Annotated in this window: 51 protein-coding genes and 2 tRNA genes (2 of these 53 running past the window's edge); 18 read left to right on the forward strand and 35 right to left on the reverse strand. The window is 63.7% G+C overall.

Annotation, left to right across the window (positions count from 1 at the left end; translation table 11 throughout):
* The 3 genes in view from cofC to H351_RS20345 are tightly spaced (at most 51 nt apart) and all read left to right on the forward strand, a layout consistent with a single transcriptional unit that may run on beyond the window.
* A protein-coding gene (cofC, locus tag H351_RS20335; RefSeq protein WP_081051173.1) for a 2-phospho-L-lactate guanylyltransferase crosses the window boundary here: on the forward strand, positions 1–610 show its 3' portion. 140 nt of this gene lie to the left of the window's left edge; only the last 610 of its 750 coding nucleotides appear in the window; its start codon lies off the left edge, out of view; it ends in the stop codon at positions 608–610.
* Between the two features lie 51 nt (positions 611–661).
* Entirely contained in the window at positions 662–2,905 is a 2,244-nt protein-coding gene (locus H351_RS20340; protein WP_003942685.1) for an RNA degradosome polyphosphate kinase, read from the forward strand.
* A gap of 17 nt (positions 2,906–2,922) precedes the next feature.
* Positions 2,923–3,849 carry a bifunctional NUDIX hydrolase/histidine phosphatase family protein gene (locus H351_RS20345; protein WP_019747939.1) on the forward strand — a complete coding sequence of 309 codons (927 nt, stop codon included), beginning with the start codon at positions 2,923–2,925 and terminating at the stop codon, positions 3,847–3,849.
* Positions 3,850–4,014: 165 nt separating this feature from the next.
* Here H351_RS20345 and H351_RS20350 read toward each other — a convergent pair whose 3' ends face one another.
* The 3 genes from H351_RS20350 to leuC all read right to left on the reverse strand — a co-directional run bounded on the left by H351_RS20350 (position 4,015) and on the right by leuC (position 6,917).
* Positions 4,015–4,701, reverse strand: a complete 687-nt coding sequence (locus H351_RS20350) for an HU family DNA-binding protein (RefSeq protein ID WP_020907264.1) — start codon at positions 4,699–4,701, stop codon at positions 4,015–4,017.
* A gap of 157 nt (positions 4,702–4,858) precedes the next feature.
* Positions 4,859–5,467, reverse strand: a complete 609-nt coding sequence (gene leuD / locus H351_RS20355; RefSeq protein WP_019747937.1) for a 3-isopropylmalate dehydratase small subunit — start codon at positions 5,465–5,467, stop codon at positions 4,859–4,861.
* A 28-nt stretch (positions 5,468–5,495) separates the two neighbouring features.
* On the reverse strand, positions 5,496–6,917 hold the full coding sequence (leuC, locus tag H351_RS20360; protein ID WP_019747936.1) for a 3-isopropylmalate dehydratase large subunit: 1,422 nt from the start codon (positions 6,915–6,917) through the stop codon (positions 5,496–5,498).
* A gap of 178 nt (positions 6,918–7,095) precedes the next feature.
* Between leuC and H351_RS20365 the strand changes: the two genes are divergently transcribed.
* The 3 genes from H351_RS20365 to H351_RS20375 all read left to right on the forward strand — a co-directional run bounded on the left by H351_RS20365 (position 7,096) and on the right by H351_RS20375 (position 8,637).
* Positions 7,096–7,797 carry an IclR family transcriptional regulator gene (locus H351_RS20365; protein ID WP_007729342.1) on the forward strand — a complete coding sequence of 234 codons (702 nt, stop codon included), beginning with the start codon at positions 7,096–7,098 and terminating at the stop codon, positions 7,795–7,797.
* 55 nt (positions 7,798–7,852) lie between these two features.
* Complete coding sequence (locus tag H351_RS20370; RefSeq protein ID WP_019747935.1) at positions 7,853–8,350, forward strand: pyridoxamine 5'-phosphate oxidase family protein; 498 nt, start codon at positions 7,853–7,855, stop codon at positions 8,348–8,350.
* Positions 8,351–8,439: 89 nt separating this feature from the next.
* Positions 8,440–8,637 carry a DUF5302 domain-containing protein gene (locus H351_RS20375; RefSeq protein ID WP_007729345.1) on the forward strand — a complete coding sequence of 66 codons (198 nt, stop codon included), beginning with the start codon at positions 8,440–8,442 and terminating at the stop codon, positions 8,635–8,637.
* Positions 8,638–8,776: 139 nt separating this feature from the next.
* Here H351_RS20375 and H351_RS20380 read toward each other — a convergent pair.
* The 10 genes from H351_RS20380 to H351_RS20425 all read right to left on the reverse strand — a co-directional run bounded on the left by H351_RS20380 (position 8,777) and on the right by H351_RS20425 (position 19,557).
* A tRNA-Glu gene (locus tag H351_RS20380) sits at positions 8,777–8,849 on the reverse strand.
* A gap of 95 nt (positions 8,850–8,944) precedes the next feature.
* A tRNA-Gln gene (locus H351_RS20385) sits at positions 8,945–9,016 on the reverse strand.
* A 156-nt stretch (positions 9,017–9,172) separates the two neighbouring features.
* On the reverse strand, positions 9,173–10,648 hold the full coding sequence (gene gltX / locus H351_RS20390) for a glutamate--tRNA ligase (RefSeq protein ID WP_029255109.1): 1,476 nt from the start codon (positions 10,646–10,648) through the stop codon (positions 9,173–9,175).
* Between the two features lie 73 nt (positions 10,649–10,721).
* Complete coding sequence (locus H351_RS20395; protein ID WP_029255108.1) at positions 10,722–11,882, reverse strand: alkane 1-monooxygenase; 1,161 nt, start codon at positions 11,880–11,882, stop codon at positions 10,722–10,724.
* 390 nt (positions 11,883–12,272) lie between these two features.
* Positions 12,273–13,046, reverse strand: a complete 774-nt coding sequence (locus H351_RS20400; RefSeq protein ID WP_020969311.1) for a fumarylacetoacetate hydrolase family protein — start codon at positions 13,044–13,046, stop codon at positions 12,273–12,275.
* Between the two features lie 84 nt (positions 13,047–13,130).
* Positions 13,131–14,144, reverse strand: coding sequence for a 3-isopropylmalate dehydrogenase (locus H351_RS20405; RefSeq protein ID WP_019747931.1), 1,014 nt, complete (start codon positions 14,142–14,144; stop codon positions 13,131–13,133).
* A gap of 74 nt (positions 14,145–14,218) precedes the next feature.
* Positions 14,219–15,811 (reverse strand): phosphoglycerate dehydrogenase, encoded by a 1,593-nt coding sequence (gene serA, locus H351_RS20410; protein ID WP_003944758.1) that lies wholly within the window; start codon positions 15,809–15,811, stop codon positions 14,219–14,221.
* A gap of 250 nt (positions 15,812–16,061) precedes the next feature.
* Positions 16,062–17,063: a ketol-acid reductoisomerase gene (ilvC, locus tag H351_RS20415; RefSeq protein WP_029255107.1), complete on the reverse strand. Its 1,002-nt coding sequence runs from the start codon at positions 17,061–17,063 to the stop codon at positions 16,062–16,064.
* Positions 17,064–17,116: 53 nt separating this feature from the next.
* Entirely contained in the window at positions 17,117–17,620 is a 504-nt protein-coding gene (gene ilvN / locus H351_RS20420; RefSeq protein WP_003944718.1) for an acetolactate synthase small subunit, read from the reverse strand.
* Entirely contained in the window at positions 17,617–19,557 is a 1,941-nt protein-coding gene (locus tag H351_RS20425; protein WP_019747929.1) for an acetolactate synthase large subunit, read from the reverse strand. Before H351_RS20425 ends, ilvN begins: the two co-directional genes overlap by 4 nt.
* Before the next feature lie 266 nt (positions 19,558–19,823).
* On the opposite strand from H351_RS20425, the gene H351_RS20430 reads away from it, so the two are divergent.
* From H351_RS20430 to H351_RS20440, 3 genes are all read left to right on the forward strand, one after another.
* The gene (locus H351_RS20430; protein ID WP_021333074.1) at positions 19,824–20,345 is read left to right on the forward strand and encodes a PH domain-containing protein; all 522 of its coding nucleotides are present in this window, start codon (positions 19,824–19,826) and stop codon (positions 20,343–20,345) included.
* A gap of 72 nt (positions 20,346–20,417) precedes the next feature.
* The gene (gene ilvD, locus H351_RS20435) at positions 20,418–22,259 is read left to right on the forward strand and encodes a dihydroxy-acid dehydratase (protein WP_029255106.1); all 1,842 of its coding nucleotides are present in this window, start codon (positions 20,418–20,420) and stop codon (positions 22,257–22,259) included.
* A gap of 807 nt (positions 22,260–23,066) precedes the next feature.
* Positions 23,067–24,602 carry an amino acid permease gene (locus H351_RS20440; RefSeq protein WP_019747924.1) on the forward strand — a complete coding sequence of 512 codons (1,536 nt, stop codon included), beginning with the start codon at positions 23,067–23,069 and terminating at the stop codon, positions 24,600–24,602.
* 68 nt (positions 24,603–24,670) lie between these two features.
* On the opposite strand, the gene H351_RS20445 is transcribed toward H351_RS20440, so the two are convergent.
* Entirely contained in the window at positions 24,671–25,498 is an 828-nt protein-coding gene (locus H351_RS20445) for a DoxX family protein (protein WP_019747923.1), read from the reverse strand.
* A 90-nt stretch (positions 25,499–25,588) separates the two neighbouring features.
* On the opposite strand from H351_RS20445, the gene H351_RS20450 reads away from it, so the two are divergent.
* On the forward strand, positions 25,589–26,719 hold the full coding sequence (locus H351_RS20450; RefSeq protein WP_029255105.1) for a PQQ-dependent sugar dehydrogenase: 1,131 nt from the start codon (positions 25,589–25,591) through the stop codon (positions 26,717–26,719).
* 139 nt (positions 26,720–26,858) lie between these two features.
* The gene (locus H351_RS20455) at positions 26,859–27,905 is read left to right on the forward strand and encodes an NAD(P)-dependent alcohol dehydrogenase (RefSeq protein WP_019747921.1); all 1,047 of its coding nucleotides are present in this window, start codon (positions 26,859–26,861) and stop codon (positions 27,903–27,905) included.
* Positions 27,906–27,990: 85 nt separating this feature from the next.
* On the opposite strand, the gene gatB is transcribed toward H351_RS20455, so the two are convergent.
* From gatB to H351_RS20475, 4 genes are all read right to left on the reverse strand, one after another.
* Positions 27,991–29,502, reverse strand: coding sequence for an Asp-tRNA(Asn)/Glu-tRNA(Gln) amidotransferase subunit GatB (gene gatB / locus H351_RS20460; protein ID WP_019747920.1), 1,512 nt, complete (start codon positions 29,500–29,502; stop codon positions 27,991–27,993).
* A gap of 25 nt (positions 29,503–29,527) precedes the next feature.
* Positions 29,528–30,559 carry an ATP-dependent 6-phosphofructokinase gene (locus H351_RS20465; RefSeq protein ID WP_019747919.1) on the reverse strand — a complete coding sequence of 344 codons (1,032 nt, stop codon included), beginning with the start codon at positions 30,557–30,559 and terminating at the stop codon, positions 29,528–29,530.
* A gap of 115 nt (positions 30,560–30,674) precedes the next feature.
* A complete protein-coding gene (locus H351_RS20470; RefSeq protein WP_007729374.1) occupies positions 30,675–31,337 on the reverse strand; it encodes a response regulator in 663 nt (220 codons plus the stop codon).
* 9 nt (positions 31,338–31,346) lie between these two features.
* Complete coding sequence (locus H351_RS20475) at positions 31,347–32,621, reverse strand: sensor histidine kinase (protein WP_029255104.1); 1,275 nt, start codon at positions 32,619–32,621, stop codon at positions 31,347–31,349.
* Between the two features lie 164 nt (positions 32,622–32,785).
* On the opposite strand from H351_RS20475, the gene H351_RS20480 reads away from it, so the two are divergent.
* Positions 32,786–33,460: a hypothetical protein gene (locus H351_RS20480; protein WP_029255103.1), complete on the forward strand. Its 675-nt coding sequence runs from the start codon at positions 32,786–32,788 to the stop codon at positions 33,458–33,460.
* A complete protein-coding gene (locus tag H351_RS20485) occupies positions 33,457–34,857 on the forward strand; it encodes an alpha/beta-hydrolase family protein (protein ID WP_029255102.1) in 1,401 nt (466 codons plus the stop codon). Before H351_RS20480 ends, H351_RS20485 begins: the two co-directional genes overlap by 4 nt.
* Positions 34,858–34,914: 57 nt before the next feature.
* On the opposite strand, the gene gatA is transcribed toward H351_RS20485, so the two are convergent.
* Positions 34,915–36,393 carry an Asp-tRNA(Asn)/Glu-tRNA(Gln) amidotransferase subunit GatA gene (gene gatA, locus H351_RS20490; protein WP_019747914.1) on the reverse strand — a complete coding sequence of 493 codons (1,479 nt, stop codon included), beginning with the start codon at positions 36,391–36,393 and terminating at the stop codon, positions 34,915–34,917.
* A complete protein-coding gene (gene gatC / locus H351_RS20495) occupies positions 36,390–36,689 on the reverse strand; it encodes an Asp-tRNA(Asn)/Glu-tRNA(Gln) amidotransferase subunit GatC (protein WP_003944747.1) in 300 nt (99 codons plus the stop codon). The genes gatA and gatC overlap by 4 nt, the downstream gene beginning before the upstream one ends.
* A 278-nt stretch (positions 36,690–36,967) precedes the next feature.
* Here gatC and H351_RS20500 point away from each other — a divergent pair, with 278 nt between their 5' ends.
* A complete protein-coding gene (locus H351_RS20500) occupies positions 36,968–37,618 on the forward strand; it encodes an ACT domain-containing protein (RefSeq protein ID WP_020969299.1) in 651 nt (216 codons plus the stop codon).
* Positions 37,619–37,631: 13 nt separating this feature from the next.
* On the opposite strand, the gene H351_RS20505 is transcribed toward H351_RS20500, so the two are convergent.
* The 9 genes from H351_RS20505 to H351_RS20545 form a co-directional block, all read right to left on the reverse strand.
* On the reverse strand, positions 37,632–38,120 hold the full coding sequence (locus H351_RS20505; protein WP_019747912.1) for a GNAT family N-acetyltransferase: 489 nt from the start codon (positions 38,118–38,120) through the stop codon (positions 37,632–37,634).
* Between the two features lie 47 nt (positions 38,121–38,167).
* Positions 38,168–40,249 (reverse strand): NAD-dependent DNA ligase LigA, encoded by a 2,082-nt coding sequence (ligA, locus tag H351_RS20510; protein ID WP_020969298.1) that lies wholly within the window; start codon positions 40,247–40,249, stop codon positions 38,168–38,170.
* 82 nt (positions 40,250–40,331) lie between these two features.
* Positions 40,332–41,354, reverse strand: a complete 1,023-nt coding sequence (locus H351_RS20515) for a uroporphyrinogen decarboxylase/cobalamine-independent methonine synthase family protein (protein ID WP_029255101.1) — start codon at positions 41,352–41,354, stop codon at positions 40,332–40,334.
* Positions 41,351–42,463 (reverse strand): tRNA 2-thiouridine(34) synthase MnmA, encoded by a 1,113-nt coding sequence (gene mnmA / locus H351_RS20520; protein WP_029255100.1) that lies wholly within the window; start codon positions 42,461–42,463, stop codon positions 41,351–41,353. The genes H351_RS20515 and mnmA overlap by 4 nt, the downstream gene beginning before the upstream one ends.
* Positions 42,463–43,692, reverse strand: coding sequence for a cysteine desulfurase family protein (locus H351_RS20525; RefSeq protein WP_020907247.1), 1,230 nt, complete (start codon positions 43,690–43,692; stop codon positions 42,463–42,465). The genes mnmA and H351_RS20525 overlap by 1 nt, the downstream gene beginning before the upstream one ends.
* 52 nt (positions 43,693–43,744) lie before the next feature.
* Complete coding sequence (locus H351_RS20530) at positions 43,745–44,644, reverse strand: lysophospholipid acyltransferase family protein (protein ID WP_020907246.1); 900 nt, start codon at positions 44,642–44,644, stop codon at positions 43,745–43,747.
* A complete protein-coding gene (locus H351_RS20535; RefSeq protein ID WP_029255099.1) occupies positions 44,644–45,480 on the reverse strand; it encodes a GNAT family N-acetyltransferase in 837 nt (278 codons plus the stop codon). The genes H351_RS20530 and H351_RS20535 overlap by 1 nt, the downstream gene beginning before the upstream one ends.
* A gap of 135 nt (positions 45,481–45,615) precedes the next feature.
* Positions 45,616–46,572: an electron transfer flavoprotein subunit alpha/FixB family protein gene (locus tag H351_RS20540; RefSeq protein WP_003944698.1), complete on the reverse strand. Its 957-nt coding sequence runs from the start codon at positions 46,570–46,572 to the stop codon at positions 45,616–45,618.
* Between the two features lie 48 nt (positions 46,573–46,620).
* Positions 46,621–47,421 carry an electron transfer flavoprotein subunit beta/FixA family protein gene (locus H351_RS20545; protein WP_019747906.1) on the reverse strand — a complete coding sequence of 267 codons (801 nt, stop codon included), beginning with the start codon at positions 47,419–47,421 and terminating at the stop codon, positions 46,621–46,623.
* Positions 47,422–47,692: 271 nt separating this feature from the next.
* On the opposite strand from H351_RS20545, the gene H351_RS20550 reads away from it, so the two are divergent.
* Genes H351_RS20550 through H351_RS20560 form a run of 3 tightly spaced genes read left to right on the forward strand, consistent with a single transcriptional unit; the run spans position 47,693 to position 51,308 of the window.
* Positions 47,693–48,502: a class I SAM-dependent methyltransferase gene (locus tag H351_RS20550; protein ID WP_051636582.1), complete on the forward strand. Its 810-nt coding sequence runs from the start codon at positions 47,693–47,695 to the stop codon at positions 48,500–48,502.
* A 29-nt stretch (positions 48,503–48,531) separates the two neighbouring features.
* On the forward strand, positions 48,532–50,067 hold the full coding sequence (locus H351_RS20555) for a 1,4-alpha-glucan branching protein domain-containing protein (RefSeq protein ID WP_021343881.1): 1,536 nt from the start codon (positions 48,532–48,534) through the stop codon (positions 50,065–50,067).
* On the forward strand, positions 50,064–51,308 hold the full coding sequence (locus tag H351_RS20560; RefSeq protein WP_020969294.1) for a glycosyltransferase family 4 protein: 1,245 nt from the start codon (positions 50,064–50,066) through the stop codon (positions 51,306–51,308). The genes H351_RS20555 and H351_RS20560 overlap by 4 nt, the downstream gene beginning before the upstream one ends.
* A gap of 10 nt (positions 51,309–51,318) precedes the next feature.
* Here the strand turns inward: H351_RS20560 and H351_RS20565 are convergent, their stop codons facing one another.
* Positions 51,319–51,954 (reverse strand): maleylpyruvate isomerase family mycothiol-dependent enzyme, encoded by a 636-nt coding sequence (locus H351_RS20565; protein ID WP_019747902.1) that lies wholly within the window; start codon positions 51,952–51,954, stop codon positions 51,319–51,321.
* Between the two features lie 97 nt (positions 51,955–52,051).
* Positions 52,052–52,816, reverse strand: a complete 765-nt coding sequence (locus tag H351_RS20570; RefSeq protein ID WP_019747901.1) for an acyltransferase — start codon at positions 52,814–52,816, stop codon at positions 52,052–52,054.
* Positions 52,817–52,953: 137 nt separating this feature from the next.
* On the opposite strand from H351_RS20570, the gene H351_RS20575 reads away from it, so the two are divergent.
* Positions 52,954–54,261, forward strand: a complete 1,308-nt coding sequence (locus tag H351_RS20575; RefSeq protein WP_029255097.1) for an outer membrane protein assembly factor BamB family protein — start codon at positions 52,954–52,956, stop codon at positions 54,259–54,261.
* Position 54,262: 1 nt separating this feature from the next.
* Here the strand turns inward: H351_RS20575 and H351_RS20580 are convergent, their stop codons facing one another.
* The 4 genes in view from H351_RS20580 to H351_RS20595 are tightly spaced (at most 53 nt apart) and all read right to left on the reverse strand, a layout consistent with a single transcriptional unit that may run on beyond the window.
* The gene (locus H351_RS20580; RefSeq protein ID WP_029255096.1) at positions 54,263–55,420 is read right to left on the reverse strand and encodes a THUMP-like domain-containing protein; all 1,158 of its coding nucleotides are present in this window, start codon (positions 55,418–55,420) and stop codon (positions 54,263–54,265) included.
* Position 55,421: 1 nt separating this feature from the next.
* Positions 55,422–56,438 carry a class I SAM-dependent methyltransferase gene (locus H351_RS20585; protein WP_003944733.1) on the reverse strand — a complete coding sequence of 339 codons (1,017 nt, stop codon included), beginning with the start codon at positions 56,436–56,438 and terminating at the stop codon, positions 55,422–55,424.
* Positions 56,439–56,491: 53 nt separating this feature from the next.
* Positions 56,492–57,271 (reverse strand): enoyl-CoA hydratase/isomerase family protein, encoded by a 780-nt coding sequence (locus tag H351_RS20590; RefSeq protein ID WP_029255095.1) that lies wholly within the window; start codon positions 57,269–57,271, stop codon positions 56,492–56,494.
* Positions 57,272–57,281: 10 nt separating this feature from the next.
* Positions 57,282–57,671 carry the 3' end of an NUDIX hydrolase gene (locus H351_RS20595; protein ID WP_029255094.1) on the reverse strand. The gene runs 429 nt beyond the window's last position, so only the last 390 of its 819 coding nucleotides appear in the window; its start codon lies off the right edge, out of view; its stop codon occupies positions 57,282–57,284.

Below are 57,671 nucleotides of genomic sequence, written 5' to 3' on the forward strand. Positions count from 1 at the left end.
GGACGCGCGTGCAGACCTCGTGTTGGCCATGCTTCACGACACCCTCGCGACCGTTGCCGCCGTCTCTGCCATCGACACCGTCACGGTGGTCACCCCAGACCCGACCGTTGCCGCTCTTGCGTATTCCGTCGGCGTGACGGTCTACGCCGATCCAGCTCCCGACATCTCGCTGACCAACGGCGCCTCACCGCGCGCGGAGGAAACCCTCAACGCAGCGTTGAGTGCAGCGGCCGCCGATATCCGAGCCAAACGCGGAGTGGTCGACCTCGTTGTGCTGCAAGCCGACTTGCCCGCGATGCGACCGAGCGAACTGACGGAGGCCGTGGCCGCCGCCCGAAGCGGTGGACGTTCAGTCGTCGTCGATCACCACGGCACCGGCACTTCCGCATTGTTTGCGTGTGGCGAGAGTGCGCTCGACCCCCGATTCGGTCCGGAATCCGCACGGGGACATGCTAATTCAGGTGCTCGTCCACTCAACGGCCAATGGCCGGGACTGCGCACCGACGTCGACACCCACGCCGACCTCGACACCGTGCGCGCACTGGGAGTAGGCCCCGCGACATTGGCTTCGTTGACCAGACTCAAGGCCACGCCGTCGAACAGTCGATGAATTTTCTTTCATCGATTGTCGGACCGCGCGATTGTGGGGGATGATCGACGAGTGAGCAATGGCGAAGCACTCGAAAACCGTATTTCCGAAGACCAGTCGGACGGAGACCACAGCTCCGGCCGGCACGAGAACGGCGCGGCCACCTCGCCGCGATCTCAGGCCGTCGCGGTCGCCACCAACATCCCGGGCGCTCCCCCTGCAGCTACCAAGGCAGAGCTACCCGAATTGCTCGTCGGACTTCCCGAGGATCGTTACCTAAACCGCGAACTCAGCTGGCTCGATTTCAATGCTCGTGTTCTCGCATTGGCTGCCGACGAGTCACTGCCGTTGCTCGAACGCGCAAAGTTCCTCGCCATCTTCGCTTCCAATCTCGACGAATTTTTCATGGTCCGGGTCGCCGGACTCAAGCGCCGCGACGAGACGGGACTGTCGGTCAGGTCCGCCGACGGCCTCTCCCCACGCGAACAATTGGCGCTCATTGCGCGTCGCACCCAGGAACTCGCCGACAAGCACGCACACGTGTTTCTCGACTCGGTCCGCCCTGCCCTGGCGGCAGAAGGCATTTCAATTGTTCGATGGGCCGACCTCAGCGCCGACGATCACGGCCGGCTATCGGCGCATTTCCACGAGCAGGTCTTCCCGGTACTGACGCCGTTGGCAGTCGATCACGCCCACCCGTTCCCCTACATCAGCGGACTGAGCCTCAACCTCGCCGTGACAGTGAAGGACTCCGTCACCCGCGGCGAACACTTCGCTCGCGTCAAGGTTCCCGACAACGTCGGCCGGTTCGTGCGAGTCAAGAGCACGACGTCTTCGTCCACCATCGATTCGTTCCTCCCGATGGAAGAACTGATTTCGGCTCATCTGGACGTGCTGTTCCCCGGAATGGAAATCGTCGAACATCACGCCTTCCGAATCACACGCAACGCTGATTTCGAGGTCGAAGAGGATCGGGACGAGGATCTGCTGCAGGCACTCGAACGTGAATTGGCGCGTCGTCGTTTCGGTTCGCCCGTTCGCCTCGAAGTTGCCGACGACATGACCGAGCACATGCTCGAACTGCTTCTGCGTGAACTCGACGTCGATCCGGCCGACGTGATCGAGGTTTCCGGGCTCCTCGACTTGTCCTGCCTCTGGCAGGTTTACGCCGTCGACCGCCCAGCACTCAAGGACGCGCCGTTCGTCCCGGCGACGCATCCGGCGTTCGGCGAGCGTGAGACACCGAAGAGTGTGTTCTCGACCCTGCGCGAGGGCGACGTGCTCGTCCACCACCCTTACGACTCGTTTTCCACCAGCGTTCAACGCTTCATCGAACAGGCCGCGGCCGACCCGCAGGTGCTCGCGATCAAGCAGACCCTGTACCGAACTTCGGGCGACTCCCCCATCGTCAACGCACTGATCGACGCCGCCGAGGCCGGCAAGCAAGTTGTTGCCCTCGTGGAGATCAAGGCGCGCTTCGACGAGCAAGCCAACATCAAGTGGGCACGCAAACTCGAGCAGGCCGGCGTTCACGTCGTCTACGGTCTCGTCGGTCTCAAGACTCACTGCAAGACCTGCCTCGTCGTCAGGCGCGAAGGTTCGACAATTCGTCGCTACTGCCACATCGGCACCGGCAACTACAACCCGAAGACCGCGCGCATGTACGAGGACGTCGGATTGCTCACCGCAGCACCGGAGATCGGTGCTGACCTCACCGACCTCTTCAACTCGCTGACCGGATACTCCCGAAAGACGAGCTACCGCAACCTTCTCGTTGCGCCGTACGGGGTTCGCCGCGGGATCATCGAGCGGATCGACAACGAGATCGCTCACAAGCTCGCAGGCCGCGATGCCGGTATCCGCTTGAAAGCCAACGCATTGGTCGACGAGCAGGTCATCGACGCGTTGTACCGCGCGTCCAAGGCCGGTATCCCCGTCGAGATCGTGGTCCGCGGAATCTGCGCGCTCAAGCCGGGTGTTCCGGGCCTCAGCGAAAACATCGAAGTACGTTCCATTCTCGGGCGGTTCCTCGAACACTCGCGAATGTTCCATTTCCGCTCGGCCGACGAATTCTGGATCGGCAGCGCAGACATGATGCACCGCAACCTCGATCGCCGCGTCGAGGTCATGGTGCAGGTCAAGGATCCGAAACTGTCGAAGCAACTCGGTGACATCTTCGATTCCGCTCTCGATCCGCGAACTCGCTGCTGGGTACTGCATCCGGACGGCAGTTGGGTCGCTGCTCCCGAACGCGGTGAGGACGTACGTGAGCATCAACAGTCGTTGATGCGCAGCCGCACCGCCAGCGGGTCTTGACGGGCTCGGATCACACCATGAGCGACAAGCCGGTCAAAGCCAACATCTTTGCCGCAGGCGCGGTTCTGTGGCGGAAGGCTCCCCAGGATCCTTCCGCCATCGAGATCGCCGTCGTACATCGACCGAAGTACGACGACTGGTCATTCCCCAAAGGAAAGCTCGATCCAGGCGAGACCTTCTTGACCGCAGCAGTTCGCGAGGTCCGCGAAGAGACCTCGATCACCGGACGTTTCGGAAGGCACCTCGGTGGCGTGACGTACCCGATCCCGGGACATCGCAAACTCAAACGAGTCGAATACTGGTCGGCCGAAGCAGTCGACGGAGATTTCGGGCCGAATAACGAAGTAGATGTTCTCTATTGGCTTCCGGTCGCCGAGGTCGCCGATCATCTTTCCTACCCGATGGATCGAATGATTCTTCGCCGCTTCGTTTCCATTCGGCCTGATACGAAAACGGTATTACTCGTCCGCCACGCAAAGGCTGGAAGCCGTAAGCGGTACAAGGGCGACGACAATTTGCGTCCACTCGACGCCAAGGGCAAAGAGCAATCCGCCGCCTTGGTCGAACAGCTGAAAATCTTCGGAGCCGATTCGGTTTTCGCGGCTGACCGTACGCGCTGCATCGACACCGTAATGCCGTTGGCGGAGGCATTGGGTGTCGAGATTTCGACGGAACCTCTTCTGACCGAAGAAGGTTACGAGGCCGATCCCGACGCCGCTCGGGCACGTGCGCTGCAGATCGCCGCACTGGAGGGCACTCCCGTGATCTGCAGCCAAGGAGGCGTCATCCCCGATTTGATGCGCTGGTGGGCTGATACGGCCGGTGTAACACTGCCCTCTGCACGCAACCGTAAGGCGAGCACTTGGGTGCTCTCGTTCCTCGACGGCCGCCTCGTCGCCGCCGATCACCTCGACAGCCCGCTCCCCAAAGTCGCCAACTCCTGAGGGATTTGGACCAACCGGCCCCAGTTCGATTCGGTAGTTTTGCAAAGCACTGAAACACAGGAGAATTCACACTTCTCCCAGACAGCAAAAAGAGGTGCAGCCGCGGATCAGATCCGCGGCTGCACCTCTTTGTCTTACGGCATCGGGTTTTTCACCCGAACGCGACTACTTTCCGCGCTTGGCCGGAGCCTTCTTGGCCGGAGCCTTCTTGGCTGCGGTCTTGGCCGGAGCCTTCTTGGCCGGAGCCTTCTTGGCCGGAGCCTTGGCTGCGGTCTTGGCCGGAGCCTTCTTGGCGGGAGCCTTGGTGGCAACCGTCTTCTTGGCTGCGGTCTTGGCCGGAGCCTTCTTGGCGGGAGCCTTGGTGGCAACCGTCTTCTTGGCTGCGGTCTTGGCCGGAGCCTTCTTGGCGGGAGCCTTCGCGGCAACCGTCTTCTTGGCTGCGGTCTTGGCCGGAGCCTTCTTTGCCGGAGCCTTCTTGGCTGCGGTCTTCTTGGCAGCAGCCTTCTTGGCTGCAGCCTTGGTGGCCGGTGCTGCTACGCCACGCTTGACTGCCGGGCCGGTGGCCGGAAGCTTCTGTCCACCAGCGATAACAGCCTTGAACTGCGCACCCGGACGGAAAGCCGGAACCGACGTCGGCTTGACCTTGACGGTCTCGCCCGTACGCGGGTTGCGTGCAACACGTGCTGCACGACGACGCTGCTCGAAGACTCCGAAGCCGGTGATGGTCACGCTCTCGCCACGGTGGACGGCGCGGACGATGGTGTCCACGACGTGCTCCACTGCGTCGGTCGCTGTGCGCCTGTCCGAACCCAGCTTTTCAGTCAGAACATCGATGAGCTCTGCCTTGTTCATTGAAATTCCTCCGCTAATTGTGGTCCACCGTCGGACCGACTGAGAACCACGGTAAACCTGATAACGGCAAGAGTCTATGTGCCACGCCAATTCTCATTCAACGTGACTGCGAAATGGTGACCTATTTCTCTTCCCGCGCGGAGTTGCGGATTTCGGTTCAGCCCTGCGAAATTCGGGCTGGAAGGGTAGTCGGTTTCCATGAAGGCCTTGACTTTTCGAACTCGGAAATCGCTTCTACCTGCCGCAATGTCAGTCCGATGTCGTCGAGACCCTCCAGCAGACGCCACCGTGTGTAGTCGTCAATATTGAACGGCACCACCGTAGTTCCGGCGCTCACGGTCCGATTCTCGAGATCTACTGTCAATTCCAGTCCGGGCTGCTCTTCGAGCAACTTCCAGAGCAATTCGACGTCACTCTGCTCGACCTGTGCCGCTACGAGACCGGCTTTTCCGGCGTTCCCGCGGAAGATGTCGGCGAACCGGGAAGCGATGACGACCCGAAATCCGAAGTCGGAGAGAGCCCACACGGCATGCTCACGCGAAGAGCCCGTGCCGAAATCGGGACCGGCTACGAGGACACTTCCCTTGTCGTACGGAGCCAGATTGAGAATGAAGTTGGGGTCGGTGCGCCAGCCTGCAAACAGCCCGTCCTCGAATCCCGTGCGCGTCACCCGTTTCAGGTACACGGCAGGGATGATCTGATCGGTATCGACATTCGAGCGTCGCAGCGGGACGCCGATACCCTTGTGCGTGGTAAAGGATTCCATCGAAATTCTCCTCGAGATGGTAAGTGGGTCAGACCAGATCGGCCGGTGCCGAGAGCGTTCCGCGGACCGCCGTGGCAGCCGCGACGAGCGGGGAAACCAGATGGGTCCGACCGCCTTTACCCTGTCGGCCTTCGAAATTCCGGTTGGACGTCGATGCCGAACGCTCGCCGGGAGCAAGCTGGTCAGGGTTCATTCCCAAACACATCGAGCAACCGGCCTGGCGCCATTCGGCCCCTGCCGCCGTGAAGATTTCACCGAGACCTTCACTTTCGGCTTGAGCACGCACCCGCATCGAGCCGGGAACGATGAGCATCCGAACGCCCTCTGCCACATGGCGACCCTCGAGCACCTCGGCCACCGCGCGCAGATCTTCGATGCGTCCGTTGGTGCACGAACCGACGAAGACGGTGTCGACAGCAACATCCCGAAGCGCCATGCCGGCGTCGAGACCCATGTAGGTGAGCGCCTTCTCGGCAGCCTGACGCTCGCTCTCGTCGACGATCAGTTCCGGATCGGGCACACGGTCACCGAGCGGTGCACCCTGTCCCGGATTGGTTCCCCACGTGACAAAAGGCGTCAATGCGCTTGCGTCGATGTGGACCTCGTTGTCGAATTCGGCGCCCTCGTCGGTCTTGAGCAACTCCCACGCGGCGACGGCTTCGTCCCACTCTGCGCCCGACGGTGCATGCGGACGGCCCTTGATGAACTCGTAAGTGGTCTCGTCCGGTGCGATCATGCCCGCACGGGCTCCGGCCTCGATCGACATGTTGCAGATGGTCATACGAGCTTCCATCGACAGTTTGCGAATGGCCTCGCCGCGGTACTCCAGGACGTAGCCCTGGCCGCCGCCGGTGCCGATCTTGGCGATGACTGCCAGGATCAAGTCCTTGCTCGTGACGCCAGGAGGCAGCTCGCCGTCGACCGTGATCGCCATGGTCTTGAAGGGGCGCAACGACAATGTCTGCGTCGCCATCACGTGCTCGACCTCGCTGGTGCCGATTCCCATTGCGAGCGCACCGAATGCGCCGTGCGTCGACGTATGACTGTCGCCGCACACCACGGTGGTTCCCGGCTGAGTCAGGCCGAGCTGCGGTCCGACCACATGCACGATGCCCTGATCGAGATCTCCCATGCGGTGCAAGCGAACTCCGAACTCCTCGCAATTTCGGCGCAAGGTGTCGACCTGAGTCTTGGACACGGGATCGGCGATCGGCTTGTCGATGTCGATCGTCGGAACGTTGTGGTCCTCGGTGGCGATCGTCAGGTCGGGACGGCGCAACGGGCGTCCTGCCAAGCGAAGTCCGTCGAAGGCCTGCGGGCTCGTCACTTCGTGAACGAGGTGGAGATCGATGTAGATGAGGTCGGGATCCTGCCCCTCCCCTTTCACGACAACGTGGTCGTCCCACACCTTCTCGGCGAGAGTGCGTGCTTTCTGTGCCATGTCTTCCACCTCTGTACGTAGCCTCGCGTCGGCGGACTACGGGCTGGCCCGCCGCGCGTGAAGTAGGTCCCCAGCCCTCGCAGCAGATGCAGGCTGCCCCTAGGAAATGCACTAGCCCTTCTGTAAATGCGCTAGTCCACCAGGAAATGCGCTATCATCCCACTATGCGAGAAACTGGTATCGACCTATGAGACAGCATAGCGGCATCGGCGTCCTGGACAAAGCAATGGGCGTTCTTCATGCAGTAGCTGAGGAACCGTGCAGCCTCACCGAACTCTGTGCACGAACCGGTTTGCCGCGCGCGACCGCCCATAGACTCGCCGTCGGTCTCGAAGTCCATCGACTCCTCACACGCGACTCGGATGGTCAGTGGTGCCCAGGGCCCGGACTCGCCGAACTCGCTGCCACCGCTAATGATCCACTCATTGCTGCGGCCGGACTCATCCTCCCCCGCCTTCGCGAAATCACCGGCGAAAGCGTCCAGCTGTACCGCCGGGAAGGCACCCAACGCATCTGCGTTGCGTCGATGGAACCGCCCACGGGCCTTCGCGACACAGTTCTCGTCGGGGCCAGGCTGCCGATGAATGCCGGTTCCGGCGCCAAGGTCCTTCTCGCATGGGCAGATCCACAAACCCAACGGACCGTTCTCGCCGATGCGTCGTTCGGCGAACGAGTGCTCCTCGAGGTTCGCCGGCGCGGCTGGGCACAGAGTGCAGCCGAACGTGAGCCGGGTGTCGCCAGCGTCGCGGCTCCTGTCCGAGACTCGGCAGGCGCTGTCATTGCCGCGATTTCGGTCTCCGGCCCCATCGATCGGATGGGTAGACGACCGGGAGCCCGCTGGGCGGCGGACCTTCTCGCAGCTGCCGAAGCGCTCCACAAGCGTCTGTAATTCGTGACACAGTAAGGCCTTCAGATCCTCGAGCACGTAGGAGTACGACGCGACCATGGCAGGAAAACAGCGTAGTCAGATCACGATGACCGAGACCGAAATTTCGAGCTTCGTCGAAAAGAGCCGTACGGCAACGATGGCGACGTTGAGCGCCGACGGAATGCCTCACCTGATCGCGATGTGGTTCGCGATAGTCGACGGCGAAATCTGGTTCGAAACCAAAGCCAAGTCGCAGAAGGCGGTCAATCTTCGCCGGGACACTCGAATGTCCGTCCTGATCGAAGACGGTCTGACGTACGACACGCTGCGAGGAGTCTCGATGGAGGGCACCGGAGTGATCGTCGAGGATCCGGAAGCTCTCTTTGCCGTGGGAATCAGTGTCTGGGAGCGATACACGGGCCCGTACACGGAGGATCTCCGCCCGGCCGTCGACGCGATGCTCCACAAGCGCGTCGCGGTACGGTTCGTTCCCGATCGAACTCGTTCGTGGGATCACCGCAAGCTCGGGATGCCTGCGATGCCTCTTTCCGGTTCTACTGCACCATCGCCGTAGACCCCGAGATTCGTGAAGCGAAATTCACGAGCTTTCGAATTCGGGCCGGCGTAGTTTCACCAACAGGCCCAACAACAAGGAGTGAGCATATGAGCGATCTCGACAGCAACACCCCGTCGGAACCCGAATCCCAATCGGAGGAAACCAAACGAAAGTTCCGTGAAGCCCTCGAACGGAAGAATCATCAGAACGCCAAATCGACCGACCATCGCGACGGACAGTCCAAGGTCCACAACACGCATGGCCCGGCCGATCACAAGCGAGAGTTCCGCCGCAAGAGCGGATAGCCGATCGCGGACAACAGAGTGAGATGACGATCACCCTCAGTCGAATTCGACTGGGGGTGATCGTTTTTCGCATCGCCGGAGACATTTCCGGTACATACGAAAAGACCCTCCGATCAATGATCGGAGGGTCTTTCTTTTGTAGCCCCGACGGGATTCGAACCCGCGCTACCGCCTTGAGAGGGCGGCGTCCTAGGCCGCTAGACGACGGGGCCAGGACACGCTTTTAAACGTGGTATTCAGTCTTGCTCTTGGATGCTCAGCAAGCTTAGCTTGTCTGAGTCCGGCCACAAAATCGACCGGATTTCCGCTGGGGTACCAGGACTCGAACCTAGAATGGCGGTACCAGAAACCGCTGTGTTGCCAATTACACCATACCCCAAGGTCTTGCTCACCAGCCTTGCCCGATCCGCTTCGCTGTTGTGCTCGGCGGCTCGTCTCCGGCCGAAAAGAAGATTACCAGTACCCCTGCCCCAAATACCAAATCGTATGGTCACGGGAGGTTTTTGCTTCATTTTCGGCCGGAAGACCGTCCGATCTAGGCGGTTACCGCTGCCCTACCGGCGCGCAACCGAGCAATCGAGACCTCACGACCGAGCAATTCCATCGACTCGTACAGCGGAGGGCTGATGTGAGAGCCGGTGATCGCGACCCGAACCGGAGCGAAGGCCTTACGCGGTTTGAGCTCCAGATCCTCGATGAGGGCCTTCTTGAGTGCTTCCTCGATACTGGCCGCAGTCCACTCCGAGGTGGCCTCGAGTGCCGCAAGAGACGCGTCCAGAACCGGACCAGCGTCTTCCTTCAGGTTCTTTGCCGCCGCGGCCGGATCGAGAGCAAACGACGCCTCGTCGACGAACAGGAACTTCAGCAGATCCCACGCGTCGGACAGGACGACGATGCGCGTCTGCACGAGGTCCGCCGCAACAGTGAACGTGGCTTCATCGACGTCGGCGCTGATGGGGCCGTGCTCCACCAGGAACGACTTCAGGCGGGCCGCGAAGTCGGCCGGCTGGAGCAAGCGAATGTGCTCGGCATTGATCGCGTCGGCCTTTTTCTGGTCGAAGCGGGCAGGGTTGGAGTTGACCTTCGAAACGTCGAAGGCCGCAACCATCTCGTCGAGTGAGAAGACATCGTGATCGTCGGCAATGCTCCACCCGAGCAGAGCCAAGTAGTTCAGCAGTCCCTCGGGAATGAAGCCCCGATCGCGGTGAATGAAGAGGTTGGACTCGGGATCGCGCTTGGAAAGCTTCTTGTTGCCCTGACCCATCACGAACGGCAGGTGCCCGAACGACGGTGTGAAATCGGCGACACCGATGCGGATCAAAGCCTCGTACAACGCGAGCTGACGCGGGGTCGAGGACAGCAGGTCCTCTCCGCGCAGTACGTGGGTGATCTTCATCAACGCGTCGTCGACGGGGTTGACCAGCGTGTACAGCGGAATACCGTTCCCGCGAGTCAACGCGAAGTCCGGAACGGTGCCTGCCTTGAACGTGGTCTCGCCGCGAACCAGGTCGTTCCACGTCAGGTCGTGATCGGGCATCCGGAGGCGGACGACCGGCTTACGACCCTCGGCGACGTAGGCAGCGCGCTGCTCGTCGCTGAGGTCGCGATCGAAGTTGTCGTATCCGAGCTTCGGGTCGCGTCCGGCCGCCTTGTGTCGCGCTTCCACTTCTTCGTTGGTCGAGTAGGACTCGTAGGCCTCGCCCGCGGCCAGCAACTTGGCAACGACGTCGAGATGCAGGTCGCGACGCTCGGACTGGCGATACGGTGCGTGCGGCCCACCGACCTCCGGGCCCTCGTCCCAATTGAGCCCCAACCAGCGGAGGGCGTCGAGGATGGCCTGGTAGGACTCTTCACTGTCGCGCTGCGCATCGGTGTCTTCGATACGGAACACGAACGTGCCGCCGTGGTGTCGTGCGAATGCCCAGTTGAACAAGGCGGTGCGCACCAAACCTACGTGCGGGGTTCCGGTGGGTGACGGACAGAAACGGACGCGTACTTCGCTGTTGGTCATGGCTCACTTGGCTCGGCGATGATGGATGGTCGTACTACAGGTTAGTCCCGCAGCGCTTCCTCCATCCCGCCGATCACTTACCCGGCAAGACGTTGATACGTGTCATGTCACCGTCGTAGTAGGCGAGTAGTCGCTTGTCCATGACCTTTCGCCACAGCGGCGGCACCCACGCGCATACGATCATGACCGCGTAACCCGCTGGAAGTTGCGGCGCTTCGGCCGCACTGCGCAGGCTCTGGTACCGCAGACGCGGATTCGCGTGATGGTCACTGTGACGCTGAAGTTGATAGAGGAACAGATTGCTGACGACGTGGTCGCTGTTCCAGCTGTCCTCGGGCGAGCAGCGAACGTACGAGCCGTCAGGCCGCTTCGCACGTAGCAAGCCGTAGTGCTCGAGATAGTTGGCGGTCTCGAGGAACGTGAATCCGGCAATCGCCTGAACGGCCAGCCACGGTGCGATTTCCCACCCGAACACCGCGATCAGGCTGCCGAACAGGACAACACTCATCGCCCACGCGTTCAGGATGTTGTTCCGATAGCTCCACGTCCGTCTGCCTTGACGCTGCAGGCGAGCGCTTTCGATCCGCCATCCCGAGCGCAGGCCGCCGATGACACTGCGCGGCAAGAAGAACCAGAAGTTTTCCTTGTATCGCGAACTGGCCGGATCCTCCGGCGTCGCGACACGGACGTGGTGACCATGGTTGTGCTCGACGTAGAAATGGCCGTAAAAGGACTGTGCCAGCGCTACTTTCGCGAGCCACTTCTCGAGCTTTTCGCTCTTGTGCCCCAATTCATGCGCCGCGTTGATCCCCACACCGGCAACCACGCCGGCAGTCATCGCGAGCGCGAACTTCTCCCCCGCCGCCATCGGCGCGTTCACCCAGCACCAGGCGACGAATACGAGACCGACGTACTGGAGGGGCAGGAACAGATACGTGCACCAGCGGTAGAAACGATCCTCTTGCAATTCAGGGATCGCTTCGTCCGGTGGGCTGTTACCGTCCTCGCCCGCCAGTAGATCGATCAGGGGAATGACGATCACGATGAGCCAGGCCCCGATGGCCCAGAAGAGCCCGAGACTGAATTTGTCGACCAGGAACCACGCAGCGAACGGACTGAGAGGAACCAGCAAACCCAGTGGCCACAGGTAGCGCTTCTTGTCTCGCCACACCGGCCGCTGCCCGTTCCGCGCATGCTCTGCCGCTGTCCGGGATGCTTCCGCGAAGGTCGTCATGTATCACCACGTTTCTGCGCAATCCACTCGATTGCCCCATCGGCTTCTATCCAGTTATCGGCCACCCTACTGCTCAGCGTTACATTTCAGGGAATTTGGTCTGTTACGAGCCGCGGCAGCAAACCGCGGGGCGAACCCTCCCAACCTCACCAAATCAGACATAACGCCAGGAGGATCATGGGTGAAGCTTCGCCTGGCTCATGAAACCCGCAGGTCAGTCCCAGGGCCTGATTACCTCGAACCGGAAGGCAATCCCAATCGGCCATCCGGCGTTAGTTACCATCTTGCAACTTTTCTTTGACAGACACCTCTCGACTCACACCACGACGGAGGCCCCATCCGGTGGGGATGGGGCCTCCGTAGTCACATGACGGAACGAACCGGGTCAGATCAATTCTTGGCGGTCACCGGGTTCGTGAGCGTGCCGATCCCCGAGACCGTGACAGACACGGAATCGCCGTCGACGATCGGGCCGACTCCGGCGGGGGTGCCGGTGAGGATGACGTCGCCGGGCAGGAGGGTCATCACCGCCGAGATCCACTCGATGATCTTCGGAATGTCGTGAAGTAGGAAGGCGGTGCTGCTGTCCTGCTTGACCTGACCGTTCACCTCGGTCTTGATGTCGACGTCGGACGCATCGAGGCTGGTTTCGATCCACGGACCGAGCGGGCAGAAGGTGTCGTGGCCCTTCGCGCGCGTCCATTGCCCGTCGTGACGCTGATGATCTCGCGCCGATACGTCGTTGGCGATCGTGTAGCCAAGGACCACGCTCAACGCCTTCGCCGCGGGTACGTCTTTGCAAGGCTGACCGATGACCACCGCCAGTTCACCCTCGAAATGCACCTCGTTGGACGTCGGAGGCAAGACGATCGGGGCGCCCGGGCCGACGATGGACGTATTGGGCTTGAGGAAGATCACCGGATCAGCCGGCGCCTCGCCGCCCATCTCCGCGATGTGATCTGCATAATTCTTGCCGATACAGATCACCTTGCTGGCGAGAATCGGAGCCAGCAGACGGACATCGGCAAGCGGCCAACTACGGCCGGTAAAGGTGGGGTTCCCGAACGGGTGCTCCGCAATTTCCTTGGCGACGAGGGCATCCTCTTCACCTTCGATACTGACGAACGCAACACCATCGGGACTGGCAATTCGACCAAGACGCATACTGGCCAGTCTATCGGGGTGTCGGAAACGACTGACGCGCGCAAGCCGTAAGGCTTACGCGCGTCAGTCTCGTGAAAGAAATCCTTACAGCGCTGCGGTGATCCGGTCGCCGATCTCGGTCGTGGAGATGGGGCCTTCGCCGCGAGTAGCCAGGTCGGCAGCGACCACAGCCTCGACGCGAGCGGCGTCGTCCTCGCGTCCGAGATGGCGAAGAAGCAGTGCGGCCGAGAGGATCGCGGCGGTGGGATCTGCGATTCCCTTGCCGGCGATGTCCGGAGCACTGCCGTGCACGGGCTCGAACATCGACGGGTTGGTACCGGACGCGTCGATGTTTCCGCTTGCGGCCAAACCGATTCCACCGGTCACGGCACCGGCCAGGTCGGTGATGATGTCACCGAAGAGGTTGTCCGTCACGATGACGTCGAACCGCGACGGGTCGGTCACCATGTAGATGGTGGCAGCGTCGATGTGGCAGTACGCGGTCTCGACGTCCGGGTACTCGGCCCCGACGGTCTCGATCGCACGCGTCCAGATTGCTCCCGCATTGGAGAGCACGTTGGTCTTGTGGATCAGTGTGAGGTGCTTGGAACGTGTCTGCGCCAACGCGAATGCATAACGAACAACACGCTCGGCGCCGAACCAGGTGTTGATCGACACCTCGGTCGCGATCTCGTGATCGGTGCCGACGCGAATGGCGCCACCGTTACCGGTGTACGGGCCCTCGGTGCCTTCACGAACCACGACGAAGTCGATCTCCGGCTGGGCCGCCAACGGCGACAGCGCACCCGGGTACAGCTGTGCGGGGCGAAGATTCACGTGATGATCGAGCTGGAAACGCATGTTCAGCAGCAGGCCACGCTCGAGGATGCCGGGTGCGACGATCCGCGGATCACCGATGGCGCCCAACAGGATTGCGTCGTGCTGACGGATCTGGTCCAGCTCTTCCGCCGGGAGCAACTCGCCGGTGGCGTTGTAGCGACGGGCACCGAGATCGTATTCGGTGGTTTCCAGATCCGGAACCAACTTGCCGAGCACCTTGAGTGCTTCGGCTGTGACCTCGACACCGATTCCGTCGCCCGGAATGACCGCAAGCTTCATGGAGTCCTCATCTCAGTAGAACTGTGCGCCTTTATTAACCGCGGGCGGTTAATAAAGGCGCACAGCAAAAACAATCAGGAAAGGTCGACCTGGGCGACGCGAGCGTCGAGCTGCGAGACGATTGCCTCGACCTCGGCGTCTCCGACGACGCGATCGACGCGCAAGATGACCGTTGCGCCTTCGCCTTCGGCATCCTGGCTCAGTGCTGCGGCGAGGATGTCCACGCCCGCGTTACCGAGAACGGTGCCGAGGACACCGAGAACGCCCGGGCGATCGCTGTAGTGAACGACGATGTTGTGACCCTCGGCGCGCAGGTCGAAGCTGCGTCCGTTGATGTTGACGATCTTCTCGACCTGCTGCAGACCGGTGAGTGCGCCCGTGACCGACGTGACCGTGCCGTCCGCGGCAACTGCGCGAACCTCGACCGCGCTGCGGTGAGCAAGAGCCTCGGAGTGCTTCTCGACCGATACGGTGACGCCGCGCTGCTCGGCCAGTGCCGGAGCGTTGACGAACGTGACGGCCTCGTCGCTGCTGGCGGAGAACACGCCGCGCAGTGCGGCCAGGCCGAGGATGTCGACGGTTTCGGCAGACAGCTCGCCGGTGGCGACAACCTGCACGGTCTGCACAGCTTCGGGCGACAACGTCGCAGCGAGGAGACCGAGCTTGCGGACCAGCTCGAGCCACGGAGCAACTTCTTCTCCGACGGGGCCGCCGGAGACGTTGACAGCCTCGGGAACGAATTCGCCCGCCAGAGCGAGGAGAACACTCTTCGCCACGTCGATGCCTGCGCGGTCCTGAGCCTCGGACGTCGATGCTCCGAGGTGCGGGGTGACGACGACGTTGTCGAGCTCGAAGAGCTTGGAATCGGTGCACGGCTCGGTGCTGAACACGTCGAGACCGGCGCCGCGGACCTTGCCGGAGACCAGTGCGTCGTAGAGCGCGTCTTCGTCGATCAGACCACCGCGGGCGGCGTTGACGATGATGACGCCGTCCTTGGCCTTGGCGAGACGCTCGGCGTTGATCAGGCCGGCCGTTTCCTTGGTCTTGGGCAGGTGCACGGAGATGAAGTCGGCGCGCTCGACGAGCTCGTCGATGGTGACCAGTTCGATGCCGAGCTGCGCGGCGCGAGCTGCGGGCAAGTAGGGGTCGTACGCGATGATGGTGGTTTCGAACGCGGCGAGACGCTGCGCGAACAGCTGGCCGATGCGGCCGAGTCCGACAACGCCGACGGTCTTGCCGAGGATCTCGACGCCGTTGAACTTGCTTCGCTTCCAGGTGTTCTCACGCAGGGTCTTGTCTGCTGCGGGAATCTGGCGAGCGGTCGACATGAGCAGAGCAACTGCGTGCTCGGCTGCCGAGTGGATGTTGGAGGTCGGTGCATTGACGACCATCACGCCGCGCTCGGTGGCTGCGGGGATCTCGACGTTGTCCAGGCCGACACCGGCGCGGCCGATGATCTTCAGCTTGGTGCCTGCGGCCAGAACCTCGGCGTCGACGGTGGTGGCGGAACGGACGAGAATCGCGTCGGCCTCGGGTACCGCGGCGAGCAGCGCCGGGCGGTCGGGTCCGTCGACCCAACGCACCTCCACACCGTCACCGAGCGCCTCGACTGTGGACGGCGCGAGCTTGTCGGCGATCAGAACAACGGGACGGCCAGGCTGGCTCACGTGCAAACTCCCTGATTAGGTGGGTGTGAAGGTGGTTTAACCACCGATAGTTTAGTGCGCGCTCACTTCGAATCCACAACGCGGTAGGCGATACCACATAGTGGACACTTTCGCGGGCGAATTCTCGATGGAATATGAATCCGGACTCAGCCGGCCCGGAAAACGACTCCGGCCCAATGCCGCGCTGGTTCAACGTAATTGAACCGGCGCGACATCAGGCCAGTGGAGACGTGGAGCGTGAAACTGCGAATTACGCGGTTTCGGTGATCGGGCGATCGACCCAGCTCATCAGGTCGCGCAGCTTCTTGCCGGTGACCTCGATGGGGTGCTCGGCGTTGGCCTTGCGCAGGCCTTCGAGCTCGGTGTTGCCGTTCTCGACGTTGGCAACCAGACGACGGGTGAACTCGCCGGACTGGATGTCGGCCAGGATCGCCTTCATGCGCTCCTTGGTGTCGGCGTCGATGACGCGCGGGCCGGAGAGGTATCCACCGAACTCAGCGGTGTCGGACACCGAGTAGTTCATGCGGGCGATGCCACCCTCGTACATGAGGTCGACGATGAGCTTGAGCTCGTGCAGAACCTCGAAGTACGCCATCTCGGGTGCGTAGCCGGCCTCGACCATGACCTCGAAACCGGTCTTGACCAGTTCCTCGGTGCCGCCGCAGAGCACAGCCTGCTCGCCGAAGAGGTCCGTCTCGGTCTCTTCCTTGAACGTGGTCTTGATGACGCCTGCGCGGGTTCCGCCGATGCCCTTGGCGTAGGACAGAGCGAGAGCCTGGCCTTCACCCTTGGGATCCTGGTCGATGGCGATGAGCGCGGGAACGCCCTTGCCGTCGACGAACTGACGACGCACCAGGTGGCCCGGTCCCTTGGGGGCAACCATGCCGACGGTGACGAACTCCGGAGCCTTGATCAGGTCGAAGTGAATGTTCAGGCCGTGACCGAAGAACAGCGCGTCGCCGTCCTTGAGGTTCGGCTCGATGTCGCCCTTGAAAATGCTGGCCTGAGCGGTGTCAGGTGCGAGCACCATGATGACGTCGGCCCATTCGGAAACCTCGGCCGGCGTACCGACTGTCAGGCCCTGCTCCTGCGCCTTTTCGCGGGACTTGGAGCCCTCCTTGAGGCCGATGCGCACATCGACGCCCGAGTCACGCAGGCTCAGCGAATGGGCGTGGCCCTGGCTTCCGTAGCCGATCACAGCAACCTTGCGGCCCTGAATGATCGACAGATCGGCATCGTCGTCGTAGAACATCTCGACTGCCACAGTTCTCAACCTCTCCTTGGATTTTTACGTGTCTAAAAGTACTAGCGGGTGGCCGTGATCGACTTCGGCCCTCGACCGACTGCCACGACCCCGGACTGAACGATCTCCCGGATACCGTACGGATCAAGCATCCGCAGCAGTGCATCCAGCTTGGACCGAGTACCGGTCGCCTCGATGGTGACGGACTCCGGGGAGACGTCGATCACCTTGGCGCGGAACAGGTTCACCGTTTCGATGACCTGCGTGCGCACGCTTGCATCTGCGCGCACCTTGATGAGCACGAGCTCGCGAGCGACGGATGCTTCACCGTCCTGCTCGACGATCTTGATGACGTTGATCAGCTTGTTGAGCTGCTTCGTCACCTGCTCGAGAGGGAACTCGTCGACCGTGACGACGATGGTCATACGTGAGATCTCGGGGATCTCGGTTCCGCCCACCGCAAGGGATTCGATGTTGAATCCGCGGCGGGAGAAAAGTGCGGAGACGCGGGCCAGCACGCCTGGCTTGTCCTCGACGAGAACACTGAGGGTGTGACTGGTGCTCACTTCTGATCCTCCCCTGTGCCCGCGGCGGGTCCGGCTTGCTCGCGTGACATGGCTTCGTGGATGACGGCGGGCTCGGCAACTGCCTCGTCGTCGTCGAACAGCGGCCGGATGCCCCGGGCCGCCATGATTTCGTCGTTGCTCGTTCCGGCAGCGACCATCGGCCACACCTGTGCGTCGGCGGTGACGATGAAGTCGATCACGACAGGCTTGTCGTTGATGGACTGCGCCTCACGGATCGCAGCTTCGACATCTTCTTCGCGCTCGACACGAATTCCGTGGCAGCCCAATGCTTCTGCGAGCTTGACGAAGTCCGGGATGCGGATGGCACCGTGCGTTCCGAGGTTGGTGTTGGAGTAGCGCTCTTCGTAGAAGAGTGTCTGCCACTGACGCACCATGCCGAGGTTGCCGTTGTTTATGAGGGCAACCTTGATCGGGATACCTTCGAGTGCGCAGGTTGCGAGTTCCTGATTGGTCATCTGGAAGCAGCCGTCGCCGTCGATCGCCCACACCTCGGTGTCGGGCATGCCCATCTTGGCGCCCATGGCTGCGGGAACCGCGTACCCCATGGTGCCCAGTCCGCCCGAGTTGAGCCACGTGCGCGGCTTCTCGTAACCGACGAACTGCGCGGCCCACATCTGGTGCTGGCCGACGCCGGCGCAGTAGATGGCATCCGGTCCGGCGAGCTTGCCGACGGTCTGGATGACGTACTCCGGGCTCAGCTGACCGTCGGTGGGACGGTCGTAGCTCAGCGGGTAGGTACGACGGATGTCGTTCAGGTACGCCCACCATTCCGAGAGTTCGAACGTGGTGCCCGTGGCCATGTCGGCACGGATAGCCTCGATGAGTTCGGTGATGACCTCTTTGCAGTCGCCCACGATCGGGACGTCGGCGTAGCGGTTCTTGCCGATCTCGGCCGGATCGATGTCGGCGTGGATGACCTTGGCGTCGGGCGCGAAGGAATTCAGCTGACCGGTGACGCGGTCGTCGAAACGCGCGCCGAGGGTGATCAGGAGATCGCTGCGCTGCAGAGCGGCGACTGCGGCAACGGTGCCGTGCATTCCCGGCATACCGCAGTTGAGGTCGTGGCTGTCCGGGAACGCGCCGCGAGCCATCAGCGTGGTGACGACGGGGATACCGGTCAGCTCTGCCAATTCGAGCAGCTCCGGCGAGGAGTCCGACTTGATGACGCCGCCACCGACGTAGAGAACCGGCGACTTGGCGTCGGCGATCAGACGTGCAGCTTCACGAACCTGCTTGCCGTGCGGCTTGGTGACCGGGCGGTAGCCCGGCAGACGCATCTCCGGCGGCCACGAGAACGTGGTCTGCGACTGAAGGATGTCCTTGGGGATATCGACCAGGACGGCGCCGGGGCGACCGCTGGCCGCGAGGTAGAAGGCCTCGGCCATGATGCGCGGGATGTCGATCGCGTCGGTGATCAGGAAGTTGTGCTTGGTGACCGGCATCGTGATGCCTGAGATGTCGGCTTCCTGGAAGCCGTCGGTACCGATCAGCGAGCGCGCCACCTGTCCGGTGATCGCGACGATCGGAACGGAGTCCATCTGCGCGTCGGCCAGTGGCGTGACCAGGTTGGTCGCACCGGGACCCGAGGTAGCCATGCAGACGCCGACCTTGCCGGTCGCCTGGGCGTAACCGGTGGCAGCGTGGCCTGCACCCTGCTCGTGGCGCACGAGCACGTGGCGGACCTTGACCGAATCGAAGAGTGGATCGTAAACCGGGAGCACGGCACCGCCGGGAATGCCGAATACCGTGTCGACCTCGAGCTCTTCGAGGGCTCGAACCACAGACTGCGCGCCGGTTACCCGCTCAGGCGGGAGCTGGCGACGGTTGGCCGTCTGGGTTGCGGCAGCCGCGGTTGTCGGGCTCGGTGTCCCTGACTTGCGCGGCGTGGGTTGAGGCCGTGCTGTTGGTGCGCTCACTGGGAAATCCTCTGATTCTGGCTCCGGGCAACAAAAAACCCCCGTCAGCATCTGCTGAGCGAGGGTGGCGCGTCGTTATCTGGTGAGTTGAAAAATCGACTCAGGCGACGACGCGCCGGCCGATTACGAGCAACTCATTCTGTTTCACGCACTCGACAGTAGAGGCGCTAGTCGCGAACGGCAAACTTGGTGAGTCGACCGTCCCAGAATCTGAGATACATCGGCTGCAATGCGAAGATGTAGAGGTGTCAACTTCGCAGCAGCCCGTGCCACCGGCTCAATCATCCCACACGCCGAAACCACTTCGGCACGTCATCCGCATTTCGCAGCTCGCTTACATGGCGTGCGCGTTCCTTCTGTTCGCGGTCAGCTTCCCGATCTTCGGGTGGCCCGTCGCCTTCAGCTGGTTGCTGATCCTTCCGATCATCGCCGTCTATCTCGTCGCGCGACTGCGCACCACCGTCAGCCCTGACGGCCTCGAGGTCCGCTCGACGTTCTCCAAGCGCACCCTCGCCTGGGACGACGTCAAGGGTTTCCGCTTCCCGAAGCGCAGCTGGGCGCGCGCGGAACTCACCGACGGAACCGAGGTGACCCTGCCTGCGGTCAGCTTCGTCAGGCTTCCCGAGATCGCGATCGCCAGCGGCGGCCGCATCACTGATCCCTATGCATCGGCGGCAGAAGCCTTCGCCGCCAAGGAAGCCGAAGAGGAAGAAGCAGCTGCAGAAGCAGAAGCAGAATCCGAGGTCGCCGAGAACTCACAGGACCAGCCCGAAGAGAAGCGCCCGTAACACGCGAGTAGCGTTGGAAGGCCCTCGCTTCTATTTGAGTGGACCAGCAACGATCACATAAGGAACACGCCCATGCCCCCGTTGAGGTCACGCACCACCACCATCGGACGTAATGCTGCCGGAGCCCGATCCCTGTGGCGCGCCACAGGAATGACGGATTCCGACTTCGGAAAGCCGATCGTCGCCGTAGCGAACTCGTACACCCAGTTCGTACCCGGCCACGTGCATCTCAAGAACGTGGGCGAGATCGTTGCCGAGGCCATCAGTGCGGCCGGCGGCGTCGCTCGTGAGTTCCACACCATCGCAGTCGACGACGGCATCGCAATGGGCCACGGCGGCATGCTCTACTCGCTCCCGAGCCGCGAGATCATCGCCGATTCGGTCGAGTACATGGCAAACGCCCACACGGCCGACGCACTGGTGTGTATCTCCAACTGCGACAAGATCACTCCCGGCATGCTCAACGCCGCGATGCGTCTGAACATCCCGACCGTGTTCGTCTCCGGCGGTCCGATGGAGGCCGGTAAGGCAGTGGTCGTCGGCGGCGTGGCCCAAGCCCCCACCGACCTCATCACCGCGATCTCCGCCTCTGCCAACGATGCCGTGTCCGACGAAGGCCTCGACGAGGTCGAGCGCAGCGCGTGCCCGACGTGCGGGTCGTGCTCGGGCATGTTCACCGCCAACTCCATGAACTGCCTGACCGAAGCCCTCGGCCTCGCGTTGCCGGGCAACGGCTCCACGCTGGCAACTCACAAGGCTCGTCACGCACTCTTCTCTCGTGCGGGCACCACCGTGGTCGAGGCTGCCCTCAAGTACTACCGCGACGGCGACGAGTCGGTGCTGCCGCGCAACATCGCGACCCCGGCAGCGTTCCGCAACGCGATGGCTCTCGACGTCGCCATGGGCGGTTCCACCAACACCGTCCTGCACACGCTGGCTGCGGCACAGGAAGGCGAGGTCGACTTCGACCTCGACACCATCGACGCGATCAGCCGCAAGGTGCCGTGCCTGTCCAAGGTCTCCCCCAACTCGGACTACCACATGGAGGACGTCCACCGCGCCGGCGGAATCCCCGCGCTGCTCGGTGAGCTTCGCCGCGGCGGACTCCTCGAAACCGACGTGTCCACCGTGCACACCAAAAGCTTCGACCAGTGGCTCGACGACTGGGACATCCGCTCCGGCAAGGCAACCGACGAGGCAATCGAGCTTTTCCACGCGGCTCCCGGCGGCGTGCGCACCATCGAACCGTTCTCCACGGACAACCGTTGGTCTGCTCTCGACACCGATGCGGCCGGCGGCTGCATCCGCGACGTCGAGAACGCCTACACCGTCGAGGGCGGCTTGGTTGTCCTGCGCGGCAACATCGCACTCGACGGCGCAATCCTCAAGACTGCCGGCATCGACGAGGAACTGTTCTCCTTCCAGGGCCCGGCGCTGGTCGTCGAATCTCAGGAAGAAGCCGTCTCGGTCATCTTGCAGAAGAAGATCAAGGCCGGCGACGTTCTCGTCGTGCGTTACGAAGGCCCCAAGGGTGGCCCCGGCATGCAGGAAATGCTGCACCCCACCGCCTTCCTCAAAGGCGCAGGCCTCGGCAAGGAATGCGCACTGATCACTGACGGTCGTTTCTCGGGCGGAACCTCCGGACTGTCCATCGGTCACATCTCCCCCGAGGCTGCCGCAGGCGGAGTCATCGGACTCGTCCAGAACGGCGATCAGGTCCGCATCGACGTCGCCTCGCGCACGCTCGAGATCCTGGTCGACGAGGACGTCCTCGCCGAGCGACGCGCGAAGATGGAGGCCTCCGAGCGCCCGTGGCAGCCGGTCGATCGTCAGCGCACCGTGACGACAGCCCTACGCGCCTACGCCGCTCTGGCAACGTCCGCCGACAAGGGCGCGGTTCGCTACGTTCCGTAAGTTCTGCCACGAACGGACAAAAGATCCCCGGCCGCTTTTCGGCCGGGGATCTTTTCTGTCAGCGTGCGAGATGAATCGGGATCAGATTCGCGCCAGTTCCTCCGGAAAATCTTCCTCCGGTGTTGTACGAGCATGCACCACAAACCAATCCGATCATCCCGTCGGTTTGGTACGCATCGTCGGCAGCACCTTCGACAACCACGCCGACACGTAGGAACTTGCGCATGGCGACCTGAGCCGGCGCAGCGTCCAGGGACTTCTTTCACACGAGAACGGATGAAAGGTCAGCGCCCATACGGAATTCCGCGACATCGCACATCCGGTCGAGTTCGGAAGCGTCGAGAGACGTCGGAGTACCACCACCGAACGCCACTGCGTCGTAGTGGGTTCAGTGGCCTGTCAGCCGTCTTGCGCGGATACACATATACATAATTCTGGTACGGCCGTACCGCAACGGTGAGACTCATCGACCACAAGACCGACCGACAGGTACCGAATAGTCGGCCGACACGCGGAGCACGAACGGAACGATATGAGCTATCAGACATTTCAGACCGAATCGCGCGTCCGGCTCGTGAGCGAATTCACTTGGACGTAGGGTTCCAGACACCAGCTGATCAATTCAGATACATGAGGGGGGATGACTTTCAGTCAGGTGATCATTTCGGTCAGTTCGAGCGAGCTGACTTGCACACGGCGCTCACCAGTGGTTCCCTCATCAGGTCGCTGAGACGCACATCACAACGACGACAGTCAGCCACCGCCCGCCACCCACAAGGTCGACGGGAAACAACCAAGGAGCAATACATGCCCGGAGTCGGCATATGGCGCACCAAATCCGTCGAGCAATCGATCGCGGACACCGACGAGCCTGAGACAAAGCTCAAGAAGGAACTGACCGCGAAGGACCTCACGGTATTCGGAGTCGCCGTCGTCATCGGCGCAGGCATCTTCACGCTGACTGCTCGAACCGCAGGCAATGTCGCAGGACCCTCGATTTCACTGGCATTCGTTCTCGCTGCGATCGCCTGTGGCCTTGCCGCGCTGTGTTACGCGGAGTTCGCCTCCACCGTTCCAGTCGCAGGCAGCGCATACACGTTCTCCTACGCGACGTTCGGTGAGTTCGCAGCCTGGATCATCGGCTGGGACCTCATCCTCGAGTTTGCTCTCGCCTCCGCCGTCGTCGGCAAGGGTTGGTCGCTGTACCTCGGCAACGTCATCGGGGCGAGCGGCAGCACTACCGCCCACATCGGGTCGATCAGCTTCGACTGGGGCGCACTGCTCATCATCGGCGCGATCACTCTGATTCTCGCGATCGGCACCAAGGTTTCCTCGCGAGTCTCCGCGATCATTACCGCGATCAAGATCGCAGTAGTCCTGCTCGTCATCGTCGTGGGCGCGTTCTACATCAAGAAGGAGAACTACTCTCCCTTCATCCCGCCGTCCGAAGGATCCGAGAGCTCTGCAAGCGGAATCCATCAGACCTTGTTCTCCTGGCTGACCGGCGCAGGCGGAAGTAGCTACGGCGCCTACGGATTGCTCGCCGCAGCCAGCCTCGTGTTCTTTGCATTCATCGGCTTCGATGTCGTCGCCACCACGGCCGAGGAAACCAAGAACCCGCAGAAGTCGTTGCCACGCGGAATCTTCGGCTCGCTCGCCATCGTCACCGTTCTCTACGTTGCCGTCACACTCGTCCTGACCGGCATGGTCAAGTACACCGAACTCAAGGACGGCAGTCCTCTGGTCGGCGATTCCAGCGCCACCCTCGCAACCGCATTCGAGGCCAACGGAATCGGTTGGGCACAAACCGCCATCAACTTCGGTGGCCTGGCCGGCCTCACGACAGTTGTCATGGTCATGATGCTCGGCCAGACCCGCGTCCTCTTCGCAATGTCCCGTGACGGCCTCATGCCGCGCAGCCTGGCCAAGACCAACGCCAAGGGCATCCCGATGCGCATCACGTTGATCGTCGGTGGCATCGTCGCCGTCCTGGCAGCCTTCTTCCCGATGGGCACGCTCGAAGAGATGGTCAACATCGGAACGCTGTTCGCATTCGTCCTGGTTTGTGTCGGTGTCATCGTCCTACGCCGCACCCGCCCCGACCTGCCGCGCGGATTCCGCGTCCCACTGGTGCCCTTCGTGCCGATCGTCGCCGTGCTCGCCTGCGGTTGGCTGATGCTCAACCTCTCGGTCGAGACCTGGATCCGGTTCCTCGTCTGGATGGCCATCGGTGTGCTCGTGTACTTCGCCTACGGTCACCGCAAGTCGGTCCTCGGTCGCAAGCTCAAGGACGGAACAGCCATCCCGTCCGCGAACGCCGACCCGGTACTCGTCAAGGACTGATCCTTCACAGACGAACCGCCGCTCTCCGATTCGGAGAGCGGCGGTTCGTTTGTTCGACGGCGCGAGTTTCAGATGAGCGGATTGGCACCGTTCAGGAAGATCCAAGTGCAGACGCCGGCAGCGATGCCGAGGATCAAGACCACGAGCGATCCGACGAACGGGCGGGTTGCCCAGCCACGACGACCGTCGAGCGAAATACGGCCAGGACCCGTCAAAATGATGACGCCCGCACAGATTCCGAGCAGCATCTCGTACTCGGTACCGGCCGGGGCGAAGTACTCCAGTCCAGGTGCGCTCGCCTGACGCAGCGCCCACGCATTGATCATCACGGCCAGAACCGATGCTGCCGCAACGGGAGTCAGCAACCCCAGGATCAGGAGGGCGCCACCTGCGACCTCACCGACGGCGCCGAGGATCGCCATCCACTTCGCCTGCTGGAACCCGGCATCCGCCAGCATCGTCTCGAAACCGCCCAGACCCGGCCCGTTCCAGATACCGGTCAACTTCTGCAGACCGTGCACCAGTGCCGTTCCGCCGACGGCCAAACGCAGTGCAAGCAAACCGAGGTCGAGAGTGCCTCGGCCCCGCGGAGTCTCGGTGGTCCCTGCCACGGCTTCGGCGGTGGGGACGGCGGTGATCGGAGCGTCGTACGCCGTCTCTCGCTCGAGAGCCACTGTCGGCTGATCCGCGCCCGGCGCTCGGTATGTCGGTATCTGTTCGGTCAGCGAGTTGGCGTTCGTGGAACCGAAATCGAGATCGTCGTCGGTCCGCGGCAACGGATTCTTGGCGCTCACCGTCGGAAATTGTTCGGTGGGCGAGTCATACGGACTGGACACGTTGCCCGTCGGCTTGTCCGCATCCGACAACTCGCTGGGATCTTTTCGCTCGTCAGTCACGTAGGTGAGCCTATGACCGATTCACGAACTCGACGGGGAACCTTGGTCCGGCGTGGCGGCATCTGCCGTGGGTTACGTAACGTCTTGGGCATGACTACGGGTAGGCATGCAGCGCTGGGCGCACTGGCTCTGGTGCTCGGGACATCGTTGCTCGCAGGTTGCGCGGACTTCGACGAATCGACTGCCTCGCCGTTCACACCCGAACCGACCAACCAGGCAAGCGCCGAAGTGCAGCCGGAGAACCCACCGCCGTCGACCACGCCGCCGGCGCCGCGGACCGGCCCCCTCGGTCCGTGTCAGGACGCCGACACCGCCGTGATCGCAACCTGTCTCGACACCACCGGCGGCCTCGTCACACTCCCGGACGGAAACTCCGGACTGGTGGCCGAACGGCGAACCGGCCGAATCATGCAGGTAGCCCCCAACACGACACCGGTCGAGGTTGCCAAAATCGACGTCGACGGCAGCGGCGACGGCGGACTGCTCGACATCGCCCTCTCCCCCACATTTGTCGAAGACAACCTGATCTATGCCTACGTCACCACCGGAACCGACAACCGGGTGGTCCGCATTGCTCCCGGTGACACCGCCAAGGAGGTCCTCGGTGGAATCCCACGCGGTGCAAGCGGCAACGGCGGATCACTCGAGTTCGCGGCCCCGGACCAGCTCATGGTCCTGACAGGCGATACCGGCAACCCTGCGGTTGCTCAGGATCCCGGCTCGTTGGCGGGGAAACTGTTGCGAGTCCGATCGTTGACGCCAAACGCTGCGCCGCCTCGCCCGGAAGTTGTTCTGTCCGGAATCGGGAACGGCGGCGGCGTGTGTGTCGATCCAGGCATCGCGACCTGGGTCACCGACCGAACCACTCTCGAAGATCGCCTCCAACGCGTCGGCTCCGACGGCACAGTGACGTCGCCCGCTTGGACCTGGCCCGACCGGCCCGGCGTCGGGGGGTGCATTGCGGCGCAGGGAGTGGTAGCTGTCGCGTTGGGGGCCGGCAAAGCGATCTCCGCATTGGCCGCTGACCCCGGAACGGGAGCGATCACCACCGCGCCGTCGGCAGTGGCGAAAGACACGTACGGCCAACTGGGCGGTTTGGCGCTCGGATCCGACGGTTTGATGTGGGCGAGCACGATCAACAAGACCGCGGGTGAGCCGGGGCCGAACGACGACAAGGTGGTCAAGATCCCGATGCCGAGTGGCAGCGGCGGGATCGACTGACCTGAGATCGCCGAGCAGCATGTCTGTTCGGTCACGGATCGCGTGACCGAACATGCACAGATGCGTACTCTTTTGTTAGCGGGGCTAAACACCCCGCTTGTGCCAGGAGCGGTTGGCCAACCACGACAAAGGAGTCGGAATGAAGGCAATCCAGTACACGAGAATCGGCGCGGAACCCGAACTCACGGAAATTCCCAAACCCGAGCCCGGTCCAGGTGAAGTGCTCCTGGAAGTCACCGCTGCCGGCGTCTGCCACTCGGACGACTTCATCATGAGCCTGCCCGAAGAGCAGTACACCTACGGCCTTCCGCTCACGCTCGGCCACGAAGGCGCAGGCAAGGTCGCCGCCGTCGGCGAGGGTGTCGAAGGTCTCGACATCGGAACCAATGTCGTCGTCTACGGGCCTTGGGGTTGTGGCAACTGTTGGCACTGCTCACAAGGACTCGAGAACTATTGCTCTCGCGCCCAAGAACTCGGCATCAATCCTCCCGGTCTCGGTGCACCCGGCGCGTTGGCCGAGTTCATGATCGTCGATTCTCCTCGCCACCTTGTCCCGATCGGTGACCTCGACCCGGTCAAGACGGTGCCGCTGACCGACGCCGGTCTGACGCCGTATCACGCGATCAAGCGTTCTCTGCCGAAACTTCGCGGAGGCTCGTTCGCGGTTGTCATTGGTACCGGCGGTCTCGGCCACGTCGCTATTCAGCTCCTCCGTCACCTCTCGGCGGCAACGGTCATCGCTTTGGACGTGAGCGCGGACAAGCTCGAACTGGCAACCAAGGTAGGCGCTCACGAAGTGGTTCTGTCCGACAAGGACGCGGCCGAGAACGTCCGCAAGATCACTGGAAGTCAAGGCGCCGCATTGGTTCTCGACTTCGTCGGCTACCAGCCCACCATCGACACCGCGATGGCTGTCGCCGGCGTCGGATCAGACGTCACGATCGTCGGGATCGGGGACGGCCAGGCCCACGCCAAAGTCGGGTTCTTCCAAAGTCCTTACGAGGCTTCGGTGACAGTTCCCTATTGGGGTGCCCGCAACGAGTTGATCGAATTGATCGACCTCGCCCACGCCGGCATCTTCGACATCGCGGTGGAGACCTTCAGTCTCGACAACGGTGCCGAAGCGTATCGACGACTGGCTGCCGGAACGCTCAGCGGCCGTGCGGTTGTGGTCCCTGGTCTGTAGACCGACAGCGGCAAAACGACAGCGGTAAATACTGATGCCCGGCCGAAGATTCGGCCGGGCATCAGTGTCAGAGATTCAGTGTGCGCTAGCTGCACGCCTCGATGACAAGTTCCTTCACACGAGCCGCGTCTGCCTGTCCTCGGGTGGCCTTCATGACGTCGCCGACGATCTTTCCGGCGGCCTGGACCTTGCCGCTGCGGATCTTGTCCGCGATGTCGGGGTTGGCTGCGAGTGCCTCGTCGACGGCTGCCTTGAGCTTGGTTTCGTCACGTTCGACGACCAGCTCCGGGTGGGCCGCGACAACCTGCTCCGGGTCACCCTCGCCGTCGAGGACGTGATCGACGACCTGGCGAGCGACCTTGTTGTTGAGCTTGCCGCTGTCGATGAGAGCTACGACCTGCGCAACCTGCGCCGGGGTGATCGGCAGAGCGCCGAGTTCGACGCCGCGGGTGTTGGCCTGCTGCGACAGGTAGGACAGCCACCAGGAGCGCGCTGCCTCGGGCGAAGCACCGGCCTCGGTGGTCGCGATCACCAGATCGATGGCGCCGGCGTTGACGAGGTCACGCATGACCTCGTCGGAGATTCCCCAGTCCTTCTGGATCCGCGCGCGGCGAATCCAGGGAAGCTCCGGCAAGGTGCCGCGCAGTTCTTCGACCCACTCGGCGCTCGGAGCAACAGGCTCGAGATCCGGTTCCGGGAAGTAGCGGTAGTCCTCGGCCGTTTCCTTGCGGCGTCCGGCGGCCGTGGTGCCGTCGGCTTCCTGGAAGTGGCGGGTCTCCTGGATGACCTCGCCGCCGGCGTCGAGAACTGCTGCCTGACGGCGCATTTCGTAGCGAACTGCGACCTCGACGCTCTTGAGGGAGTTGACGTTCTTGGTCTCGGTACGCGTTCCGAGTTCCTTGGCGCCGATCGGCATCAGCGAGATGTTGGCGTCGCAGCGCATCGATCCCTGATCCATCCGCACGTCCGAGACGTCGAGAGACTTGAGCAGATCACGAAGCGCCGTCACGTAGGCGCGGGCAACCTCGGGAGCGCGCTCACCGGCACCGTGGATGGTCTTGGTGACGATCTCCACCAGCGGCACCCCCGCACGGTTGTAGTCGAGCAGTGAGTGGCTCGCACCGTGGATACGGCCCGTAGCGCCACCGACGTGGAGGGACTTACCGGTGTCCTCCTCCATGTGTGCGCGCTCGATGTCGACACGCCACGTCGTCCCGTCGTCGAGGATCACGTCGAGGTATCCCTCGGTTGCGATCGGCTCGTCGTACTGGGAAATCTGGTAGTTCTTCGGCTGATCCGGGTAGAAGTAGTTCTTGCGTGCGAATCGGCCCCAAGGCGTGATGGAGCAGTTGAGCGCAAGGCCGATCCGGATCGCGGACTCGACAGCGGCTGCGTTCACCACCGGCAACGAACCGGGCATGCCCAGACAGACCGGGCACACCTGGGTATTGGGTTCGGCACCGAACTCGGTGGGGCACGGGCAGAACATCTTGGTCGCGGTGCCGAGTTCTACGTGCACCTCCATACCCATCACAGGCTCGTACTTGGTCAGTACTTCGTCGTAATCGAGGATGTCGGGCGCATCGACAGCAGTCATGGTGATCAGTTTATGCGTCTGCGGCTCAGCCGAAGAATGCGGCTGCCTCCTCGTAGCGCTCCTTGGGCACCGTCTTGAGTTTGCGGGTCGCCTCGGCGAGCGGAACGAGGTCGATGGACGTTCCGTGCAACGCGACCATCTGACCGAAATCTCCGCGGTGAGCTGCGTCGGTGGCATGAACGCCGAAGCGAGTGGCGAGGATGCGGTCGTGCGGCGTCGGGGTGCCACCGCGCTGGATGTGCCCGAGGACGGTGGTGCGAACTTCCTTGCCGATCCGGCGCTCGATCTCGTTTCCGAGCTGCTGCGCGACACCGGTGAAGATCTTGTGGCCGAACTCGTCTATGCCACCTTCGCGCAGGGTCATCGACGCGGGATCGGGCATCGCACCTTCAGCCACGACGCAGATGAAGTGGGAGTCGCCACGCTGGAAGCGCTTCTTGACCATCGCGCACACCTCGTCGACGTCGAACGGCTGTTCCGGAACCAGAGTCAGGTGTGCCCCCGACGCCAGTCCGGCTTGCAGCGCGATCCAGCCCGCGTGCCGGCCCATGACCTCGACGAGCATGACGCGCTGATGCGATTCAGCCGTGGTGTGGAGTCTGTCGATGGCGTCGGTCGCGACGGCCAAGGCGGTGTCGAAACCGAAAGTCACGTCAGTGCAATCGATGTCGTTGTCGATCGTCTTGGGCACGCCGATCACAGGCACGCCGCTCTCGGAAAGCCAACTGGCCGCGGTGAGTGTGCCTTCGCCGCCGATCGGGATCAGGACGTCGATCCCGTTGTCGTCGAGGGTCTGCTTGATCTGATCGAGGCCCGCGCGCAGTTTGTCGGGGTTCACGCGAGCGGTGCCGAGGATCGTGCCGCCGCGGGTGAGGATGCGGTTGATGCGGTCATCGGAGTCGAGCGGGACCTTGCGGTCCTCGAGCAATCCTCGCCAGCCGTCCCGGAATCCGACCACGGTACTGCCGTAACGACCGGCCGACGTACGTACGACGGCGCGGATGACCGCGTTCAAGCCCGGGCAGTCGCCGCCGCCCGTGAGGATTCCGATTCGCATAGTGCAGCACCTCTCGTGACCGGATTGTGGATCTTGGTGTCCATCTTCCCCCAGTCACCGTATTGCCGCAGGATAGCGGCGTTGCCGAGCCGCAACGCCGCGCCGCACGGGACCCCTAACCCGGCGTGACGAGCCCGCTTTCGTACGCCAACACGACTGCCTGGGCGCGATCGCGCAGATCGAGCTTGGACAGCACCTTCCCGACATGGGTCTTGACGGTCTGCTCGGCGACGAACAGCCGCTCGGCAATCTCGACGTTGGACAATCCGCGGGCGATCAGTTCGAGGACCTCGCGCTCACGCGGGGTCAGCGCATCGAGCGCTGCGGGCCGTGCGCGCGGTGCGGCCCGCCGGCTGGTCACATCGGCAATCAGGCGACGCGTCACCGTCGGCGCCAGCAAGGCCTGCCCTTCGGCGACGACGCGCACCGCCCGAATCAGTTCCTCAGCCGGTGCGTCCTTGAGCATGAAACCGCTCGCTCCGACGCTCAGGGCCTCGTAGACGTAATCGTCGATGTCGAAAGTGGTAAGCATGAGGACTCGCACCGGCGGCTCCCATCCGGCGGACAGAATCTGGCGGGCAGCGTCGAGTCCGTTCATCTCGGGCATACGAACATCCATCAACACCACGTCCGGACGCAATCGCGCGACCTCGGCGACGGCGATCTTGCCGTCCGGCGCATCGCCGATCACGCTGATGTCTGGCTGGGCGGAGAGTAGGGCTCCGAACCCTTGTCGAACCATCGCCTGGTCGTCTGCGATGAATACTGTGATGGGCACTCGGACAGCCTAGGCGGGCATCGACGGCAACTCGGCCCGGACCTCGAACCCTCCGTCCTCGCGCCGGTTTGCCAACAGCATGCCGCCCACCGCCGAAGCCCGCTCACGCATTCCGCGTATTCCGTTGCCACCAGTGGTTTCCGACGCCGAGTGCTGATTGCCACCCAATGGCGAAGGCCCGTTGTTCACGAGCGCGCTCACCGATTGCGGGCCGAACGCCACGGCGATCTCGATGGGTCCGCCTGGTGAATGCCTGGCCGCATTGGTAATCGACTCCTGAATGATCCGGTAGAGCGCAAGGCCCGTGGATTCCGAGACCGACGCTCGATCCCCGTCGACTCGCCACGACACCGGAAGTCCGGCACGGGTACTGCCGAGCAGCAGTTCGTCTAACTGATCGACGCCCGGTTGCGGGGCCGTCACCACGGAGTCACCGTCGCTGCGCAGCACTCCGAGGAGACCACGAATCTCGTTGAGCGCTGCTCGCCCTGTCTCACTTATCGATTCGAATTCGGTCCGGATCTCGGGAGTGACCGCATCGAGTCGGTACGGCGCACTCTGCGCTTGCACGACCACCATCGACATGTGGTGGGCCACGATGTCGTGCAAGTCGCGGGCGATCCGCGCCTTCTCCTCGAGGATCGTGCGCCGTGTGCGTTCGAGTTCGCTGACTTCCTCCTGCTTGGCCAACTGACGGCGCGAGAGAACCAACCAGCGGATCAGCAGGCAGAAGACCACCAGGGCGCTCAATCCGACGGCCCAACCGGCTCCGTCGCTTCCCGGAGCGTTGCCGAGGAAAAGCAGCACCGTGGCGATCCAGGCGACGCCGACAACCTGAATGGGCGCCCGCAGACTCACCGCGGCCAGCAACGACATCAGCACGATGATGTGGACGACCTGCCACGGGTAGTCGTAACCAGTCGTGTTGTCGAACACCAACGGGATGATCAGTGCCGACACCGCCGACACCGCCCATCCCAACGGAGCGTTGATCCGGATCAGGACAAACGGAAAGGCGGCCAACGCGGCGACGAACGGCATGATCGGTGGCGAAACATGATGCGTCAGTTGCAGTGTCGGCCAGGCAATCGAATAGAGGATCAGAGTGATCACTACGATGACGATGTTCCAGAACTGACCGCGGGCCACGAAACTGGTTGCCCGGCGCACCTTCTCCGAATGTACGACCGCCCCGTCGAGGCCGGACAGCACCGACCCGGCAGTGGTGTATGTCGGCGCGGGCACACCCGGTGCGCCTCTGTTCTTCCTTCGGACCTTGATCACCCGTCAAGCCTATGAAGGCGAACCCGGAAAGTCCTCATACTGCAGAGTGAGATCCCCCTACCTCCGAGGTATCACAGGGGAGGGAATTCTCACCCGATCGCACGTCGGAGAACCCCTCTCCAGTGCGATGACCGCCAGGATTGTCCGTTCATAGCGTGAACGGCATGCGGATCACACGAGTGAAAGACCTCTCTCGAAGCGCCGGCACCTGGGCTGCCCTGGCGCTTGCGGCAACGGCAGCGATCACCGTCACTGCCGGAGCGAGCGGAGCCGAGCCGCCGCGCACCGAGAATTCGAACGCATCCAGGGCGATCGCCACTGTGACTACCGCGGATGCCTCTGATGCTGCGACCACCATCCCGTCGGATTTCGCCGCATTTGCCGGCTACACGCCTACCGTCGTCGACGGATACCTCGCCAACCCCCACGGCGACTGCTCGTCACCGATTCCGCTTCCCGACGAATTCGACTCGGCCTGCAAAGCACACGATCTCGGGTACGACCTACTCCGCTACGCGCATTCGCACGGAACGGAACTGGGGCCGTGGGCCCGCCAGGTCCTCGACGGTCAGCTCGACGAGCGAATGCATGCGGCCTGTGAAGACCGCACGTCCTTTCTCTCACGTGGGTATTGCTTCGCGATGGCCGATGTCGCCGTCACAGCGGTGAACGGAAACTCTTGGCGCCAAAGCTATCTGACTCCGGTCGCGGAATCGGGGTTCGGTTACGGCACGGCCGGAGTTCTGGCAGTTTCCGCCCTCGGCTTCACCCTGATGCGATCGCGGCGCCTCGATCCGTCGAACGAGTTCTCCTTCTCCCCGAAAGCGATTGCAGCATGAGCGTTCTGAATGCGTCACGGACCCCCGTCCTCGCCCGAGTCGGGGCGCTCGCACTCCCCCGGGTGTCCGCGAGCGTCGCCGTGGCAGCGATGTCCGCCGTCTCACTTGCCCCTGGACTGCTGCCGAGATCAGCCGTACTCCAAGGGGTGTTCAGCGGTCTGCTCGTCGCGATCGGACTACTGGCGATGTGGGCGTTCTCCGCGGTAGCCCGTCGGCTCGTCCCCGACCGGGTCAAGGCCCGATTCGACGAACGTCATTGGCGCATCACCGCGTTCGGGTTGTCGACTGCCGGCACCGCAGTTGCGATGTTCGCCGCCGCCGGTTGGCAGAACTCGCTGCGAGCAGCGATGGGCGCACCGCCTGCCGGGCTGATCCACTGGGTGGAGGCGGGGTGCATTGCCTCGCTGACCGCCCTTGCACTCTGGGGCCTCGGGGTCGGACTTTCGAAGGCGCTGCGGTGGATGGGTTTCGCGCGGAGCGTGGGCGCACTGGTCATGGGAGTCCTCGGCGTGCAGTTGGTCGTCGGTCCCGCCGTCTGGAACGGTCTCGCCGATTCGTTCGACAAGTCCAACGCGTACATCGACACCGCTCTGACACAGCCACTTTCGACCTCCGCGACAGGCAGCTCCGAATCGCTCATCTCGTGGACCTCGATGGGCGCGGAGGGACGCAAGTTCGTTGCTGCAGGCGAAGACTCGGTGCGCGTCTACGCCGGTGTGGATTCCGCACCCGATGCCGCATCGCGTGCCGCTCTCGCCGTGAGTGAGCTCGATCGCGTCGGCGGCTTCGCCCGCAACAGCGTCGTGGTGGCCGTTCCGACCGGCTCGGGCTGGATCGACACCCACGCAGTCGACGGTATCGAGCAACGGTTCGGCGGAGACGTCGCGATAGTCGGACAGCAATACTCCGACGCACCCAGTTGGGCGACATTCCTGTTCAGCCGCGACGACGCCGAAGAATCAGCCACCGCCCTGTTCACAGCTGTCGGAAGCCACATTGCCGCGATGCCGGCCGAAGAGCGACCGGACCTGTTCCTCTACGGACAGAGCCTCGGCGCCGTCGGCGGCAGCGCCGCACTGACCGAGGCTCTGTCCGAGGGCAGTCCCATCGTCCCGTGCGACGTGTTGTGGGCCGGTCCCCCGGCCGGCGCGACACGAACGGACGGCGCAACCGTCCTCGCGAATACGTCCGACCCGGTGGTGTGGTGGTCCCCCGCCCTCGCGACGCAGAAGCCGGATCTGAGCCGTGCCGTGCAGGACGGCCCGATCCCGCAGTGGATCCCAGGCGTCACGTTCTTGCAGACAACTGTCGACATGCTCGGTTCGCTCGGTGTCCCCGCCGGTCACGGCCACCGCTACGGAACCGATCAGGGGACGGCTTTGGGGACTTGCTCCTGAAACTGCTGTGCGCCTTTATTAACCGCGGGGGGTTAATAAAGGCGCACAGCAAACAGGTCAGACTGCAGTTGCAATCGGGCCGCGAGCAGCTTCGTAGGCGGCACCGACACGGTAGAGGCGCTCGTCAGCCATGGCGGGCGCCATGATCTGCAAGCCCACCGGCAGGTTGTCGTCCGCGGACAGACCCGATGGCACCGACATCGCGCAGTGTCCGGCCAGGTTGGTCGGCAGCGTGCACAGGTCGGAGAGGTACATGGCCAACGGATCGCCGACCTTCTCCCCCAACTTCCACGGCGTGAACGGGCTGGTCGGCGAGACCAGTACGTCTACCTTCTCGTAGGCCTTGTCGAAATCGCGTGCGATGAGGGTACGAACCTTGAGCGCCGAACCGTAGTAGGCGTCGTAGTAGCCCGAGGACAGTGCGTAGGTACCGATCATGATGCGGCGCTTGACCTCCGGGCCGAAACCGGCGGCGCGGGTTGCCGCCATGACCTGGTCGGCACTCATGTTGCCTTCGTCGACCCGCAGTCCGTAGCGCATGGCGTCGAAGCGGGCCAGGTTGGACGAGACCTCACTGGGCAGCACCAGGTAGTACGACGCGAGCGCATGCTCGAAGCTCGGGCACGAAACCTCGACAACTTCGGCGCCCAAAGCCTTGAGTTGCTCGACAGCAGCGTCGAAGGAAGCGATGACGCCGGGCTGGTAGCTATCGGAGTGAAGTTCCTTGACCACACCGACTTTGACGCCGCGCAGGTCGCCGACTGCACCTTCACGTGCCGCAGCGACCACCGGACGCACGGGGGCGTCGATGGACGTGGAGTCACGCGGATCGTGCCCGGCGATGACCTCGTGCAGCAGAGCGGTGTCGAGCACGGTGCGACCACAGGGGCCACCCTGATCGAGCGAGGAGGCGCACGCGACGAGCCCGAAGCGCGAGACAGTTCCGTACGTCGGCTTGGTTCCGACCGTCGCGGTGACCGCAGCGGGCTGACGGATCGAACCGCCGGTGTCGGTGCCGATGGCCAACGGGGCCTGACGGGACGCGAGCGCTGCAGCGCTACCACCACCGGATCCGCCGGGGATGCGGGTGACATCCCACGGGTTACGCGTCGGACCGAATGCGGAGTTCTCCGTGGAGGAGCCCATCGCAAATTCGTCGAGGTTCGTCTTGCCGAGGATCGGGATGCCCGCAGCGCGAAGCTTGCTCGTCAGGGTCGCGTCGTACGGCGCAACCCAGCCTTCGAGAATCTTCGACGCACAGGTGGTCGGCATGTCCGTCGTTGTGAAGATGTCCTTCAACGCAATCGGAACTCCGGCGAGTGCCGAAGCGGGTTCGTTTCCGCCTGCGAGCGAGTTGTCCACTGCTGCGGCGGCTTCGAGAGCCTGTTCACCGGCAACGTGCAGGAAGGCGTGGTACTCGGTGTCGACGGCAGCGATGCGGTCGAGATGCGCCTGCGTGACCTCTACCGAGGACACCTCACGCGAGTGGATCTTGCCGGCCAGCTCAGCGGCGTCCAGCGTGGTCAGATCGGTCATTCGCCCTCTCCAAGGATCTGCGGAACCGCAAAGCGATCCTGTTCGACTGCGGGTGCTCCGGACAATGCCTGCTCGGGGGTCAACCCGGGCACGATCACGTCGGGGCGCGTCACGTTGGTGACGGCATTGGGGTTCGCCATGGGCGGGACGTCGTCGGCCGCAACCTCGGTGACCACCTTGACGTGGTTGAGAATCGAATCCAACTGACCGGCGAACTCGTCGAGTTCGGCATCGGACAGGGCGAGTCTGGACAGCCGCGCGAGGTGCGCGACCTCGTCACGGGAGATGGCAGGCACCGCGGGGCCCCTTTCGGAAGAGGACGTGAACATTGCCGGTCCAGCCTAGTTGCTCGCCGCGACAGACCTGTAAGCACGCCTGCTGTGTCGACCGGTACGCACGCCTACTGTGTCCACCGCCACGTCGAATCCACCTCGTGTTTCGCTCGTGTGACAAGCATGTGCACCCGGCGTGACCCCGCCGCGGCGCCCACCAACGCGTGCTGAGCAAGTGCAAAGATGGTTGTGGCCCGGGTCGACGTGATCCGGGCGAGAACCGATCAGCGAAAGGCACGCACGTGTCGTACCTGCTTCGCGTCCAACTGCCCGACCGACCCGGCAGCCTCGGCGCGCTCGCCGTAGCTCTCGGATCCGTGGGCGCAGACATCCTCTCCCTCGACGTCGTGGAGCGAGGCGACGGTTTTGCCATCGACGACCTCGTGGTCGACGTCGAACCGGGCGCACTGCCCGACACCTTGATCACCGCTGCCGAGCATCTGCCCGACGTGCTGGTCGATTCGATCCGCCCCTACGCCGGGATTCTCGACACCCATCGTGAGCTCGAACTCATCGATTCCGTTGCGACAGCCCGAAACGATCGACTACAGGTCCTCGTCGACGGCGCGCCGCGTGTACTGCGAGTCGGCTGGTGCGTCGTCGCGGACATCGGCAAGCACGGTGCGTACCGCGTCGTCGGTAGCGCCGGTGCGCCGGAAACCCATGCCACCGACATTCCGTGGATGCCACTGGACAAGCCCACCGCCCTCGACGGCGAGGCCGACTGGGTTCCGGACGTCTGGCGAGAGATGAACACCAGCCTCGCTGCCGCACCGCTCGGCTCCGGCAATCGCGTCCTCATGCTCGGTCGTCCCGGAGGACCCGAATTTCGCCCTTCGGAGATAGCCCGCCTCGGCTATCTCGCCGGAATCGTCGCGACAGTGCTGGGCTGACCAGGCCGGGTAATCAGGCCAGACCGCGAACCATGACCGTCAGCTCCATACCGCGAATCGGCTCCCACGCGCGCTCGGGATCGGGGACGAACCCGTTGCGGTCGTAGATACGACGAGCATCGACCATCTCGGGCTGCGTCGAGATGACCACCGAGTGATCGCCTCGGTCGTAGGCTTCGGCGATCACTGCGCGAACCAATGCGGTTCCGGCGCCCGATCCCCGAGCCTGCGGCGAGACCGCGAGCATGCGGAACTCGAGTTCGCCCTTCTGCGCAACATCCGCGAAGGGCGTGCCGGGTTCGGCGATCGTCAAAGAACCCACGACCTCTTCGCCGAGAACGGCAACCAGCACCCGCCCCTGCTCCACCCGAGTTGCGGTGTCTCGCAGGCGCTCCGCGTACGGCGATCCGCCGGCGACAAATCCGCCACCCACGTACGACTGCACAGTCAGTTCCCCGACGGTCTCGAACTCAGCCGGTAGAACTTCACGAATCTCGATCATGGCGTCACTATCGCACCCAGCACACCAATCTCAGAAATCGGACAAAGTCACTCTGATTCGTCCAAATCGGTGGGAGCGACCGCATCCGGGCCATCTTCGAGCAACCGCCGGAAGCCGTCTTCGTCGAGCACCGGCACACCCAATTCGACTGCCTTGTCATGCTTGGAACCGGGCGCTTCACCGACGACGACAAACGCAGTCTTCTTCGAGACCGACCCAGCCGCCTTACCGCCGCGCACCAGAATCGCTTCCTTCGCCTGATCTCGCGAGTACGTCTCGAGCGAACCGGTGACGACGATCGAGAGACCCTCGAGATTGCGCGGAATCGAGTCGTCTCGCTCGTCCTCCATGCGCACCCCGGCCGAAGCCCACTTGTCGACGATCTGCTGATGCCAGTCGACGGAGAACCACTCCACGACAGCGGCGGCGATCGTGGATCCGACACCGTCGACTGCGGCCAACTCGTCGACCGACGCTTCCCGAATACGTTGCAGCGAACCGAATTCGCCGGCCAACGCCCTCGCCGCAGTGGGGCCGACGTGCCGAATCGACAGTGCCACAAGCACTCTCCACAGCGGCTTGTCCTTGGCCGAATCCAGGTTGGCCAGCAAGCGTTTTCCGTTGGCAGACAGCGCTCCCGCATTGGTGCGGAAGATGGGAACCTCGATCAGTTTCTCGGCGTCGAGTGAGAAGAGGTCTCCCTCGTCACCGATGACCTTCGCCTCCAGCAGTCCGGTCGCGGCCTCGTAACCGAGCACCTCGATGTCGAATGCTCCGCGCCCCGAGACGTGGAACACACGCTCGCGCAACTGCGCCGGGCAGTGTTGCTGATTAGGGCATCGCACGTCGACGTCGCCCTCTTTCGCGGGTGCCAACAACGTGCCGCACTCGGGGCAGTGCGTCGGCATCACGAACTCGCGCTCGGTACCGTCACGAACGTCTGCCACGGGACCGAGAACCTCGGGGATGACATCTCCAGCCTTGCGCAACACCACGGTGTCGCCGATCAGCACACCCTTGCGCTTGACCTCCGAGCCGTTGTGGAGGGTGGCCAAGGACACAGTGGAACCCGCGACCGTGACGGGTTCCATGTACGCGAACGGCGTCACGCGACCCGTGCGGCCGACACTGACCCGGATGTCGAGGAGCTTGGTCGTGACCTCTTCCGGCGGGTACTTGTACGCGATCGCCCACCGCGGTGCGCGAGACGTGGTGCCCAGACGTCGATGCAACGACATCTCGTCGACCTTGACCACCAACCCGTCGATCTCGTGCTCGACGTCGTGGCGATGTTCTCCCCAGTACTTCATCTTTTCGACCACGGCGTCGGCGCCGACCACCCGCGAGGTGTGCGTGGACACCGGCAGCCCCCAGGCGGCGAGGGCCACGTAGGCGTCGTACTGCGAAGCCGGCTCGAAACCTTCCATGCGCCCGAACCCGTGGCAGATCATGCCGAGGCGACGACGCGCGGTGACGGCAGGATTCTTCTGACGCAGGGAGCCCGCCGCAGAGTTGCGCGGATTGGCGAACGGCGCCTTACCCTCCTCCACGAGGGAGGCATTGAGTGCCGCGAAGTCCTCGAGGCGGAAGAACACCTCTCCTCGCACCTCGAGCAAGGTTGGAATCGGGAATTCGTCCGTAGCGGTGAGCCGCTCCGGGATGTCGTTGATCGTCAGGGCATTGAGAGTGACCAACTCGCCCGTACGACCGTCGCCGCGGGTTGCCGCACGCACGAGTTTGCCGTTCTCGTAGACGAGATTGAGCGCGACACCGTCGATTTTCACTTCGCAGAGATAGTGCAGTTCCGGCCCGGTTTCCTGCTCTACCTTGGCGATCCATCCGCGGAGTTCGGACTCGTCGAAGACATTGTCGAGGCTGAGCATCCGCTCGAGGTGATCGACGGACGTGAAGTCCGTCGCGAATCCGCCGCCGACGAGTTGCGTCGGAGAGTCGGGAGTTCGCAGATCCGGGTACCGCTCTTCGAGAGCATTGAGCTGCCCGAGCAATGTGTCGAATGCACCGTCCGAAATGACGGGCGCGTCACGAACGTAGTAGCGGAACTGATGCTGGCGTACCTCTTCGGCCAGCTCCGTCCACTGCTCGCGCGCCTCGTTGGGCGCTGGCTGCATTGCATCCGCGGTTTCAGTCACAGCTAGAAGATTATCGGTTCACACCGACACACCACACGACTCCACGTCAGAACGCAACACATCAGAACGCCGACGGATCGTCCACCAATGCCTTGCCGACGTCTGTGCACAACCGAAGGGATGCTCGACTCCACTCGAGGCTCGCACCCGCCAGACCACAGCTTGGGGTTACCGCGACCTGGTTCTGCAGGAGTTCACGCGAGAAGCCGAGACGATCGATCAGGGTGACGGCGGGCATCGCGCACTCTTTCCACGTCACCGGCTTTTCCGGCGGGTCGGAAGGAACCAGACCGAGAGCCAATTCCTTGCCGGCGTCGAACAACTGGCCGATGCCGTCCAGATCACGTGAGCCGATGAGCGACATGTCGAAGCTCACGCCGAACGCCTGGCTTCGCCTCAGCAGATCCCACGGCATGTCGGCGCCGCAACTGTGGACGATTGTGGGCAGTCCGCAACCGCTGATCGTCGAGTCGAGAACGGCGAGCGCCTCGGGTTCCGGCAGAGCCGGAACGCTCTCCATCTTGGTGCGCCCGGGTAGTGAACCGGCCAGCACTGCCGCGATCTGCGGCTCGTCCAATTGGATCACCACCCGGGCACCGGTACGACGAGTGACCTCGGCGGCGTGGCGCGCGAGCCCCTCACCAAGTGATTCGGCGATGTCCCGGAGTGCCCCACGGTCGACGAGAACTCGCGAACCGTTTGCAACCTCGATCTCGGCGCCGAGTGTCAGCGGGCCGGCAGCTTGAAGCTTGATCACGTGGTCTCCGCCGACCAGACGGGCCGATTCCCAGGCTTCCTCGAGTGCGTCGAGATCCTGATTCAGGAAGTCCTCGGCTCGCTTCGCGACGTTGCCCCGCCGAGGCACGACGCGATAGGCGCGGGTCGAGGCGTCGAGGTTGATGTCGACCAGAATGGCGCCTGCTCGGCCGACCATGTCAGCGCCGAGACCGCGGCTCGGCAACTCCACCAGGTGTGGGAAACCGCCCAGTTCGCCAAGGATGGTTGCGGCGCTCTCGCGGGCGTCCGCGCCCGGCCAGGATCCGATTCCGGTGACCAGGCCACCGATGGAAACCTGCTGTGTCACAGTGTGTTCGGCTCGGATTCGGTGCCGGAGATGGTGCCACTGCCGAGAACCTGGTCGCCCAGTTCGCTGTCGGGGCGATACAGCACGACGGCCTGGCCCTTCGCGACGCCGGTCAGTGGTTCGCGCAACGAAATGGAGATGCCGCCGCCCGAAGTACCGTCGTCGACGGCCTCGGCGACGGCCTGCGCCAGTCCGCCGTGCGCACGGACCTGCACCATGCACTCGACGGGGCCTTCCGGCGCCTGGCCCGAGGTCCAGATCGCGCGCTGGGCCGAGATGGCCCAGACGTCGAGATTCTTGGCCGAACCGACTCGCACCGTTCCGGTTTCGGGCTCGATCGCGGTCACGTACCGCGGACGGCCGTCACCTGCGGGACCTTCGACGCCGAGCCCCTTGCGCTGTCCGATCGTGAAGCCGTGTACGCCGTCGTGTGCAGCGAGGACCTCACCCGAATCGGCGTCGACGACGCTTCCGGGACGAACGCCGATGCGCGCACCCAGGAATGCTCGGGTATCGCCGGTCGGGATGAAGCAGATGTCATGGCTGTCAGGCTTGTTCGCCACAGCCAGACCGCGCTCGGCGGCTTCCTCGCGGATCTGTTCTTTCGGTGTGTCACCGATCGGGAACATCGCGCGCGAAAGCTGATCAGCCGTCAGCACACCGAGGACATACGACTGATCCTTGTCCGCGTCGACCGCCCGGCGCAGGACGCCGCCTTCGAGGCGCGCGTAGTGACCGGTCGCCACGGCATCGAAGCCGAGAGCGACCGCACGGTCGGCGAGTGCGGTGAACTTGATCTTCTCGTTGCACCGCAGGCACGGATTGGGGGTCTCACCCGCTGCGTACGACGCCACGAAGTCGTCGATCACGTCTTCCTTGAAGCGATCGGCGAAATCCCAGACGTAGAAGGGTATTCCGAGGACGTCGGCAGCGCGCCTGGCGTCGCCGGCATCTTCCTTCGAGCAGCATCCACGCGAACCCGTCCGCAATGCACCCGGCGCCGTGGACAGCGCAAGATGAACGCCGACGACGTCATGTCCGGCGGCAACAGCGCGGGCGGCGGCGACAGCGGAGTCGACACCTCCGCTCATGGCTGCGAGTACTCGCATCAGCGATCCCCTCCACGCGAACCGGCACCGGCAAGACCGGCGGCCCGAGCGCGCTCTACTACTTGTGGAAGCGCAGCGATCAGCGCGTCCACATCGGTGACACTCGACGTATGTCCGAGCGAAAATCTCAGTGAGCCACGCGCGACGGGCGATTCGACGCCCATCGCGATCAAGACATGGCTGGCTCTGGCCACACCGGCGGTGCAGGCCGAACCGGTGGAACATTCGATACCGGCGGCGTCGAGCAGCATCAGCAACGAATCGCCCTCGCAGCCGGGGAAGGTGAAGTGCGCGTTACCGGGAAGCCGATCGGATCCGGTCGGGCCGTTGAGCACCGACTCGGGAAGAATCTCCAGGACTCCGTCGATCAAACGGTCACGCAACTGCGCCAATTCCCTTGTGCTGGAATCGAAGTTCTCGACGTTTGCGCGCAGCGCCGCAGCCATCCCGACAACGCCCGCAGTATCCGGAGTGCCCGAACGCAGATCACGTTCGTGTCCGCCGCCGTGAAGGAGCGGCACACACGGAACCTGGCGTCCGAGCAGCAGTGCGCCGACGCCGTGCGGACCACCGAACTTGTGCGCCGCGATGCTCAGCGCGGACAACTTGCTCGCCGCGAAATCGACCGGCAATTGCGCAACGGCCTGAACCGCGTCGCTGTGCATCGGAATCTCGAACTCAGCCGAAATCTCCGCCAACTCCACGATCGGCATGATGGAGCCGACCTCGTTGTTGGCCCACATCACCGTCACGAGTGCTACCTCGTCGGCGTGGACGGAAAGCTCGTCGCGCAAGGTCTGCGGGTCAACGACACCGTTCTCGTCGACCGGCAACCACGTCACGCGCGCGCCCTCGTGCTGCTCGAGCCACTCAACGGCGTCGAGCACCGCATGATGCTCGACGGAGCTCGCCAGGATGCGAGTGCGTCGCGGATCAGCGTCACGGCGAGCCCAGTAGATGCCCTTGACCGCGAGATTGTCGCTCTCGGTTCCGCCGGAGGTGAAGATGACCTCCGACGGCCGCGCACCCAGGCTGGCGGCGATCGATTCGCGCGATTCCTCGACGCGGCGCCGGGCCGCACGGCCGGAACCGTGCAGCGAGGACGCGTTGCCCACGGTTTTGAAGGTATCGGTCATCGCCTCGATAGCGGCTGCCGACATCGGAGTCGTGGCGGCATGATCGAGGTACACCGGAAATCCGGCGTGGGCACTGGGTGCAGGCAGAGTCATGGCTTGACAAGGATAGCCCAGCACGAGAGTTCGCCCAGCCTCGCTCAGCAGGCTAAGCGGTCATTGCCGGGGAGGTATCGATTTGTCCCACGGCTTGTGTCACGAGTTCCGGTGCGGGGTCGAAGATGTCGTGAGCTGCCAAATCGATGGTTTCGACGCCACGTACGGCTCTCTCGCATCGCTGCGCGAGGTCGACTCGACACTCCCCTGCCTCCTCGAGCGGAGCCAGCCTGACCTTCACCTCGACGTTCTTCTGACGCAGGATCCGACGGATGGACTGACCGATAGTTTCGGTGCCGACAAAGCACGGTCCGGTGCACAGGGAACCGTCGGCGTTCTCGTAGCGGATCGCCATCGGCTGAACCGGGCATTCGGCGTCGACGGCAGCTTGGAACATCGCCGGGCGAAAACCTCCGTACGCCCGCCCGCACCAGGTCGTTCCCTCGGGAAACACCATTACGCGGACACCACGCTGAAGTCGTTCGCGAACGACGTCGACGGTTCCGGGAAGTTCACGCAGTCGGGCGCGATCGATGGGCACTACGCGCATCCGGCGCGCGAGACCACCGAGCACTGCCCAGTCGAGCAGGTCGGCACGGGCGACGAAGTTGGCCGGGGCAACGGCACTCGCGACGAGGACGTCGGTCCACGACACGTGACCGGCGACAACCATCACGCCCGCCGGTTCGGCGCGCCCCAACCGCTGATCGTCGACCGTGAGCTTCATTCCCAGACAACGCAGCAACGCGCGCGAGTATCCGCGTTGCATCTCCGTACGCCAGGTGCGCGGGAGCAGCCAGCCGGCCGAGAGCACCGGCGCAGTCACCAGTGCGGCGCCGACCATGACCCCGCGGGCCATCACGGTGATACTCGACACACCGGGTGCGTCCGTAGGTAGGCACCCGTCGCCGCAGGGGCTCGTCGGCACCCAGTACGGCACCGTCGCGGTCATCAGCCGATCCCCGATTCGTGTGCGGCGGCCGCCGATCGCAGCCGTTCCAGATAGCGCTTGTTGGCGGAGTGAAGGCCTTGCAGCGCAACAAAATCGGCCACACCGAACTCGGGATCGTGAGCAGGTTCCCCGCAGATCATCGCGCCCATCCGCAAGTAGCCACGGAGCAACGGCGGCATCGTCACGCGTTCCGGTGCGGCAATCTCGTCGAGCGTCAGACCGCCGAGGACCACCGGGTTTCGTGGCGTCACCCGCCGCGACCCCGGACTGGCGTGTTTGTTCATCACGAAGTCACGGACGCCGCGGACATCGGCGCCGGCAATTGAATCGGGGCTCGGCAAGATGGGCACGGAGACGCAGCCCATCACCCACTCGTATCCGGTCAGTTCGAGATAATGCAGGATGCCCGACCACATCAGGCTCAGGACGGATCCGGTGCGGTGCGCGGGATCGACGCACGCGCGACCCATTTCGACGATCCTGTTCGACACCGGATCGAGCGCGGAGATGTCGAATTCGGTTGCGGTGTAATACCCACCCGCCGCCGCAGCGGAATCCGGCGGCAGCATTCGGTAGCAGCCGACGTACTCCTCGGTGATGTTGTCACGAACGAGTAGATGATCACAGAATTCGTCGAAGCCGTCGGCGTCGAGTTCGAAGACCCCGGCCGAGGCCGGGAGGGAGAAGCCTGGCTCGGAGGCGAACACTCGGTATCGAAGGCGCTGCGCGGCGACACGATGCTCGCGGTCGGAGGAGACGATCAGGGAATATCTCGGCTGGGCGACCTCACGGCCGAGATTGTCACTCGCGGAGCGAAGGACTGACGTAATTGTCATGCGCAAGGTTTATCGAGCGCGAACGGCGTCTCGGTATCGGCGAAGTGACATGCCGATGCAGGCCGGGTGAATAAAGCACTGTGCGCCTTTATCAACCGCGGGGGGTTGATAAAGGCGCACAGCAGTTTGTGCTTTTTAGCCCTTGTGGGACTTCACAGCTTCGGTGAGCTGCGGTGCGACGTTGAACAGGTCGCCCACGATGCCGAAGTCGGCGATCTCGAAGATGGGTGCCTCTTCGTCCTTGTTGACCGCGACGATGGTCTTGGACGTCTGCATGCCGGCGCGGTGCTGGATGGCACCGGAAATGCCGAGCGCGATGTACAGCTGCGGGGAGACCGTCTTACCGGTCTGACCGACCTGGAACTGTCCGGGGTAGTAACCCGAGTCCACAGCGGCACGCGAAGCACCGACTGCAGCACCGAGGGAATCGGCCAGCTCTTCGACGACGGAGAACTTGTCCGCGCTGCCGACGCCACGTCCACCGGAGACGACAACCGACGCCTCGGTGAGCTCGGGGCGGTCGCCGCCGACAATGGGCTCACGCGAGGTGACCTTGACGGCACTCTCGTCCTGAGCCGGAACCTCGACGGTGATCTGCTCGCCTGCGCCGGCCTGCGGAGCAGCCTCGACTGCACCCGGACGAACCGAGTAGACGGGAACGTCGCCGTTGGCCTTGGCTTCGACGGTGAACGCGCCACCGAAGATGGAGTGGACGCCGGTGCCGTCAGCCTTGATCTCGATGACGTCGGTCAGCAGTCCGGAGCCCAGACGTGCGGCCAGACGACCGGCAACCTCTTTGCCCTCGGTGCCGGCTGCGGTGATGACTGCTGCCGGGCTGGTGGACTCGACCAGAGCGGCGAGAACGTCGACCTTGGGGGTGACGAGGTAGCCGTCGATGTCGTCGGACTCGGCGACGTAGATCTTCTCGGCTCCGGCTGCTGCCAGAGCGTCGGCGAGCTTTGCTGCGGTGCCCGCGGGGCCGGCGACAACTGCCGACGGCTCACCGAGTGCGCGTGCAGCGGTGATGAGTTCGGTGCTGACCTTCTTCAGCGCACCCTCTGCGTGCTCTACGAGCACAAGTACTTCTGCCATGACTTAACTCTCCCTGAGTTCTTCTGCTGGATGTCTAGAAGGGCGCGATCAGATGACCTTGTTGCTGACGAGGTAAGCGGCGATCTTGGTGCCACCGTCTCCCTCGTCGGCGATGCGCTCACCAGCGGTACGGGGGGGCTTCGGAGTGGAGGACGTCACGGTGGTGCCGGCGTTGGCAACTCCGACGGTCTCCGGGTCGACTCCGAGGTCGGCCAGCGTGTAAACGAGAACTTCCTTCTTCTTCGCGGCCATGATGCCCTTGAAGGACGGGAAGCGCGGCTCGTTGATCTTCTCGGTGACCGAGACGATCGCGGGCAGCGAAGCCTCGAGGCCGAAGACGCCCTCGTCGGTCTCGCGCTCACCGGTGATCTTGCCGTCGGCGACGACGACCTTGCGCAGCTGCGTGAGCTGCGGGATGCCCAGGTACTCGGCGATGATGGCCGGAACAGCGCCGACGCGGCCGTCGGTGGCCTCGTTGCCGGCGATGATCAGGTCGGCAGGCTCGTCGTTCTCGAAGGTGATCTGTCCGAGAGCAGCAGCGAGCGTCCATGCGGTCTGGATCGCGTCGGAGCCGTGCAGTGCCGGGTCGTTGATGTGGACGGCCTTGTCGGCGCCCATCGACAGAGCCTTGCGGATAGCGTCGGTGGCGCGGTCGGGACCTGCGGACAGCACCGTTACCTCACCGCCCTGAGCTTCCTTGATGAGGAGTGCTTCTTCGACGGAGCGCTCGTTGATCTCGTCGAGGACTGCGTCAGCGGCTTCACGGTCAAGCGTGTAGTCGCCGTCGGTCAGCTTGCGCTCGGACCATGTGTCGGGGACCTGCTTGATCAAAACAACGATATTCGTCATGGGTCTTCGTCGACCTCCTGTGTGTAATTCACCTGATAAATCGTCTGTGGTGCTCGCGCAGTCCGAGCGTCCGAAAAGAGAGTCCGACAGGTCTCCCCACGGGCGAATTTCTCGGTTCACGTCGGCTGTGCGTTAGATTACCCCACGTTAAGTTACCGGTGGGTAACTTAACGTGGAACCTCGTCCACCATAACGGCACGAACAGGAATTGACAGCAGTGATCTGGACCACGGCGAACACGTTCTACTCGGATGGCACTAATCTCGCACGGGTGAGTGAAACGAGTGTCAGCAACCACGAGGACGCACCCCTGCCCTTGACGGGCGAACGAACCGTGCCAGGAATCCCCGAGGAGAACTACTGGTTCCGACGCCACGAAGTGGTGTACCGCGCACTTCTGGAGCGCTGCACGGACCGCCGAGTCCTCGAGGCCGGATCCGGAGAAGGCTACGGCGCCAACATGATTGCGGACGTCGCAACGAAGGTTACCGGCCTCGACTACGACGTCTCCGCGGTCGAACACGTTCGTGCGCGCTACCCCCGCGTCGAGATGCTTCACGGCAACCTCGCCGAGCTTCCACTGGCCGACAACTCGGTTGACGTCGTCGTCAATTTCCAGGTTATCGAGCACCTGTGGGATCAGGGTCAGTTCCTGCGCGAGTGCTTCCGAGTTCTCGCTCCCGGCGGTGAACTTCTGATCAGTACCCCCAACCGGATCACGTTCTCCCCCGGCCGCGACACGCCGCTCAACCCTTTCCACACTCGTGAGCTCAACGCCGCCGAAATGACCGAATTGCTCGAAGACGCCGGATTCCGCGTTCAGTTGATGACCGGCGTCCACCACGGTTCACGCCTGAAGGAACTCGACGCCAAGCACGGCGGATCGTTCATCAACGCGCAGATCGACCGCGCGTTGGCCGGTGAGCCCTGGCCCGAAGATCTCACCCGCGACGTCGAGGGCATCACCGTCGACGACTTCAGCATCAGCGAACCCGACATCGACGACAGCCTCGACCTCGTCGCTATCGCCGTGAAAGACAGCGCTGCGAAGGACACTGCCGTGAAGGAATCCGGCGAGTGAGTAACGCAACACCCGTCACCGAACCGGGGATGTTCGCCCTGGTTCTGCACTCCCATCTGCCGTGGCTCGCCAACCACGGCAGATGGCCCGTCGGCGAAGAATGGATCTACCAGTCCTGGGCTGCGTCGTACATTCCGCTTGCCGCCGCGCTACGACGCCTGGCCGACGAGGGCCGATCGCACCTGCTGACGCTGGGAATCACGCCGGTGCTCGCGGCCCAGTTGGACGATCCCCACTGCCTCGCCGGCATGCATCACTGGCTCGGCAACTGGCAGATCCGTGCACATGAGGCCGCCGGCATGCCGGACGCAGCGCACCGCGAACTCGGAGCGCGCGAACACCGAGCGTCCGCAGCGGCTCTCGAAGATTTCGAGACTCATTGGCAGCACGGCGCCTCACCCGTGTTCCGCGACCTCATCGACCGCGAGGCCTTCGAGCTTCTCGGCGGGCCGCTGGCCCACCCGTTCCAGCCGCTGCTCGACCCTCGCTTGCGTGCGTTCTCCCTCCGCGAAGGTCTCGCCGACGCGCATGCCCGGTGGAACCACACTCCGACCGGGATCTGGGGGCCCGAGTGCGGGTACACCCCGGGCATGGAGCGCGGGTACGCCGAAGCGGGTGTCACCCACTTCATGGTCGACGGTCCCGCCTTGCGCGGCGACACGTCCCTCGGTCGCCCGGTTCGAGAATCCGACGTGGTTGCCTTCGGCCGCGACCTTCAGGTCAGCTACCGCGTCTGGTCCCCGAAATCCGGATATCCGGGTCACGCTGCTTACCGCGATTTCCACACCTACGACCACGAGACGGGTCTCAAGCCCTCGCGGGTCACCGGCCGGACCGTCGACTCCGCCGACAAGTTGCCGTACGACCCCGAACTCGCCGCCGCCGCCGTCGACAAGCATGTTGCCGACTTCGTCGAAACCGTTCGGGCGCGTCTGCGCAGCGAATCCACCCGCATCGGCCGCGACGCCCTCGTGGTCGCAGCATTCGACACCGAACTGTTCGGGCACTGGTGGCACGAAGGCCCGCAGTGGCTCGAGAAGCTCCTGCGCGCGCTTCCGGAAGCCGGAATTCGCGTCGGCACCCTCGCCGACGCCAAGGAATCGGGATACGTCGGCGAACCCGTTCAACTCGAGGATTCGTCCTGGGGATCGGGCAAGGACTGGCGCGTGTGGGCCGGCGATCAGGTGTCCGACCTCGTGCAACTGAACTCCGAAGTAGTCGATACCGCCCTCACCACCGTGGACAAGTCTCGCGGCCGCGACAACGCACCCGGCCGACCGGAACTGCGAAACCGGGTCAACGATCAGGTCCTTCGCGAGACACTGATGACAGTTTCGAGCGATTGGGCATTCATGGTGAGCAAGGATTCGGCCGCGGGGTACGCCCGTGAACGCGCACACAAGCACGCCCACGCGACCCGGGAAATCTCCGAAGCGCTCGTTTCCGGCCGCGATGCCGTCGCCGAGCGACTGGCCGAAGGCTGGAATCGCGCCGACGGATTGTTCCCGGGGCTGGATGCTCGCCGTCTGCCTGACACAGAACTGGTGAACGGGAGCGCGTCGTGAAGATTCTCATCGTCTCGTGGGAGTACCCACCGGTCGTTGTCGGCGGCCTCGGCCGACACGTCCACCATCTCGCCACCGAGCTTGCGGCTGCAGGCCACGAAGTCGTGGTTCTCTCGCGCCGCCCCTCCGGCACCGATGCGTCGACGCACCCGACGGTCACGCACATCTCCGAAGGCGTACTGGTCGTCGCAGTGGCCGAGGACCCGGCACACTTCGTCTTCGGCGAGGACATGCTCGCGTGGACCCTCGCGATGGGTCACGCGATGGTCCGTGCCGGGATGGCGCTGCACAAGCCAGGAGTGGGCGAGGGCTGGCAACCGGACGTCGTGCACGCACACGACTGGCTGGTCGCACATCCGGCGATCGCCTTGGCCGAATTCTATGACGTCCCACTGGTTTCCACGCTTCACGCCACCGAGGCGGGTCGCCACAGCGGCTGGATCTCCGGACGCATCAACCGCCAGGTCCACTCGGTCGAGTGGTGGCTGGCAAACGAATCCGACTCTCTCATAACCTGTTCGGCGTCCATGCAGGAAGAAGTGACCGAACTCTACGGTCCGACGCTGCCGCCGATCACTGTCATCCGCAACGGAATCGACGTGACCACGTGGAGCTTTCGCGAACGTGGACCGCGGTCAGGGCCGCCGAAACTCCTCTTCGTCGGCCGCCTGGAATACGAGAAGGGTGTGCAGGACGCTATCGCGGCACTCCCCCGAATCCGTCGTAGCCACCCCGGCACGACCCTCGCGATCGCGGGCGAAGGCACCCAGTTCACCTGGCTCTACCAACAGGCGCGCACACATCGCGTCGCGCGGGCAGTGGACTTTCTCGGCAACCTCGATCACACGGAACTGCTCAGCTGGCTGCACGGTGCGGACGCCATCGTCCTGCCGTCGCGCTACGAGCCGTTCGGGATCATCGCCCTCGAAGCGGCGGCAGCCGGCACGCCGCTGATCACGTCCACCGCAGGCGGACTGGGCGAAGCGGTAGTCGACGGGGTGACCGGGATGTCGTTCCAACCGGGTGACATCGCCGGGCTCACCTCGGCGGTCCGCGAGGTTCTCGACGATCCCGCCGGGGCGCAGGAACGGGCAGTGGCCGCCCGGGCACGCCTGACGTCGGACTTCGACTGGCATCAGGTCGCCGAGGAGACTGCTCACGTCTACGCGGGCGCAAAGCGTCGGGTGCGGCAGCCGTTGGCGCGGCCGCAGATTCCCGAGCGGCCGCTCCCTGGTCGCTGAAGCGCTGACCTCAGCGGGTCGGGAGGGGCGCGGTGAAGCGAGAACTCGCATCCCCGAGCAGATGGCCTGGTGGCAACATCCGGCCACACAACACCAGCAACAAGTCCTGCGCCGCTCCGTGAACCTCGGCGCCGGCACCGTACGTCCAGTCTCGGTCGTCGGCGCGCAACCGAGCGCCGTCGAGGTCAGTCCCGAAATACTTCACGGTTTTGGGCGAGAGTCCGCTGAGCACACGAGTGAGCCGGTCTTCGGGCACCACGTAGTCGTCGCCGAGTGCCACGCGAATGTCCTGACCGTGGATCACGTCGTGTGAGAGTGCACCCTCGAAGCCACCGCCCGGCGGCTTCCACGGGTGTGCGACGTTGTCGCGAAGCGAGGCAAGCAGTTGTTGCTCACCGACTTCCGACGCGTCGGCGAGCGCTCGCCGATTCGACATCTTGTTGAAGTTTCCGCGTGACTTGACCATTTCCACGACGAATCGCGGCGCCGAGTATCGGTAGGGCATGGTGATGTGCGCGATCACTTCGCGGACCCGCCACCCGTCGCACAGGGTCGGCGCGTTCCACTGCTCCGCGCTCAGGCCTTCGAGAAATCCCACCAGTTCGCGGCGCTGCGCCACGACCCATTCGGGTGTCTGTTCGCTCATGTCGGCACTCCTTTCACCGGCGCAGACTTTCGGCGCCGATACCGATACAGACCGGTGGCGGCGCCGAAAGTAATCGCTGGTTCTGCCAAAAAGTGAGCTACGACGTCGACGACGCGTCGGCAGCGTCCGCAGCAGCCTTCTTGCGTGCGATGTCCTCGAGTGCCGCGATGTACTTCGCACGATCGGCAGCGCCGGCTTCCCAATCGGACTTGCGGTTCTTGACCGCCTTCGCAGGCGAGCCGACCGCGATGCTGAAATCCGGGATGTCTCCCTTGACGACGGCGTGCGCACCGAGCACACAACCGCGTCCGACGCGGGTATTTCGCAGCACGGTGACCTTCGCTGCCACCCAGGTGTCCGGGCCGATACGGACGGGGCCCTTGACGATGCCCTGGTCCTTGATCGGTGTGTTGATGTCGTCCATGCGGTGGTCGAAGTCGCAGATGTAGCACCAGTCGGCTACGAGCGTCGACGCACCGATTTCGATGTCGAGGTAGGTGTTGACGACGTTGTCCTTGCCGAAGACGACCTTGTCGCCGATGCGCAGCGAACCTTCGTGGCAACGGATCGCGTTGCCGTCGCCGATGTGTACCCAGCGCCCGATCTCGAGGCGGGACAGGTCGGGGGTCGAATGGATTTCGACGTTCTTGCCGAGGAACACCATGCCGCGCAGGATCACGTGCGGGTTGGCCATCTTGAACTTGGCGAGACGGTAGTACCGCACCAGATACCAGGGTGTGTACGCCTTGTTCGCCAGAACCCATTTGAGGGAATCGACCGTCAAGAACTTGGCCTGATCGCTGTCGCCTCGGCGTGATCCCCGCCATCGAGTGCGCAACGGTGCGCCCCACATGCTCGTCATGAGTGTTCAGCCTACGTGGGGCCGACTCACCGACCCTCGGGGTGTGCCCCGTCACGTTGCCCCGGTCGGGATAGTCTCTGGTCCGGGCTTGTGCAGTTACCGAGGGCTCTTGATCAAGTGAAGGCAGGGAGATTGTGATGCGGCGGGTCCTACGGTCGTCCGTGATGGTGTCGACGGCGATCGCTGCGGCCCTGATCGCCGGTTGCGGCAGCGACGACGGACGGGTGGACCGGTACGCGTCGGCGGGTTGGCCGGCCATGCATGCCGACGCCCGCAACAGCGACACGAGCCCGGTCACCGGATCACGCGATGTCGAGTTCGCATGGTCACGCCCTCTCGGCGGTCCGGTTGCCGCGTACGCCTCGGTGGCCGCGAACGGCCAGAGCTTCGTCACCGCCCGCACCGAGAACGGCTGCAATCTCTTCTCGTTCCAGATGGATACGGGTCGCAAGAAGTGGTGCGCTCGACTCAACGACGGAGTAGTCGCGTCCACGCCCATCGTCGACACGGCCACCAATGTCTACGTCGGTGAGAGCGGCGCGATGATGTCCTTCACCGAGACTGGTCAATTGCGTTGGCGCACGCTCGTTGTGGGCACTCCTCTCTCGTCGCAGTTCACCGGCGACGGAAACCTGTTGTTCATCACCCAATTGGGTCAGATCAACGTGCTCGACCCGCAGACCGGCGCCAAAGTGGTTCCGTCGTTCGACCTGATCCCGCCGCCGTCGATCGACCAGGGCGCAAATGCAGAACTCATTCCCGACAACAAGGGTTTGAACGAGTGCTTCCTCGGCACGTCCGGCTGCCCGGTGGCCAATACGCCGGCAGTGGACCTGGGCACCGGCAAGTTCTACTTCACCTTCTACGGACCCAGTTCTCGGGCAGCCGATCTGGTCGCCATGAAGTACACGGGCGGCGACAATCCGTCCATCACCCGCGAGTGGTCCACCGACGCGCTTCCCGGTGGAACGGCGTCGAGCCCGGACCTGTCGAAGGACGGCAAGACCGTGTACGCCACCGACAACAACGGATCTCTCTGGGCAGTGAACGCCGAAACCGGTGACACCAGATGGAGTTACGACATCGGCTTCAACTCGGCCGGTAGTGCCTCGACGTCCGACGACGGTTTGATCATTCCCGCCGGCGGCGACAAGGGCCACCTCCTTGCCGTGCGCGACGAGGGAGATCACGCCGAACTGGCCTGGGAACGTAAAGACCTTCTGCAACTGGGCGTTCCGGCGCAGACCGCCGGCAACACCGGATACACCGTCGTCCGCGAGGGTGAGAACGGACTGAGCCTGATCACCTTCGACACCGAAACCGGTGAGACGGTGGATCAGGACACGTTGCCGGGAGCAGTCGGCTTCACCGTCGGCACCTCGATCGGCCCCAAGGGCGAAGTGTTGACGCCCAGCGCAATCGGTGAGCTGTTCGTCTTCAAGTGAGCTAGCGGGACGCCTCACAGATGAAGGCCGACGCCGATCGTCCGATCCGCACGATCACGACGCTCAGCGCAAGCGAGCCCTTGAGCTTGAGCCGTGGACGCAGCACTGCCGGGTCAACGTCGACTCCTCGCACCAAAATTTCGGCCACACCGCAGTCCCGCTTGGACAGTGTCTGTTTGAGCAGTTTCTCCGAGTACTTGATCTGCTCGAGGATCCGGAATCCGCGAACTCCCTCAGGGACGCTGTCACCGGTCAGATAAGCGATGCGTGGATCGAGCTGCCAGAGGCCGTGTCTGGCCGCGTAGTGGCGCACGAGGCCTGCGCGCACTACCGCTCCGTCCGGGTCGATGATCCACTCCCCCGGAGCTTGCTCCGGAATCACGTCGTCCTCGGCGTCGGTGATCGCCCACCCGCTCCCGTCGGAGCGAAGCACCGAAGCTCGACGCGTGACGCCGGACTCGGCCAGTCCCGTCGACCACAGGCATGCTTCCTTGACGCCGCCGTCGAGCGAGACGACCTCGACTTCCCCGTCCCAGCCCAGATTGTCGAAATCGAGTCCGGGAGCACACTTCACCGCGAGATCACGGCCGGAGTACGCCTCGATGAGGTCCGGTAGAGGTGGCATCAACGCTGCCGGATCGTGAGTGCGGCGACCGCCCGATCGCCGGGCGGGGTCCGCCAGTACGACGGTGTCGCGTGTCGTCGGGCGGAGCGCGTCGGCCCGCAACAACGCTGCGCTCGGCACATTGCGCTGTGCCATCGCCAGGCGAACGGAATCGATGTCGCTGCCGATCACGCGATGCGCAACTCCGGTCAAGGCATGCAGTTCGGCGCCGATTGAGCACGTCACGTCGTGGACGTCGCGCCCGATCAGACGCTGCGCGCGGTGCGCCGCCACAACACCGGGAGTGGCCTGCTGCATCGCGTCGTCCGTGAACAACCACTGATCACTGCCGGGCAGTTTCGTAACGGCCTTGCGTCGAAGCAGGACGGTGTCCACGAGCGCAGGCATGTGATCACCGAAACGCGTACGCGCCCGGCCGATGTCGGCCAGACGCGTACGCGTGGACAGTTCGAGCTGATCCACCTCGGCCAAGGCAGCTACGCCGGAATCACTTCCGAGATAGTCGACGTCGCCGAGGGTGAAGTCATAACCCAATTCAGTTGCCGGGCTTCACGCCGGTGATCATGACGTTGTAGAAGAATCCGCGAGGAACGACGTGGCGGAGCACCTTCTCGTCGACCCAGCTGAGCGTCTTCCAACCACCGAAAGCGAAACGTCCCCAGCCCCAACCGAGCTTCTCCGGCGGAACAGCTGCTTCGAAGGTACGGACCGGCCATCCGAGAAGCGCCGCGGCGAATTCCTCGGTGGCAGCGTGGACCTGATCGGCTCCCGCGGACTTCGCCATGTTCTCGAGGTCGGTGGGGTCGAACGTGTGGATGTCGACGACTGCTTCGAGCGCTGCTGCGCGAGAGGACTCGTCGAGCTCTTCCTGCGGGCGACGCCAATCTGCCAGGAACGGCAGCTTGGTCACGCGTGTGGTTGCTTCCCACGTCGCGCGGCCGAGCCAGCGGGCGTAGAAGTTACCGACAGTCGTGGGCTCACCGGCGAAGACGAAACGGCCGCCGGGCTTGAGGACACGAAGGACCTCGCGCAGCGACTTCTCGACGTCGGGAATGTGGTGCAGCACGGCGTGGCCGACGACCAGGTCGAAGGTGTTGTCCTCGTACGGAATGGTCTCGGCATCGGCAACACGGCCGTCGACCGGAAGGCCGAGGCTTTCTGCATTGCGCAGTGCGACCTTGACCATGCCGGGCGAGAGGTCGGTGACCGAACCGGTCTTGGCGACTCCACCCTGCATCAGGTTCAGGAGGAAGAATCCGGTGCCGCAACCCAGTTCGAGGGCGCGCTCGTACGGGAGCGGCTGATCGCCCGCGACGGCGTCGAAACGACCACGTGCGTAGTCGATGCAGCGCTCGTCGTACGAGATGGACCACTTGTCGTCGTAGGTTTCGGCTTCCCAGTCGTGGTAGAGCACCTGGGCGAGCTTGGTGTCCTTACGAGCGGCCTCGACCTCTTCGGCCGTGGCGTGCGGCCGCGGCGCGGGGTCGACTACCGAGGTGTCGGTAGCGGCGGGCGGCGTGACGGTTGCGTCGTCATTCGGGCTGGCTGTCATGGCGGCTATCCTACTCGCTGGTAAGAGATGAACAAGTTCTAGTTTAGGGGAGCCTACTCGCCCGTGAACTCGGCCTTGCCCGGACCGTTGGCGATGAACGACTCCATGCCGATCGCCTGATCCTTGGTCGCGAACAATCCGGCGAACAGATGCTGCTCGATCTTGAGCCCGGATTCCAGGTCGGTGTTCAGACCCTCGTCGATGGCTGCCTTGGCAGCAGCCAAGGCACGTGACGCTCCCCCGACGAACTGCAAGGCCCACGTGCGAGCGGCGGTATACACGTCGTCGGGAGCGACGACCTCGTCGACCAAACCGATGGCCAACGCCTCGTCAGCCCCGACGAAACGGCCGGTGAAGACCAGATCCTTGGCCTTGGCCGGTCCGATCAGACGAGCCAGGCGCTGCGTACCGCCGCCACCGGGAATGATTCCGAGCAGAATCTCCGGAACTCCGAGCTTGGCGTTGTCTCCGACGATCCGGCGATCGGCCGAGAGTGCAACTTCGAGTCCGCCACCGAGTGCGTATCCGGTGATCGCGGCAACGGTCGGCTTCGGGATGGACGCCACGGCGCCGAGCCCGGCCTGCATGCCACCGATGGCGTCACGGATCTGGCCGTAATCCATCTCGGCCATTTCCTTGACGTCGGCACCGGCTGCGAAGACTTTCTCGCCGCCGTAGACGATGACGGCCTTGACTGCCTTGTCGACGGTCGCAGCGTGTGCGGCAGCAGCCAACTCGTCCTGGACCTGACGGTTCAGAGCGTTCATGGGCGGGCGCGCCAGACGGATGGTGCCGATGCCTTCGGAAACCTCGAGAGTCACAAATTCAGCCATGATCGAGAGGTTACTTTGCCGCCTTGACCGACCACGGATGCGGCCCGGCGACGTAGTAACCGTCCTGATTCGGGAACTCGACGCGCAGAGTCTCCTCGTCGGTGATCAACGTAGGCAGGATGACGGGAATCTCCGGCTCGGCTGCGAGTATCTCCGCCACCGAGCTGAACTTGGCCAATTCGGTCAGCTGACTCCACGTCGGCGGCAACAGGATGCTGCCACCCTCCCGCCAATGCGCCAGCGCGTCCTGCGGGCTCTGCCAACGCACCTCGGCGGCCTCGGAGGTGACCCCGTCCGCGATCTGTCCGGTCGGTGACGCTGCGACGAAGAAGCGCGTGTCGTAGCGGCGGGTCTCGCCCACCGGCGTGATCCAGTTCGCCCACGGCCGCAGCAGATCCGT

The organism is Rhodococcus erythropolis R138 (assembly GCF_000696675.2).
GTDB classification, from domain to species: domain Bacteria; phylum Actinomycetota; class Actinomycetes; order Mycobacteriales; family Mycobacteriaceae; genus Rhodococcus_F; species Rhodococcus_F erythropolis.

Bases quoted from the DNA above. Each gene is read 5' to 3' on its own strand.
- H351_RS20545 (WP_019747906.1), bottom strand. From the start codon at position 47,421: ATGACGAATATCGTTGTTTTGATCAAGCAGGTCCCCGACACATGGTCC.
- gltX (WP_029255109.1), bottom strand. From the start codon at position 10,648: ATGACCAACAGCGAAGTACGCGTCCGTTTCTGTCCGTCACCCACCGGA.
- H351_RS20405 (WP_019747931.1), bottom strand. From the start codon at position 14,144: ATGAAGCTTGCGGTCATTCCGGGCGACGGAATCGGTGTCGAGGTCACA.
- ilvC (WP_029255107.1), bottom strand. From the start codon at position 17,063: ATGTTCTACGACGACGATGCCGATCTGTCGATCATTCAGGGCCGCAAG.
- H351_RS20450 (WP_029255105.1), top strand. From the start codon at position 25,589: ATGACTACGGGTAGGCATGCAGCGCTGGGCGCACTGGCTCTGGTGCTC.
- H351_RS20585 (WP_003944733.1), bottom strand. From the start codon at position 56,438: ATGACAGCCAGCCCGAATGACGACGCAACCGTCACGCCGCCCGCCGCT.
- H351_RS20555 (WP_021343881.1), top strand. From the start codon at position 48,532: ATGTTCGCCCTGGTTCTGCACTCCCATCTGCCGTGGCTCGCCAACCAC.
- H351_RS20400 (WP_020969311.1), bottom strand. From the start codon at position 13,046: ATGCGTCTTGGTCGAATTGCCAGTCCCGATGGTGTTGCGTTCGTCAGT.
- H351_RS20455 (WP_019747921.1), top strand. From the start codon at position 26,859: ATGAAGGCAATCCAGTACACGAGAATCGGCGCGGAACCCGAACTCACG.
- ligA (WP_020969298.1), bottom strand. From the start codon at position 40,249: ATGCAGCCAGCGCCCAACGAGGCGCGCGAGCAGTGGACGGAGCTGGCC.
- H351_RS20575 (WP_029255097.1), top strand. From the start codon at position 52,954: ATGCGGCGGGTCCTACGGTCGTCCGTGATGGTGTCGACGGCGATCGCT.
- mnmA (WP_029255100.1), bottom strand. From the start codon at position 42,463: ATGCGAGTACTCGCAGCCATGAGCGGAGGTGTCGACTCCGCTGTCGCC.
- H351_RS20570 (WP_019747901.1), bottom strand. From the start codon at position 52,816: ATGACGAGCATGTGGGGCGCACCGTTGCGCACTCGATGGCGGGGATCA.
- ilvD (WP_029255106.1), top strand. From the start codon at position 20,418: ATGCCCCCGTTGAGGTCACGCACCACCACCATCGGACGTAATGCTGCC.
- H351_RS20485 (WP_029255102.1), top strand. From the start codon at position 33,457: ATGAGCGTTCTGAATGCGTCACGGACCCCCGTCCTCGCCCGAGTCGGG.
- H351_RS20480 (WP_029255103.1), top strand. From the start codon at position 32,786: ATGCGGATCACACGAGTGAAAGACCTCTCTCGAAGCGCCGGCACCTGG.
- H351_RS20350 (WP_020907264.1), bottom strand. From the start codon at position 4,701: ATGAACAAGGCAGAGCTCATCGATGTTCTGACTGAAAAGCTGGGTTCG.
- H351_RS20395 (WP_029255108.1), bottom strand. From the start codon at position 11,882: ATGACGACCTTCGCGGAAGCATCCCGGACAGCGGCAGAGCATGCGCGG.
- H351_RS20540 (WP_003944698.1), bottom strand. From the start codon at position 46,572: ATGGCAGAAGTACTTGTGCTCGTAGAGCACGCAGAGGGTGCGCTGAAG.
- H351_RS20535 (WP_029255099.1), bottom strand. From the start codon at position 45,480: ATGACAATTACGTCAGTCCTTCGCTCCGCGAGTGACAATCTCGGCCGT.
- H351_RS20525 (WP_020907247.1), bottom strand. From the start codon at position 43,692: ATGACTCTGCCTGCACCCAGTGCCCACGCCGGATTTCCGGTGTACCTC.
- H351_RS20530 (WP_020907246.1), bottom strand. From the start codon at position 44,644: ATGACCGCGACGGTGCCGTACTGGGTGCCGACGAGCCCCTGCGGCGAC.
- H351_RS20565 (WP_019747902.1), bottom strand. From the start codon at position 51,954: ATGAGCGAACAGACACCCGAATGGGTCGTGGCGCAGCGCCGCGAACTG.
- H351_RS20465 (WP_019747919.1), bottom strand. From the start codon at position 30,559: ATGCGAATCGGAATCCTCACGGGCGGCGGCGACTGCCCGGGCTTGAAC.
- H351_RS20345 (WP_019747939.1), top strand. From the start codon at position 2,923: ATGAGCGACAAGCCGGTCAAAGCCAACATCTTTGCCGCAGGCGCGGTT.
- H351_RS20440 (WP_019747924.1), top strand. From the start codon at position 23,067: ATGCCCGGAGTCGGCATATGGCGCACCAAATCCGTCGAGCAATCGATC.
- H351_RS20590 (WP_029255095.1), bottom strand. From the start codon at position 57,271: ATGGCTGAATTTGTGACTCTCGAGGTTTCCGAAGGCATCGGCACCATC.
- H351_RS20505 (WP_019747912.1), bottom strand. From the start codon at position 38,120: ATGATCGAGATTCGTGAAGTTCTACCGGCTGAGTTCGAGACCGTCGGG.
- H351_RS20375 (WP_007729345.1), top strand. From the start codon at position 8,440: ATGAGCGATCTCGACAGCAACACCCCGTCGGAACCCGAATCCCAATCG.
- gatA (WP_019747914.1), bottom strand. From the start codon at position 36,393: ATGACCGATCTGACCACGCTGGACGCCGCTGAGCTGGCCGGCAAGATC.
- H351_RS20365 (WP_007729342.1), top strand. From the start codon at position 7,096: ATGAGACAGCATAGCGGCATCGGCGTCCTGGACAAAGCAATGGGCGTT.
- gatB (WP_019747920.1), bottom strand. From the start codon at position 29,502: ATGACTGCTGTCGATGCGCCCGACATCCTCGATTACGACGAAGTACTG.
- H351_RS20370 (WP_019747935.1), top strand. From the start codon at position 7,853: ATGGCAGGAAAACAGCGTAGTCAGATCACGATGACCGAGACCGAAATT.
- leuD (WP_019747937.1), bottom strand. From the start codon at position 5,467: ATGGAATCCTTTACCACGCACAAGGGTATCGGCGTCCCGCTGCGACGC.